The sequence below is a fragment of the Streptomyces sp. NPDC104367 genome, assembly GCF_055583825.1.
On the sequence record NZ_JBVJND010000011.1, the window covers coordinates 226,734 to 284,404 of the forward strand.

General features: G+C 72.5%; 28 protein-coding genes, 1 other RNA gene and 1 pseudogene (2 of these 30 cut by a window edge). 23 read left to right on the forward strand and 7 right to left on the reverse strand.

Features of this window, described 5'->3' with window-relative positions:
- The 4 genes and pseudogenes from ACZ619_RS19075 to rnpB all read left to right on the forward strand — a co-directional run.
- Window positions 1-333, forward strand: the final stretch of a protein-coding gene (locus ACZ619_RS19075) for an RNB domain-containing ribonuclease (RefSeq protein WP_469600041.1). It extends 1,104 nt beyond the left edge of the window; 333 of the gene's 1,437 nt are visible here — the last part of the coding sequence; its start codon lies beyond the left edge, outside the window; it ends in the stop codon at window positions 331-333.
- Between the two features lie 465 nt (window positions 334-798).
- Complete coding sequence (locus ACZ619_RS19080; protein ID WP_469600105.1) at window positions 799-1,569, forward strand: helix-turn-helix domain-containing protein; 771 nt, start codon at window positions 799-801, stop codon at window positions 1,567-1,569.
- A gap of 79 nt (window positions 1,570-1,648) precedes the next feature.
- Window positions 1,649-2,371 (forward strand): annotated as a pseudogene (locus ACZ619_RS19085) (DMT family transporter); the annotation flags it as partial.
- Between the two features lie 115 nt (window positions 2,372-2,486).
- Window positions 2,487-2,891, forward strand: an RNA gene (gene rnpB, locus ACZ619_RS19090) — RNase P RNA component class A.
- A 517-nt stretch (window positions 2,892-3,408) separates the two neighbouring features.
- Here the strand turns inward: rnpB and ACZ619_RS19095 are convergent.
- The 5 genes from ACZ619_RS19095 to ACZ619_RS19115 are packed head-to-tail and all read right to left on the reverse strand — an operon-like array spanning window position 3,409 to window position 10,341.
- A complete protein-coding gene (locus ACZ619_RS19095; RefSeq protein ID WP_469600043.1) occupies window positions 3,409-6,528 on the reverse strand; it encodes an SUMF1/EgtB/PvdO family nonheme iron enzyme in 3,120 nt (1,039 codons plus the stop codon).
- On the reverse strand, window positions 6,519-7,715 hold the full coding sequence (locus tag ACZ619_RS19100) for a hypothetical protein (protein WP_469600045.1): 1,197 nt from the start codon (window positions 7,713-7,715) through the stop codon (window positions 6,519-6,521). The genes ACZ619_RS19095 and ACZ619_RS19100 overlap by 10 nt, the downstream gene beginning before the upstream one ends.
- A gap of 44 nt (window positions 7,716-7,759) precedes the next feature.
- Complete coding sequence (locus ACZ619_RS19105; RefSeq protein WP_469600047.1) at window positions 7,760-8,914, reverse strand: prenyltransferase/squalene oxidase repeat-containing protein; 1,155 nt, start codon at window positions 8,912-8,914, stop codon at window positions 7,760-7,762.
- Window positions 8,915-8,920: 6 nt separating this feature from the next.
- Window positions 8,921-9,889, reverse strand: a complete 969-nt coding sequence (locus tag ACZ619_RS19110; RefSeq protein ID WP_469600049.1) for a radical SAM protein — start codon at window positions 9,887-9,889, stop codon at window positions 8,921-8,923.
- A 38-nt stretch (window positions 9,890-9,927) separates the two neighbouring features.
- Window positions 9,928-10,341, reverse strand: a complete 414-nt coding sequence (locus tag ACZ619_RS19115) for an NUDIX domain-containing protein (protein ID WP_469600051.1) — start codon at window positions 10,339-10,341, stop codon at window positions 9,928-9,930.
- A 656-nt stretch (window positions 10,342-10,997) separates the two neighbouring features.
- On the opposite strand from ACZ619_RS19115, the gene ACZ619_RS19120 reads away from it, so the two are divergent.
- Window positions 10,998-17,765, forward strand: coding sequence for a DUF3320 domain-containing protein (locus tag ACZ619_RS19120; protein ID WP_469600053.1), 6,768 nt, complete (start codon window positions 10,998-11,000; stop codon window positions 17,763-17,765).
- Between the two features lie 159 nt (window positions 17,766-17,924).
- On the opposite strand, the gene ACZ619_RS19125 is transcribed toward ACZ619_RS19120, so the two are convergent.
- Together ACZ619_RS19125 and ACZ619_RS19130 are read right to left on the reverse strand one after the other, a co-directional pair.
- Window positions 17,925-18,065, reverse strand: a complete 141-nt coding sequence (locus ACZ619_RS19125) for a DUF5710 domain-containing protein (RefSeq protein WP_469600107.1) — start codon at window positions 18,063-18,065, stop codon at window positions 17,925-17,927.
- An 81-nt stretch (window positions 18,066-18,146) separates the two neighbouring features.
- Window positions 18,147-18,302: a hypothetical protein gene (locus ACZ619_RS19130; RefSeq protein WP_469600055.1), complete on the reverse strand. Its 156-nt coding sequence runs from the start codon at window positions 18,300-18,302 to the stop codon at window positions 18,147-18,149.
- A 433-nt stretch (window positions 18,303-18,735) separates the two neighbouring features.
- On the opposite strand from ACZ619_RS19130, the gene ACZ619_RS19135 reads away from it, so the two are divergent.
- From ACZ619_RS19135 to ACZ619_RS19220, 18 genes are all read left to right on the forward strand, one after another.
- The gene (locus tag ACZ619_RS19135) at window positions 18,736-20,526 is read left to right on the forward strand and encodes an IS481 family transposase (protein WP_469600057.1); all 1,791 of its coding nucleotides are present in this window, start codon (window positions 18,736-18,738) and stop codon (window positions 20,524-20,526) included.
- 934 nt (window positions 20,527-21,460) lie between these two features.
- Window positions 21,461-23,422 carry an AfsR/SARP family transcriptional regulator gene (locus ACZ619_RS19140; protein WP_469600059.1) on the forward strand — a complete coding sequence of 654 codons (1,962 nt, stop codon included), beginning with the start codon at window positions 21,461-21,463 and terminating at the stop codon, window positions 23,420-23,422.
- A 129-nt stretch (window positions 23,423-23,551) separates the two neighbouring features.
- A complete protein-coding gene (locus tag ACZ619_RS19145; protein WP_469600061.1) occupies window positions 23,552-25,111 on the forward strand; it encodes a DHA2 family efflux MFS transporter permease subunit in 1,560 nt (519 codons plus the stop codon).
- A 58-nt stretch (window positions 25,112-25,169) separates the two neighbouring features.
- On the forward strand, window positions 25,170-25,778 hold the full coding sequence (locus ACZ619_RS19150; RefSeq protein WP_469600063.1) for a TetR/AcrR family transcriptional regulator: 609 nt from the start codon (window positions 25,170-25,172) through the stop codon (window positions 25,776-25,778).
- A gap of 145 nt (window positions 25,779-25,923) precedes the next feature.
- Window positions 25,924-26,934, forward strand: coding sequence for an MBL fold metallo-hydrolase (locus ACZ619_RS19155; RefSeq protein ID WP_469600064.1), 1,011 nt, complete (start codon window positions 25,924-25,926; stop codon window positions 26,932-26,934).
- 147 nt (window positions 26,935-27,081) lie between these two features.
- Entirely contained in the window at window positions 27,082-28,356 is a 1,275-nt protein-coding gene (locus tag ACZ619_RS19160) for an NAD(P)/FAD-dependent oxidoreductase (RefSeq protein ID WP_469600066.1), read from the forward strand.
- Window positions 28,357-28,504: 148 nt separating this feature from the next.
- The gene (locus ACZ619_RS19165; protein ID WP_469600068.1) at window positions 28,505-29,704 is read left to right on the forward strand and encodes a cation:proton antiporter domain-containing protein; all 1,200 of its coding nucleotides are present in this window, start codon (window positions 28,505-28,507) and stop codon (window positions 29,702-29,704) included.
- Window positions 29,705-29,760: 56 nt separating this feature from the next.
- A complete protein-coding gene (locus ACZ619_RS19170; protein WP_469600070.1) occupies window positions 29,761-32,565 on the forward strand; it encodes an AAA family ATPase in 2,805 nt (934 codons plus the stop codon).
- Between the two features lie 66 nt (window positions 32,566-32,631).
- Entirely contained in the window at window positions 32,632-34,275 is a 1,644-nt protein-coding gene (locus ACZ619_RS19175; protein WP_469600072.1) for an NAD(P)/FAD-dependent oxidoreductase, read from the forward strand.
- Window positions 34,276-34,504: 229 nt separating this feature from the next.
- Window positions 34,505-40,819: a type I polyketide synthase gene (locus ACZ619_RS19180; RefSeq protein ID WP_469600073.1), complete on the forward strand. Its 6,315-nt coding sequence runs from the start codon at window positions 34,505-34,507 to the stop codon at window positions 40,817-40,819.
- A gap of 56 nt (window positions 40,820-40,875) precedes the next feature.
- The gene (locus ACZ619_RS19185) at window positions 40,876-50,373 is read left to right on the forward strand and encodes an SDR family NAD(P)-dependent oxidoreductase (RefSeq protein ID WP_469600075.1); all 9,498 of its coding nucleotides are present in this window, start codon (window positions 40,876-40,878) and stop codon (window positions 50,371-50,373) included.
- Entirely contained in the window at window positions 50,370-52,829 is a 2,460-nt protein-coding gene (locus tag ACZ619_RS19190) for a beta-ketoacyl synthase N-terminal-like domain-containing protein (protein WP_469600076.1), read from the forward strand. The genes ACZ619_RS19185 and ACZ619_RS19190 overlap by 4 nt, the downstream gene beginning before the upstream one ends.
- Window positions 52,826-53,638: a thioesterase II family protein gene (locus ACZ619_RS19195; RefSeq protein WP_469600077.1), complete on the forward strand. Its 813-nt coding sequence runs from the start codon at window positions 52,826-52,828 to the stop codon at window positions 53,636-53,638. The genes ACZ619_RS19190 and ACZ619_RS19195 overlap by 4 nt, the downstream gene beginning before the upstream one ends.
- A complete protein-coding gene (locus ACZ619_RS19200; RefSeq protein ID WP_469600078.1) occupies window positions 53,635-54,159 on the forward strand; it encodes a flavin reductase family protein in 525 nt (174 codons plus the stop codon). Before ACZ619_RS19195 ends, ACZ619_RS19200 begins: the two co-directional genes overlap by 4 nt.
- Window positions 54,160-54,174: 15 nt before the next feature.
- The gene (locus ACZ619_RS19205) at window positions 54,175-55,470 is read left to right on the forward strand and encodes an AMP-binding protein (protein ID WP_469600080.1); all 1,296 of its coding nucleotides are present in this window, start codon (window positions 54,175-54,177) and stop codon (window positions 55,468-55,470) included.
- Window positions 55,467-56,597 carry a pyruvate dehydrogenase (acetyl-transferring) E1 component subunit alpha gene (pdhA, locus tag ACZ619_RS19210; protein WP_469600082.1) on the forward strand — a complete coding sequence of 377 codons (1,131 nt, stop codon included), beginning with the start codon at window positions 55,467-55,469 and terminating at the stop codon, window positions 56,595-56,597. Before ACZ619_RS19205 ends, pdhA begins: the two co-directional genes overlap by 4 nt.
- A gap of 17 nt (window positions 56,598-56,614) precedes the next feature.
- Entirely contained in the window at window positions 56,615-57,580 is a 966-nt protein-coding gene (locus ACZ619_RS19215) for an alpha-ketoacid dehydrogenase subunit beta (protein ID WP_469600109.1), read from the forward strand.
- A gap of 11 nt (window positions 57,581-57,591) precedes the next feature.
- Window positions 57,592-57,671: the start of a dihydrolipoamide acetyltransferase family protein gene (locus ACZ619_RS19220; protein WP_469600084.1), read on the forward strand. It continues 1,243 nt past the right edge of the window; the window shows 80 of its 1,323 coding nt (coding positions 1-80); the start codon lies at window positions 57,592-57,594; its stop codon lies off the right edge, out of view.

Below are 57,671 nucleotides of genomic sequence, written 5' to 3' on the forward strand. Positions count from 1 at the left end.
GCGGGGGAGGCCCCGCCGGACTGGGCGCTCATGGCGCTGGACACCCTCCCCAAGCAGATGGCCGAGGGCGCGCGGCGCGCGGGCACGGTCGAGCGGGAGTGCGTCGACATCGTCGAGGCGGCGCTGCTCCAGGACCGGATCGGGGAGGTCTTCGACGGATACGTGGTGGAGGTCGAGGAGCACCGGCCGACCGTGGGACGGGTGCAGTTGCGGGACCCCGCAGTCATCGGCCGCATCGAGTCCGCCACGGCCCTCCCGCTGGGCGAGCCCCTACGAGTACGGCTCACCCGAGCGGCCCCCGGCACGGCGAAGGCAGAGTTCACCCCAGCCTGAACCGCCCCGCCCCGCCTCGCCCAGCCGACCAAGACCAACCACCAACCCCCCACCGCCCCCTCTCCCACCCCACCTCCACCTCCGCTTCCCTCCCTCCTCCGGTGCCTCCCCGGCTCCTGCCCCGGCCCCGCCTCTGCTTCCCTTCTCCGGTTCCTCCCCGGTTCCCGCCCCCAGTCCCACCTCCGCCCCTTCCTTCCGTTCCTCCCCGGCTCCCGCCCCTCTCCTCCGCTCCCGCCCCTCTCCTCCGCTCCCGCCCCTCTCCTCCCCTCCGCTTCTTCCTTCTGCCTCCCTCCGATTCCGATGGCGGCGGACCTTCTCGCATTCCGATGGGGGTGGTCCTCGCGCGGGACGGGCATGGAAACGCGGCCCGGGGGCGTTGCAGGGTGGGGACGAAGGGGGTGTGCGGTGGCCGAACACGCACGGTGGACGAGGGCGAGGCTGGGCCGCTGCGGCCCGCCCCTGGACATGCTGACGGCCGACTTCGAACGGCACACCTACGCCCCGCACGCGCACGCGGAGTTCACCATCGGCGTCTGCGTCGGCGGCTCCGAGATCATCGGCTACCGGGGCGGTCGCATCCACACCGGCCCGGGTTCGATCGTCGTCCTGGCGCCGGGCGAGATGCACACGGGCGGCCCGGCCACACAGACCGACGGCTACGCGTACCGCGCGCTGTACGCGACCCCGTCGCTCCTGTCCGACGGCACGCTCACCCACGGCACCCCCCACTTCCGCGACCCCGTCATCAGCGACCCGGAGCTGGCCGCGGCCTTCCGCCGGGCCCAGGCCGACCTGTCCCTGCGCCCCGACCCCCTGGAAGCAGAGTCCCGGCTCCCGTGGCTGCTCACGGCCCTGGCCCAGCGGCACTCCACGGCGAGGCCGGCCGAGGCCCGCGTCCGCGGCGCCCAGGGCATCTCCCTGCTGGTCCGCGACCGGCTGGCCGACGAACTGGCGGCCCCGCCCTCCCTCGCCGACCTGGCGGCCGACTTCGGCCTCTCCCGCTACCAGCTGCTGCGCGCCTTCCGCACGACGATGGGCGTCCCGCCGTACGCCTGGCTGGCCCAGTACCGCGTGGAACGCGCCCGCGCGCTGCTGGAGGCGGGGGTGCGGCCGGCGGACGCGGCCCTGCTGGTGGGCTTCGCCGACCAGGCCCATCTCACCCGCTGGTTCCGCCGGGTCCTGGGCGTGACCCCGGCCGCCTACCGCAACAGCGTTCAAGACGCGGCACGGTCCTGACCGCGACGCTTCGTGCATGACTGCACGCGGCTGGCTCCTCTTCTCCCTGATGGGAGTGATCTGGGGCATCCCCTATCTGATGATCAAGGTGGCGGTGGACGAGGTGTCCCCGTCGACGGTGGTCTTCGCCCGCTGCGCCGTGGGCGCGGCCATCCTGCTCCCCCTGGCGGTGCGCCAGGGCAACCTGCTGACCATGCTCCGCGCCCACTGGCGCCCGATGCTGGCCTTCGCGTGCATAGAGATCATGGGCCCGTGGTTCACCCTGACCGACGCGGAACGGCACCTGTCCAGCTCGACGGCGGGCCTGCTGATCGCGGGCGTCCCGATCGTGGGCGTGGTGGCGGCGAGGTACTTCGGCGGCGAGCGCGAGCACCTGGGCGCCCGCCGGATCGCGGGCCTGCTGATCGGCCTGGCGGGAGTGGGCGTCCTGACCGTCCCCCACCTGACCGGCGGCGACGCCCGCTCGCTGGGCGAGGTCCTGCTCACGGTGATCGGCTACGCCACGGCCCCCCTGATAGCGGCCCGCCGCCTCAAGGACGTCCCCACGCTCCAGCTGATCGCCCCCTGCCTGACCCTGGCGACCCTGGTCTACGCCCCCGCAGCGGTGGTCACCCGGCCGTCCTCGATGCCCTCGACGAACGTGCTCCTCTCCCTCCTGGCCCTCGGCGTCCTGTGCACGGCCGTGGCCTTCGTCGCCTTCCTGGAGCTGATCAAGGAGGTGGGCCCGACCCGGTCCACGGTCATCACCTACGTCAACCCGGCGGTGGCGGTGGCGGCGGGCGCGCTGTTCCTGGGGGAGGGCTTCACCGCGACGATCGCCGTGTCCTTCGCGCTGATCCTGACGGGCTCCGTGCTCGCCACGATGGCCTCGGCACCGAAGGGGGCGGCACGCCCGGTAGCATGGTCGACACGGCAGACGAGCCGGGCGGACGGCCGCGTGGAGTCCCCCTAGGGGGGCTTCCCGAGGAACGTCCGGGCTCCACAGGGCAGGGTGGTGGCTAACGGCCACCCGAGGCGACTCGCGGGACAGTGCCACAGAAAGCAAACCGCCGGGGACCTCGGTCCTCGGTAAGGGTGAAACGGTGGTGTAAGAGACCACCAGTGCCCAGGGTGACCTGGGCAGCTAGGTAAACCCCACCCGGAGCAAGGTCAAGAGGAGCGCCGTGAAAAGCGCTCTGCGGGGACGTTCGAGGGCTGCCCGCCCGAGCCCCCGGGTAGACCGCACGAGGCCGGTGGCAACACCGGCCCTAGATGGATGGCCGTCACCCCGGCTCCCGCGAGGGACCGGGGCACAGAACCCGGCGTACAGCCCGACTCGTCTGCCGCCACCAGCGGCTTCGCCTGGGAACAGCCCCCTGACCTGTGCCGGAGGTTCCTCTCGATCTTTCCGAAGCCAGCCGCGTCAGGCGGTGGAAGGCCCCGACGCCTCCGATGTTCCATGGTGTCGCGGCACCACGACGCCGATACGCAGCCGTGCTGTGTTGTGCGAGGATCGCGAACCCAGCGGCCGAGGTAAGGACCCCGAGTCTCGCCCCCGTACGCGGGCCCAGGCGCGAGCGCGTCGAATCGCAGCGGCACGAACCGGGACTTCCCTTGCCGGCGTGCCGGGACGCCTGGATCCACGGACACTCGCACCACCGGCCGCTGCCCACGGCCCATGTACGTCCCCCGGCGGCCTCAGCCCCTGGCGTGCCTCGTCCTCGAAGCGGACGTGGGCGCCCAGGCGGGCTGCGGCGCCGTGACGTCGCCCGCAGATCCCGCGCGAGGTCCTCGGTCCCGTGAGCAAACTCCTCAGGTGATACCTCTCCAGGCATCCCGACGGTGCCGGAACCAGTTGATTCAATGAAGTCGTTTCATCACCCGGAAGCCGACATCCCATTCACGGTCCGTCTCGCGCACGGTCACATTCGTACGCGTCTTGACAGAACACCAGTAGTGCGCGAAAGATCCACCCTTGATCGAGACGTACTCGTCTTCAAACGACTTCCTGCGCAGCCCGCGAAGCCGTCTCGTACGCCGGGTATCGCTGTCCGGTGTGCAGAGCTCCCAGACGTTTCCCCCGCAGTCGAAGAGCCCGAAGTGGCTCATACCTGAGGCGAAGACGCCCACCGCAGTCGTGGTTCTGATCTCTGCCTGCCTGCTATTGCTTCGGTTGGTGGAGAAGTCGCTTCCCCAGGGATATCCCTCGAAGCCGTCACTCGATCTTGCCGCTGCCATCCACTGCGGAACGGTGGGGAGCGCCACCTGCTCCCCCCTCCGTTCTCCCAGCCAGGCGCAGAATGCGAGTGCCTCGTGGTAACTGATGCCGACGATCGGATGGTTGGGAAAATCGAAAGGTGGCCCGTATTGCTCGGGCGCACACCACCCGAACTGGTCCCGACAGGAGATGCCGCGCCTCGTCCAGTGACCGTCCTTGCCGTAGCCGCCATCGCGTAGGAAAACCTCGTAATGCGCGTTTGTGACGGGATACCTGCTGATGTGAAAAGCCGGTACGGAAACGGAAACGGATTCCGAAAGAGCGACTACTTGTTCCGGTATGAATGCCCACGCGATGGCGGGCACACTGGTCGTCATCAGGTGGCCTACGCCAACGCCTGGACGGTCGTCACCGACGATACCGAGGGCGCGGCCGAGCGCCGCCAGTTCCGCCGGTGGACGCGCTGAACTCTCGGCGAGCCGCTGCTTGACCACACCGCGAATGATCTGCCGCGCCGACTCGGCGGGCAGATTGCCATTTTCCTGGATGCACATCGCCGCTGTCTCCGGCTGCGCCTGTCCGAGCCAGGAAACAAGTGGATCCAGGCTGCCGTGGTACCTGGGAACAAATCCCAACGTGGCCCGCCACGGCGTTTCCACCCACCATGCCGTCGGATCGATGTACTCGTCCACGGATACCTGGTCTGGAATGCGGATGGACAGGGCTGAGGCCGCGAAGTAGTCACGGATCACGCGGTGCCGGAATGCGACGCTTGAGCTGTCCTGTTCGACGATTCCGGCCACTACGGCAGCTTCGATGAGACCGGCCGTCGGCGCCTCTCCCGCACAGGCTGCCGCGGCGGTCGCAGAACCCAGAGCGTGGTGTTCCCGGCGTTCACGAATCAACTGCACCGCAAAGGGGGCGAGACCGGAGAACAACTGCTCGATCGTGATGTCGCGGTACCCCACTTCCGCGTGCAGTCTGCTCCACAGCGATGCGACCAGATTATGGAGGATATCCGGCTTCGACAGATCGAGGTACTCTCCCTTGCGGCGAATGGTTACCATGGCGCGCAGCAAGAACGGAGTTCGCGCCAGTTGAAGAGCAGCGGGTGGATCACGCAGCAGCTTCAGGCGGAGTGCCGCCACCTCACCGGGAAGCCTTCGAGGTACTGCGGCGGAGAGGGACCATATCTGTTCCGGAATACCCCCGGCAGCTCGCCAGTTGTCCCGAACCACTTCGTAGTCACGCCCGGCGAGTTGCCAGAAGACCTCCTCCGCCGCGCTCGTGCCCAGTTCGCATTCAAGGTGACGCAAGACTTCGGGCGGGTCCAGGGGAAGCAACTCCACCTCCACACAGTTCGGCACTGACCAGTCGAGGCCGCGGGCTGCGCGGGCCGACAGGATGATCGACGCGTTCGGGTGGGCACGCATGAAATCGAGCACAGCGGCCTGTTGCTGGGGTGTCATCTCGTCGAACGCGTCGTAGTAGAAGGCGCATTGGTAGAGGATTTCGTCCAGCGTGACGCTGTGGAGAAAGGGCACCGCATCACGGAGCATGCCCCCGATGTCGGCGAATCCACGAGGCGGATCGCCGTGGCGGGTCACCAGCACAGGTATCGCCGACTCGTCGGGTTGGTACTGGCGGCACTGTGCCAGCGCCAGGAGGTCCAGCAGGACGCTCTTGCCCATTCCGGGCGCACCGCTGACGATCATCCTGCGCACCGCTGTGCGGCGCACATAGTCGACTACGTCCGGGACCAGGGTGTGTTCGGCGCTGATGGCCGTGGACCGTACCTGTGCCCTGGTCACCACCGACGACCGCTCCAACGAGTCGAAGGACGGTCCCATGCCGCTGAGCCGGATCTCGCCCATGAGCCGGCTTTCGAGCTTGAGTGTCAGCCGCTGCACATGCTGCCGCGTGTCCGACACCGGACTTGCCGCGGCCGCCGCCGCCCAGGGGACCAGCTGATCCGACCGTACGCTGCCGTCGTGGCCTCGTGACGAGTAGAACACCGGCACCTGCGTGGTTTCCCCGGTGGCCCGCAGCTGTTCGAACTCGGCTCGGACCTGCAGGGCGACGTCGTCCATGTCGGGCAGCTCGCCCGGCGTGGCCGGCAACTTCCGGAGCAGCACTGAGGAGAACCGTCCTGTCCCGGCGCTCGTGAGGTTCGCTGCCAGGTCGCCTTCCCTGGTGGCGCACAGAGTGAACTGGTCCGTCCGGCCCAGTTCTCCCCGGGGAAGGGACATGGTCGGCAGCCCTCGACGCAGCTCACGGTAGGAAACGAAGCGCCGGCACGCGTCGACCATCAGGATCTGACGCTTGACCTTGGTGAACGTCGTCGAGCGAAAGGCCCTCATGAGATCGTCCAGGTCGAGGTTGCGCAGTACTTCCTCGTGCGCGTCGCCGGTGAACAGGCGCAGATGGCCCTCGGGGTCGGTGATCCCGTGACCGCCCCAGAAGAAGAAGAGGACGTCGCACGGCTGGTCTCTGACCACGTCGAGCAGTGCGGCGTGGACGGCGTCACACGTCGGCTCTCCGACGCTCATGCCTGTCCGCTGCCGCCAGTCGTCCATCGCGGACGGGTCGGCGCTGTTGGCAAAGAGACTGATGTTGGCCGCGGGCATGCCCATCGCCAGCAGCCAGTCCGTGAACCGGAGCGCGTCGGCCGCCGGGCCCGTCAGTTTCCATGTCGGCCCGGCTGCGTAGGTCTCGACGCCCACCACCATTGCCCGAGCGTGCAGGAACTCGTTCACGGGCATGCGCTGAGCACAGCCTCGCAGCACTGGCTGTTGAACCAGTACGCGCTGTGGCAGCGTGGGAACGGCTGGCCGTTGTCGACTCGGACGTCGCGAACCCGGTCCTCGAACAACGGGGCGGCGGCGTATGCGAGAATGTCGTTCGGGTCGTAGACGTTGACCCATTCGGGGAAGTTCGGTGGGAGTGGAGCGCCGGCGCGCAGGCCCCACAGCGCGTCGAGTTCCCAGAACAGTGGCGCCGCAGTGCCCACGGTGACGAGACGGACGTCAGAGTGGTCGCTCGTGGCGAACAGGTCGACGCAGATGATGCCACCGAGGCTGTGGGCGATCACCGTCACCGGTGGCTCCAGCGTACTGATGCAGTCGGCGACGAACTTTCGGATCGCGGCACCGTCGCGCTGGTAGACCAGGATGTCACCGGCGACCAGAGCAGCGGAGTCCGTGAATGCCGCCCGTCGCCGTGACACGTAGGAGGTGGTTCGGCCCGCGAAGAACGTCCCGATCCGCTGCTTCGCCCAGCTGCCGATCACGCCGCGATGCTCGTGGTCCGTGGCCTCGAGGAGTGTACGGATGAATCCGTCCCTGCACTCCGGGTCGTAAACGACTCGTAGGCCGGAGCAACCTTCCTGCTCCGCTCGTCGTAGTGCCTCGGCAACCGTCGCCCGGACCACGACCGGCCACAGACCGACCGCCTCGACGTCGCCGACCTCCAGATCGCCGAAGGCCTCCGACATGACAAGCGTGCGGCAGGCGGCGGCGAATTGTTCGGCGAGTCCGACCTCACTGAACAGCTTCTCGATCCGGTCGGACGCCGCGAACCGGCGGTACCTCTGCTGCAGGGCCCGGCCGGCCGGCTCCCGGCCCGGGTGGAAGCCTCCGTCCTGGGAGTCCAGCCCCTCCGTCAGCACCAGCAGACGGAGCTCGAAGAGGGGATCATCCTGCAACTGCTCCCACACCAGGGTATCCACGTCGTCCGGAACGCCGTCGGACTCAGCACCGCGTGCCTCGTCGGGAACAGGTATCGAGGCGCCATGGGCAAACAGTTCGCTTCCGTACCGACCGCCCCAGTAGCAACCGTGCACCGTAAGGTCCGGGCGCTGGGTGCGCAAGGAACGGGATATCGCGTCGAGAGTGGTGTCGAAGGAGTTCGCCCGCACGCCCGTGCCGTGCACGAACAGGACAGCCGTCATGGTTATCCCCCTCTTGTGTGTCACTGCGGCGAGCGACAGCGGGCCTATGTCCTTGCCATGCGCTGCTCGATGGTCCAGCGGATGGTGCGTCGGTGCCATGCGTGCGCCGTCTGCAGGGCCAGCGCTGTTGTGAAGGTCAGGGGTTCACCCGTACCCACGTACGGAACGGCCTTGACGTAGCGGCCCTGTCGGCCGTCACCCATGACCGGAAACTCCCAGCCGCCGGGCTGGCGAGTCGTGCGGAGGAACTGGAGCGGTCCCAGGACCAATCGGTGGAACGGGTCCACGTCGAGCTGTAGCAGCGCCAGCGGAATGGCAGGGGTATAGCCTTGCAGCGCGATGGCCTCGCGGGAGTCGGGCAGTGTTCCCGCCGCGATCTCCAGGCTGGCCGCGCAGGATGCGCTGCCGACGGCTTTCGACAGCGCGCGGAGACCAGAGCGCAGCAGGTCACCGTTGTCGATGCTGTCGCACCGTCGAATGGCCCAGAGGGCCATCGCACTGCTTGTCGGCTCGGCTTCTCCCGCTTCTGTGTGCCACAGACCGCTCCGTCTTCGTCTGGCCCGTTTCAGATATCCGACCGCGGCGTCGATGGCGGCATGCACGGAGGTGTTGTCCATCCGGCGTGATCCTTCATCGAGGAGTTCCGCGGTCATGCGCAAGGTGTTCGCGCACACTGCGGTGAGGAAGACGGAGGGAGGGTTGCGGGCGTCCCGGCTGAAACCCCAGGCGCCGTCTTCGTCCTGCGCGTCGATCAGCCACCGCACCGCAGAGGCGTAGCGCTCGGTGTTTCCGCCCTTGTAGCCGGTCGAGATGAGTGCCCAGAGCGACATGGCCGTCGCCCAGACGTTCCGTGAGACCGCGCTCCAGCACTCGGCTTCGGGGTACTTGCCATCCTCGGCGATGCCGGCGGCGAGCGCGTAATGAGTTGACCAGAGGTATTCGTGGATCCGCCTGCGCATCGAGGCGTTGAGGAGACCCATGCGGTGCAGGGACAGGAGAACCGTCGCGGTGGTCTCGGGAAGTGACTCCGAAGGAGTGCCGATCTGTTTGGGGACCCCGCAGTCCTGGTTGAAGGACGAGAGAAGCGGCTCGACCAGGTCGTAGAGCGGGCCGCCCCAGAAGTGCTGCGAGTAGTGAAGGTCCCAGTGACGCGTGCGTTCCCGTACGAAAGCCAGGTCGTCATCCGTCCAGATCTTCATCGGCGTTCACTGGTCATCGACGACCAGCCCCCGGCTCAGGCGGGTTTTCTCCAGCACACAGGGCATCTCCAGTCCTGCATCGGCTACGGCGGCGTGCAAATCCGGGTTCACATGCCGGAGAGCCGGGCAGTGAACGGGGCTCGTGTGCGAGCACAGCACCGACTCGGTTCTACGGTCTTGCCGACTGACGAGCTGGCTTCCGGACCAGGTATAGGAATGCGCGTCCGGGACATCTATGAACATGGGACACAGGAACACACGTCCGTCCGGCAGGAAAAGGAGATTGTCCTGGCTGCGCACGGCGCAGGTTCTTCGGTGGCCCTCTGCCGGGACGAATGTGCGCTCCAGGCGAATATCCATCGAAAGCCCCGCCGACTGATCCTCCCATTCCTGGATCAGCGCCTGCCATTCGGGTACGGACAGCACGATTTCCGGTGTGGCGAACCCGCGGTTGGACACGTAGTGGATGTTGACCCAGGTGAGCCCCAATCGCTCACACAGGCGCAGGATGTTGCCGGCATCGTGCGCGTTGGTCCTGCTTACGGACATGATGCCGAACAACTGATAGCCGCGCTCCCGTGCGTATGCGACGTTGGCGATCATGCGGTCGAATGCCCGCTTTCCCCGGACGGCGTCATGGGTTTCGGGGCACGAGCCGTCGATACTCACGCCGACGACGGGTAGTCGCATGCCGTCGAAGCGGTCGACGAACGACCGAAAGCCGTGCAGGCCATTGGTGACGAGCCGTGCGTGGAGTCCCTGCTGCTGGACCAGGTGGACCGCGTCGACGATGCGGGGGTAGAGGGTCGGTTCGCCGCCGAGGAACGTGACTTCTTCCGTCTCCCACTGCTGCCGAGCCGCTGTGATCAGTCGTGTGAGGGACTCGTATGTGAAGCTCTGGGCAGTCGACAGGTTGTCGCCCACGAAGCAATGGATGCACCGGAGGTTGCACCGGTAGGTCACGTAGATGTCCACGGAACGTACTCGCACGGAAGCCCCCCGGTTCCTGGTCACTACTTCACGGTGCGGTACGCCTCTGTCTCGCGGAAGCCGGCGAGGAAGCCCATGGCGTCCAGACTGTCGATATCGGCCTTCTCCGCCCAGATGAACTGGTCGTGGTCGGCCGGATCGAGCTGTACCTCGCCGCCCACATAGCGGCAGAGGAAAACCGTCTGGAACGTCTGGCGTTGCGGCAGGGTGGCAAGATTGGTGTACGCGTACAGCAGACGCTCGACACCGACCTTGATCTTCGTTTCTTCAAGGACCTCGCGGACGAGTGCGTCTTCCAGGGTTTCGCCAGGGTCGACGGTTCCACCGGGCAGGTCCCACTTCAGTGGCATGTAGTCGTCGACGGCGGCCCTTCGGGTCGCCAGAAAGCGTCCGTTACGCTCGATGAGGGCGTGCGCCGCCCCGTAGAACAAGGTCAATTTTGAATTCGCCTTCCGTGTGCGCTCGGCTCCTGCGGATCCTGTTACCTAAGTGGAGGCCCGGGAAGCCTGAGAAAAACTTGGCGCTGATCGATGGATGCCTGTCTTCGACCCGTCAAGGTTAGCGCCAACTCGCGTCCGTGCAAAGCTACTTGGACTACATCGTAAGTGATCTTCATATTTTATTTTTTGTACAACGGTAACGATTGCAAATTAAATCCGGCGGGTCGTCCGGTGGGTGTGATGCCCCGAATGCGCCGGCTGTCCGGCCCGGGTCCGTCCCGCCCGGACGCTGGGTGGCTTGAGGCACCGGATCTGGGGGCAGGCGCTGCCGCGGGCTCGGGGATCCGGCGCTCGGGGACGCTCGACGGCCTGGGTCCCGAGGCCGGGCTGCCGGATGCGTCTTCGGCGCGGTCTCGGAGCTTCACGGCCGTCTCCGCGCGGCCGCGGACGAGCGCCGACGGAACCGTTCTGTAGTTACCGCTTCACGCAGTGGTGTGACGACCGTAGGATTCGTGCCCAGGGGGATCAGCGGGACTTGTGCGGCCACTGGGACAGTACGGACGTCTGTGGCCGCGTTTTGCGTTGGTGACAGAAGAGACCGTCGTCGACGCCGGTGCTCCGTTGGCCCGGAAGCGACAACAACAGGGGCCAGCGTGACGTATCCGGGTGACTTCGAGGGCAGTCAGGAACTCGACCGCCTCAAGGCGATGCTGGAGAGCTGGCGTACCTCGCTGGTGGACCTGAGCGGCCGTAACCGGCTGCTCAACTTCCGCCACACCAAGTCGGCGACACTGGAGATCACGATCCCTTCGGCGCAGGAACTCGTCGAAGGCCTCGCTCGCGGCTGGGACTTCGCGCCGCTCCCGGACGAGGAACCGGAGGCCGGCGAGGGAGCGCGATCCGGCGACGTGGTCCTCGCGAAGGCGAGCGACCGCACCGACGAAATCGTCACCCAGAAGACCACCGCGCCTTCTCTCCTGCGCGCGTTGAACAGCCTGCGCACCAAAGCGACGCAGGTCTTCAACGACTACGGCCTGTGGACCCTCAACCTCGGCGTCGGCATGCTCCGCTGGCGTGAGGACGGAGCCGAGACGGGCAGCGACGCCCCCCTGGTCCTGTTGCCGGTGGTCATCGAACGCGCGCGCAACGGCCGGATCCGTATCAAGGCGAGCGACGACGAGGAACCGCGCCTCAACCCGGCCCTGAGGGTGAAGCTGGAGCAGCTCCACATCGACTGGACGCCGGTCGGCGAACAGGATCCTTCCGACCCGCAGGCAGTGCTCTCCGCCGCGGCTCGATCGGTGGCTGGCAAGACCGGATGGCAGATCTCCGACCGCGTGGTGCTCGCGCTCTTCGCCTCCCACAAGGAGTCGATGTACCAGGATCTGCTGGACAACGAGGACCGAGTTCTTGACAGCGCCCTCGTCAGGGCCATGGCTCTCGGCCCGAAATCCGGACTCGCCTCCGACCACTTCGACTTCGAGGAGATCGAGCTCGACCGGATCGACGAACTGAGCCCGCCCGAGGACAGCCCGCTGGTGCTCGACGCCGATGCCTCCCAGCGGCAGGCCGTCGCCGCGGCCGTGGCCGGACAGTCGTTCGTCCTGGACGGCCCGCCCGGTACCGGCAAGAGCCAGACGATCACGAACATGATCGCCGGTCTGATGCACGCGGGCCGCAGTGTGCTGTTCGTCAGTGAGAAGGCGGCGGCTCTCGACGTCGTCCTCGACCGGCTGAAGTCGGTCGGACTCGACTCGTACGCCCTGGCCCTCCACAGCCACAACACCAGCCGCAAAGCGGTGGCCCAGGAGCTGGGCCGGGCTCTCGTGGAGGAGCCGCGCGCACCGCAACTGTCACAGCAGACCATGGCCCAGGCCAGGGAACTGCGCCTCGCGCTCAGCGCCTACGCCGAAGCGATGAACGAGGTCCGTGCCCCGCTCGGACGGACCTTGCACGACGTCCTCGGTCGGGTCGGTCAACTGTCCGAGGCACCGGTGGCCTATCTGAGACATGGGGACGACACGGGCACAGGGGCCGGGGAGACGCTGCGGGCCGAGGCGCTCGGTGCCGAGGACCTGCGCCTGATCGTCGAGGCGACGAAAGCCATCTCCGAGGCATGGGAGGCGGTCGCCGATCCGACGTTCCCCTGGCGTGACCTGCGAGCCGGCCTGCCGCATCCCCGGCCCGTGCTGGAGCAGGCCCAGGCGGCGCGGGACGCGGTCACCACGGCGATCGACCGGTACCGAGACCTGGCGCCCGGGGGAGTGCCCGTCACGGACGAGAGCGGGATCGACCGTCTCATCGCGCTCCTGCGGCTGCTCGACGTGCGGAGTCCGGTACCGGAGACGTGGTTGACCACGGAAGCCTTCGCCGACGAGGTGGACGACCGGGCCGATGCCTTCCTGTCGGAACTGCGCAGGGCGCAGCGTGCGAGCGCTGCCGTCCGTGCGGCGGTGGGTGAGCGTTGGCCGGAGCTGTCCACCAGGCTGACGGCTGAGCCGCAGGAAGCCGAGAAGCAGCTCTCGGCGATGGTGCCGCGAGGACTGGACCTCGGCGCACTCACGGAGGAGCGGGCGCGACAGCTCGCCGGGGAGTTCGACGCGACCGCTGGTGTACTGGAACGGACTGCGCAGAGCCTCACCCGTGTGAGCCACCTCACCGGGCTCACGAAACCCGACAGCCCGGAGGAAGCACGCCATCTGTGCGACGTGATCGCCGTGGCCGGGACCGAGTACCGCCCTCGTGAGCAGTGGCTGCTCCCTGACGGGCCCGCGCGGGCGGAGGAAGCGGCGGTCCGGGCCGTCGCCGACGCGCTGGGCGACTTCTTCGCACGACGGGACCGGGTGCTCTCCGCCCAGACCCTCGCGACCGACCACACAGGCCCGGGGTGGGCCGAGCTGCGTCGAGAAGTGAGCGCCGGGCGGCCGGCCAACGAACAGGCCCTCGCCGCGCTGGAACCGCCGGGCGTCGACATCGCGTCGCTGACCGGCCGCGAGGCAGCGGAGCTGACCGAGCGGTTCGACACGCTTGCCGGCGCCCTCGAGACGGCCGCGGCGCACGCCGACTCGGTGGCCGGGAGCCTCGGCTGCGACCGACCGAGGGCGACGTCCGAGGCGGACGACCTGGCCACGCTCGTGGAGCTGGCCACGGTCTCGGACCGTGCGTGCGAAGAGTGGCTCGATCCCCGGGCACTTCCCGGTGCTCAGGCAGCCGTCGCGGAGATCTCCGCGGCTGCCGAGGACCTGGCTGCCGCGGAGCAGGCGGCGCGCGACACCTTCCTGCCCGAAGCCGTCCTCACGCCCGAACTGCCCGAAGCGGTTCACCGGCTCATGGAGGGCCGCCAGGGACTCGCGGGCATGTTGTCCAGCGGCATCCGGGCCGACCGGAAGCTCGTGGCCGGGCTGACGCACGGCGGCTCGTGGCGTGGCGAGCTGTACGACAAGCTGCCTCTGGCCGACGCCTGGTGCGCCGCCCACCGGAAGCTGCGGTCGCTGGCCACGACCCACGCCGAGCTGCTCGGCCGCCATAGAGGTACGGCGTTGCCCGACGTCACGGCGCTGCGCAAGGCACTGGCGCACGCGGAGGCGGTCCACGCACTCGCGCCCGAGACGGTCGCCGACCCCTACCGCCGGAGTCTGCTCGCCGCTCACCTGGCCGACGGCCGAGAGCCGCGATCCGCTCTCGTCGGGCAGGGAACGGAGTTGCGTTCCGCCCTCGCCACATGGCGAAGGAACTTGGACAGCCCGTCGTTGGCACCACATGCGGACGACCTCACGAAGCAGCCGCTCGACGCTGCCGCCCGCTGGCTGCGCGCCCACCTCGCCCCGTTGCGACAGGCAGTCGCCCTGCTGGACACCGTGGCCTCGGTCGGGCGCCGGGACAGCGGCCCCGGCTCCGAGTACACCCTTGCGTCCGCGCGCACGGCGGTCACGGCCGCGCACGCGGCACAGGGGGAGACCGCCGAGTTCGTCGCTCGGGCGGTGACCGACCGTGACCTGCTGGGCCCCTGGTACCAGGGCCTCGACACGCAGGCGGACGACCTGTACGACGCCCCGCCCAACGGTCTGACGGGCTACGAGTCCGTGGGGCAGCTCCTGCGGCGCGGCCTCGACCTGACGCGACGGCAGCCGGGCCCGTACGCAGCGGAGCGGCACATCGAGTTGCTGGGCCCCTACGCTCCGGCGGGAAACCCGCGCAGCGAGGCGGTGCGGGCCGCCCTGGACTCCGCCCTGCTGATCGCACGTCTGGCACCCGACGCGCTCACAGAACCGGCGCGCCGGAACAGCCTCGTCGACGTACTGGCCGACGGCCGGCCCGAACCGCGCGAACTCCTCGCGCAGGCCGAGCAGATCCGCCGTGACCTGGATCTGTGGCAGGAGTTCACCGGGCGGTCTCACTTCGCGGCGGTCGGTACGGCGCTCTTCGGCCACCCTCTCGAACGGTCGGCGAGCTGGCTTCGCGCGCACGTGGAGCCCTTCGAGGACGCGGCCGACCTCATCCGCTCGGCCGCCCGTGTCATGGATCAGGAGACGGGCCTCACCCTGTCGGGAGCCAGGGAGGCGGTGGCCGCTGTCGTCTCCGCCCGCGCCGCCGAGTCCGCGTTCGCGGAGAACGACATCCTGTACCGAAGCCTTCTCGGATCCCTCTACCAGGGCACCGGGACAGATCGCGACGCGATTCTGGATGCCCTGGACTGGGCCCGGAAGGTCCGTCGAACAGCACATGGAGGCCACTCCGGGCCCCTGTCGCGGACGGCGGCCCGGCTGATGCTGACCGCGGCGGCCGATCCGTCCGTAGCGGCCCGCGCCGGCGACTGGAGCCGTCAGCGCGAGGCACTCGCCGGGCACTTCGAGCCCGACCGGGCCGAGGAGCTGCGACGCGAACTCGGCGAATCCCTCACCGCGGCCCGGTCCGTCCTGTCCCGCCTCGACCGCGACCCCTTCGGCCCGGAGGCCTGGACCAGCTGCGCCGACGCGCTGACCCGGTTGCGCCGCTACCACCTCGACGGGCTGCCCGACCAGCTCGCACGCCGTGAGGTGTCCGCCGCGGAGTTCCCGGCCGCCATGGAACGTGCGGTGCTCACCGCGTGGGTCGAGCACCAACTCGCCAACGACCCGGGGCTGAAGCCGATGCGGGCCGTAGAACGCGACCAGTTGGTGGAGCGCTTTCGGAGGGTGGACCAGGACCTGGTGGCCGCGGCGCACGCCGAGGTCATCGCGGCGTGCAACTCCCGCCGTCCCCGCCGGACATCGGTGGGCCAGGCCGCCCTGCTCCGTCGCGAGGCGGAGAAACAGCGCCGCCACATGCCCGTACGGCACCTGCTGCAGCAGACCCGCGACGTGGTGCGACTGGTCAAGCCCTGTTTCATGATGAGTCCGCTGACGGTCAGCCAGTTCCTGCCGCCGGACTTCGAGTTCGACGTCGTCGTCTTCGACGAGGCGTCCCAGGTACTGCCCCAGGACGCGGTGAACTCCGTCTACCGGGGCAAGGCCCTCATCGTGGCGGGCGACCAGAAGCAACTGCCGCCGACCTCCTTCTTCAGCACCTCGGGCGACAGCGATGACGGGGACGAGTGGGACGAGGACGCCACCGACGGCTTCGAGTCCATCCTCGACATGTGCAAGGCCAGCGGAGTCCTGCGCGGGCTGCCTCTGCGTTGGCATTACCGCAGCCGGCACGAGAACCTGATCGCCTTCAGCAACCACGACTTCTACGACAGCTCCATGGTCACGTTCCCGGGCGCGCTGGAACAGGGGCCGGACATCGGAGTGGAGTTCATCAAGGCGGACGGCGTCTACGACCGCGGCGGCAACAGCGACAACCCCCTTGAGGCCGCGAAGGTGGCCCAGCGCGTCGTCCACCACTTCGACACCCGGCCCGAGCACACCCTCGGCGTGGTCGCGCTGTCGAAGGCGCAGGCGGAGGCGATCGAGGAGGCGGTGCAGAAGGCCAGGGCGGCCCGCCCGGACCTCGACCACCACTTCACGGAGGGCCGCCTGGACGGCTTCTTCGTCAAGAACCTCGAAACCGTCCAGGGCGACGAGCGCGACGTCATCATCCTGTCCGTCGGCTACGGCCCCGACCACCGGGGCAAACTGCTGTCGACGTTCGGCCCCATCAACAGGGAGGGCGGCTGGCGACGCCTCAACGTGGCCGTGACCCGCGCCCGGCGCCGCATGGAAGTCGTCGCCTCCTTCCACGGAGGGGACCTGCCGGACAGCGCCAACAAGAGCGTGCAGCACCTCAAGCGGTATCTGCAGTACGCCCAGCACGGTCCGGCGATCCTCAAGACGCAGGCCGCCGATCCGGACGCGGCTCCGGAGAGCTCCTTCGAAGAGGAGGTCATCGACGTCCTGCGCGGCTGGGGACATGAGGTCCAGCCACAGGTGGGGGTCGCCGGTTTCCGCATCGACATGGCGGTACGTCACCCGGGCGCACCGGGGGCGTACGCGCTCGGTGTCGAGTGCGACGGCGCCATGTACCACTCCTCCCGGGCGGCTCGCGACCGCGACCGGCTCAGGGAGGCAGTCCTGCGCGACCTGGGCTGGAGACTGCACCGGATCTGGGGAACGGACTGGTACCGGAACCGCCGGGACGCGATGGCACGGCTGCGAGCCGCGGTGGAGGCGGCCTGTGCGGAGGATCCGCACGCGGCGCGAGTGGCGCCGCCCGCCCAGGCGGTCGGCAGTGGCGGCGACCTCGACAGCGGCGGCGGTACGGCCGAAGCCGTGGACGGCCTCCCCGGCGCGAGCGGCGGGGAGGCCGTGGAGGCGGCAGGTGGTCCGGTAGCACCGCGAGTGGAGTTCGTGGTGGTCGACGCCGGCCCGGCGCAGTGGAGCCGTCCCTACCAGGAGGTCGACCCCGGCCTGTTGGCGGAGGTGCGTGACAGGTCGGGCAGCCGGCGAGGCATGGGGAGTGTGGAGTTGCAGGACCCCGATGCCCTCGACGTCGTGGCGGACGTGGCGCTGTGCGTGGTCGAGGTGGAAGGACCTGTCGAGAAGGAGGTGATCTACGCCCGGGTCCGTCTCGCGTGGGGTCTCGGACGAGCCGGGCAGGTGGTTCGCGACCGTATCGACCGAGGTCTTCGCCGCCTGCTCAAGCAGGGCAGGATCGTCCGCGTGGGTACGGCCTACGACAGGCCCGGCCACGAGATGGAGTTCGCCCGCACACCGACCGAGCGGTGCGCCCGACGAGTGGCGGAGGTCCCGGTGGCGGAGCGGCAGCTCGTGCTCGGAAACGTGGTCGGCGAAGGCCCGGGCGTGCACCGCGAGGACCTGCTGCGGGAGGCCGCTCGCTTCTTCGGCTGGGCGCGGCTCGGCGCCGACATCAGGGACGCGCTGACGAGTGACATCGACGCGTTGATCGCCGCCGGCGCCGTGGTCGAGTCGGAGGGCGGTCTGGTACCCGTCGACGGTCCCTGATCAGCCCGGTGCCCCGCTTTTCGCGGCGAGCAGGGGTGGTGGGGGACGGCCCACCACCTCCGGGAGGACGCGGTGCCCGGCCTGCCGGCCCGGGATCTCCGCCGTCGGTGAGCGCTGTGTGCCCGCCGCCCAGGGGCGCCTACGACCGTTCGGCGGACGTCACGACGAAGGCGGCAGCCAGCGCGCCGCCGCCTCCCTGCTCACCTTGGCGGCGTCCACGTACCACTTGCGGCGGCCGGGATCCCGTCGCGCGCCGAGCCGCTTCTTCGCTTGGTCCTTGTCCGCGTAGGGGACTTCCAGGTAGGTGCGTTCTCCGGCGGCGCGGTCTGCCCCGCCCGCCTTGCCCGCGCCTGTCGTCCGAGGGTTCCACGCGGTCCCCTCCTAGCGGGCACGCTCGATGACCCGTCCCACCCGCTCGCACGCCACCGGGTCCGTGAGCCGCATCATCAGGTCGGTGGGACCCTTGTCGGCCAGCAGGTTGAGCGAGCCGTGCCACAGCACACGTCCGTCCAGGATCAGCACCTTCCAGGCCGCCATCCGCGGCCAGTGCTCGACGTCCGCAAGGACGACGAGGTGGTCCTGAGCCCGGCTCGGCGCGACGTTGAGGAGCCGGCAGGTGTGCGAGGACAGGCCGGTTCCGTTGAAGAAGTACCCTGGCGACCTGCCCGATCCTGCCGTCGTGTCGAGGACGACGATCGGCCGCTGACTCCCCTGGGAGCCGGTGAACGGTGTCCACGAGCCCCTCGTACGACGTCCCGAAGCGGTACGGCTTGCCGTCGAGGCCGTCCTGCCACGTGCGGCACTGGAACAGGTACTCGTGCCGCGACTCGGACCGCGAGGTACGGCGGCCCTTGAGCAGTGTGATGTGTGGCCTCAGGAGATAGACGACAGAAGAGTCTCTGGAGAGGCTTGACAGGTGTATCAGGACATTCTTGACGATGTCTCAACTGATCCTCGATCATGAACAGTTGTGGACAATGAGGATGAACCGGGGCAGCGTGGCCCTGCATGGCTCGTCGAGCAGCGTTACCGGGCGGTGCTTGAGGTGCTCGACGGCTCGCCGGTCAGCGAGGTTGCCGTCCGGTATGGCGTGTCACGCCAGACGGTCTACACGTGGAAGTCGAAGCACGAGGCCGGGGGACTCGGAGGGCTGAGGGAGAGATCCCGGCGCCCGCGCACCAGCCCGACCCGGCTTCCCTCCGAGGTCGAGGCCCTGGTGTGTGAGATGCGCAGGGCGAATCCCCGCTGGGGTGCCCGCCGCATCGCCTTCGAAGTGGCCCAGACCGGCGCTGGCACCGCACCGTCACGGGCGACCGTCCACCGGGTCCTGGCGCGCAACGGGCTCATCCGGCGCCAGGAGCAGAAACATCGCCGGAAGTACAAGCGGTGGCAGCGCGAGACGCCGATGCATCTGTGGCAGATGGACCTGGTCGGCGGGATCTTCCTGGCCGACGGCCGCGAGTGCAAGATGCTCACCGGGATCGACGACCACTCCCGGTTCGTCGTCGTCTCAACCGTCCTCGCGGTGCCGTCCGGCCGGGCCGTGGCCGACGGATTCCTGCGCGCGATGCGGACCTACGGGGTTCCGGCCGAGGTTCTCACGGACAACGGCAAGCAGTTCACCGGGCGCTTCACCAAACCGCGGCCCGCCGAGGTGCTGTTCGAGCGGGTCTGCCGGGAGAACGGCGTCACCGCCAAGCTGATCAAGCCGTACTCGCCGACCACGACGGGGAAGATCGAGAGGTGGCATCAGACCCTGCGCCGTGAACTGCTCGACGTCTCCGGCCCGTTCGCCGATCTGCCCGCGGCCCAGGCGGCGGTCGATGCCTGGGTACACACCTACAACACGAAGCGGCCCCATCAGGCCCTCGACATGGCCACCCCCTCCAGCCGGTTCCGGCCGAACCCGCCGCCGGAACCGACCGTTGTGGCCACTCCGGCCACAGCTACGGAGCCTTCCGCCGCGACCGAGTCCGCGGCGCCCGTGACCATGCTGATTCCGGCCTCGGCGCCGGCAGTGGAGTTCGAGGCGGTCGTCGCGGCCACCGGCATCGTCGGCGTGCTGCCCCGCGTTCAGAGAGTCAGGCTTGGCAACAACTACGCGGGGCGCCGCGCGCGGGTGTGGGCCGACGAGCACACGATCCATATCGTCATTGACGGCGAGCTGGTCAGGAGCGTCCCCTCCCGCCTGGACGCCGGTAATCTGCACGAACTTTCGATGCGCGGAGCCGTCCGGGCAGGCCCCCCACCCGCGGCCCCCGCCGCAAGCAGGCTGGGCCGTCCGGAACCCGGCACGGTGATCGAGATCGACCGCAAGGTCGACCTGAGCGGCGTCGCCAGCCTCGGCAAAGCCAAGGTGACCGTCGGATACGAACTCGCTGGCCAGCGCGTCACGTTGCGTCTGGACGGGCACCTGATGCACGTCGTCCATGAGGGCGTCCTCGCCAAGACCCTGCCCGCGCCGCTCGAAGCCGATCAACGAACCGGACTTCGCGGCGCCCGAGTCGGCACCGGGGAACTACCCGCACCTGCTGCCGGATCGGTCCGCGCCGAGCGCAAGGTCCCCACCGACGGCGTCATCATGGTCGCCCGCCAACGGATCCGCGTCGGCCGCACCTACGCCGGAGAGACCGTCACCGTCCACGTCGAGGACACCTACTTCCGCATCACCCTGAACGGCGCCGACCTCGCACTCCACCCACGCAAGAACCAGCACCCGGTCACCCGCTTCAGAGCCAAGATCCACGCTCCGAAACTCTGACCCACCGTCCAGCATCACCTGAGACCGTCAACCATGTCCTGACGCCAAACTGTCAACAAAGTCCCGAGACCTCACACCACAAGGGCACCTTCTGCTCGTCCCTGCCGTCACTGCGCAGCTCGGCGGCGACCTCTAGCCGGACCGCGGCCAGCAGCTCGCCCACCGGATACGGACGGGTCGACTCCTGCGCCATCTCCACCCCCGAGGTGATCGGCTCATCGTCATGACACGTGCCGAACCGGGGCACATGCGGAAGGGCGAGCCTATGCAGGCCCAGGCGGAGCGAAAGGGTTTCCGGTCAGTGCCTCTTCACCAGGCGTGGGCGTATACGGCCCCTGCCGTCCGGGATACGAGTGCGGCCGGCCGTGTGGTGTTCGCGAAAGGGACCGGTGAGAATGGTGGGGCGCTGCGGTGGTGTGGCGTTGGGGGACTGGCTGGATGGTGCTGTCTTGGTGTTCTTGCCGGTATCGGTTGTCTAGGCCTTCGCGTGCTGCGGTGATGATTGTCGGTCGTGGGGTGGTGTGAATGGCTTGCATATATGCCTTGAGGGTGTGCTGGGTTGACTCTCGGTCAGGCCGAGTTCAGTGGGCGGAACGGTAGTTGTAGCCTAAAGCACCGAGTTTCAGTGCCCCGGGGAGTGGCTCGCGAGGGGTGAACTGCGCTTATGTACGCGCAGGTTGACGAGTGATCATGGCGCGCGGTTATCGGCGCGTAAAAGCCTGTCGCCCCCCGCTGTGTCGTCTTGTATGGCGACGTCAATATGTGATCGAATGTTGGTGCAGCCGTATTGGAATATGACGAAGACATGCCGCTGCGAGGTAGGGGAGCGAAGGTGTCTTCCTGCCGCGACTTTGCTTTCGCAAGCATCCTGTCTTGGTCTGAAGAACGATCGTGTTCCGGAACGCGTACACGTCGGGGTTCTCAAGGGGGATTCATGTCGACTGCAGAGGGATCGCTGTCCATCCAGCTTCTGGGGCCGCTGCGCGTCTGGAAGGGGGACCACGAACTGTCCGTCGGGCCGCCCAAACAGCGGGCGCTGCTGGCGCTGCTGGCCGCGCACCGCGGGACGGTGATCGACATCAGCCAGATCGTCGACGGCTTATGGGGGCCCACGGCGCCGAACACGGCCCTGAACGGTGTGCACACCTACGTCGCGGGACTGCGCAGGGTGCTCGACCCCACCCGCCGCGGCCGGGAGTCGGGAGACGTCCTGCTCTCCGCCGCGGGCGGCTACGAACTGCGGCTGCCCCTGGAATCGGTGGACGCCAGCCTGTTCGTGCACCAGTTCGGCGAGGCCCGGCGGCTGTCCGCCCAGGGCAGCAGCGACGCCTCCTTCGACGTGCTCGGCAAGGCGCTCGCGCTGTGGCGCGGGGACGCACTGGCCGGAGTGCCGGGCCCGTTCGCCTCCATGGAGCGCAGCCGGCTCCGTGAGATGCGCTTCTCCGCCGCGGAGGACTGGATCGCCGGAATGATCGCCGCCGGGCGCAGCGAGGAGGCGATCGTGGTGACGAGCGAGGCCATCGCGCAGGAACCGCTGCGCGAGCGGCTGCGCTGTCTGCTGATGCTCGCCCTCTACCGGTGCGGCAGGCAGGCCCACGCCCTCCAGGCCTACGGCGAGGCCCGCACCTACCTGCGCGACGAACTCGGCATCGAGCCCGGGGCCGAACTCCAGGACCTGCACGCCCGGATCCTGGCGTCCCGGGTGGACGACGACGTCCCGCGGCGGCCGGTCGCGCCGAGCGGCCAGGTGCTCGCCTCCGTCCCCGTCCGCACCGAGGGCGACTTCGCCGCGCAGCCGTACGCCGGGCTGCGTCCGCGTCAACTGCCCTCGCGGGCGGTCACGTTCATCGGCCGGGACGGGGAGCTGGAGCGGGCGCGCGGATGGCTGGGCGAGGCGGACCCGCAGCGCGGCCGGATCGCACCCATCTTCACCGTCGACGGCCCGCCCGGGGTGGGCAAGAGCGCGCTCGCCCTGGAGGTCGCGCACGAGTCCCTGAGCCGGTTCCCGGACGGGCAGCTGTACGCGGACCTCGGCGGGACCAGCGACCGTCCGCACCATCCCTTCCACGTCCTGGGCCGGCTGCTGGAGGGCCTGGGTGTCGCCCGGGCCGCGCTCCCCGCCGACCTCGACGGCCGGGCCACGCTGTACCGCAGCCTGCTGCACAAGAAGCGCCTGCTGATCCTGCTGGACGACGCGGTGGACATGGAGCAGATCCATCCGCTGGTGCCCCAGGGGTCCGCCTGTGTGATCGTCACCAGCCGCCGTCCGCAGCGCGGTCTGGTCGCGCGGTACGGCGCCCACCGCATCGGTCTCAAGCCGCTCGATCCCGGCCTCGCGGCCGAACTCCTCGCCAGGCTCGTCGGCGGTACGGCGAAGGCGGGCGACGGGCCGGCCATCCACCGGCTGGTCGAGCTGTGCGGGAACCTGCCGCTCGGCATCCGGATCACCGCGGCCGCGTTGCGGGAGGACCCCTACTCGACCCCCGAGCGGCTGGCGGACCTCTACGAGGATCCGGTCGCCCGGCTCGACCTGCTGGCGGTCGCGGGCGACGACGGGATGAGCGTCCGCGCCTCGCTGGGCGCCAGTTACCGGAGTCTGCCGGTGGAGGCGGCCCATCTGTTCCGGCTGCTGAGCCGGACGGGACTGGAGGCCATCGGGGTGCCCGAATCAAGCCAGTTGCTGAACGTGCGCCGCTTCGAGGTCGTCGCCCATCTCGAACTCCTGGCCGACGTGGGCCTGTTGGAGCGGACCGGGGCCGGGGTCTACCGCTTCGACGATCTGACCCGCGCCTTCGCCAGGGAGTGCGCCCAGACGGACTGGGCGCCCGGGCGTCCCGCCGAACCGCCCCGACCGGCGCGGGCCGTCTCGGACGGCGACGAACTGCGCACCGGCTGACCCTCCGAGGGCGGCTTCACCCGGCCGACTGAAAACCACCCCCTACGCCGAGTTGAGGGGGTGCCGGTCCGGCACGCCCGTGTTTTGATACGGGTCGGTCTCGTATCAAAACTATGAAAGGGGAGATCCGTGTCTGCACCCGCAGTGTGGACCAGTCCGAAACGCTGGTGGGCACTGGCCGTTCTGGTGATGTGCGTGCTGGTCAACGGCTTGGATGCGACGATCCTCTACGTGGCGATGCCCGAGCTGGTCAGTGAGCTCGGCGCCTCCAACTCCGACCTCCAGTGGTTCCACAACGCGTATCTGCTGGTGTTCGCCAGCCTGATGCTGCCGTTCGGCGTGCTCGCCGACCGGATCGGACGCAAGCGGCTTCTGCTGGTGGGGCTCGCGGTCTTCGGCCTCGCCTCCGGCTACGCGACGATGGTGGACAGCTCCGGCGCACTCATCTTCGGCCGGGCCCTGATGGGCCTGGGCGCGGCCATCGTCACCCCGGTCTCCCTCGCCATGCTGCCGGTGCTCTTCGCCCCGCAGGAGCGGGCGCGCGCCCTGGCCGTCTGGTCCGCGGGCGTCGCCCTGGGCCTGCCGATCGGCCCGCTGGCCGGCGGCTGGCTGCTGGAGCACTTCTGGTGGGGTTCGGTCTTCCTGATCAACATCCCGGTCCTGGTCGTGGCCCTGGCCGCCGGTGTCTACCTCTTCCCCGAGCACAGGGGCGTGCGCGAGCACGGCTTCGACTGGCAGGGCGCCGTGCTGTCGGTCCTGGGGCTCGGTGCCCTCACCTTCGCGCTGACCCGGGCGCCCGACGACGGATGGCTGAGCGGCCGTACGCTGGGCGTCGCCGCGACCGGCGTCGTCTTCCTCGTCCTGTTCGTCCTGCGCGAGCGGAGCGTCCCCCATCCGCTGCTGAACGTACGGGCCTTCGGCAACCGCTACTTCGGGGCCTCCATCACCGCGCTGCTGCTGGTGCACTTCGCGATGACCGGCTTCCTCTTCATGCTGAGCCCCTACCTCCAGGCCGTCCTCGGCAACACCTCCTTCGGCACCGGCGTGCGGATGCTGCCGGTGGTGCTCGCCGTCATGATCGGAGCCGGCACGGCCGAACGGCTCGCCCCGCGGGTCGGCCCGCGCGGCCCGGTGGTGACGGGGCTGGTGCTGATGGCCGTCGGACTGCTGGTCTTCTCCACCACGGGCGTCGACTCCGGCGAACTCGCCGTCGCCGCCTGCCAGGTGCCGCTCGGCATCGGCATCGGCCTGACGCTGGCCATCGCGATGCACGCCGCGCTGGCCACCGCGTCGGACGAGAAGTCGGGCGAGGCGTCCGGCATCACCAGCGCGTTCCGGCAGGTCGGCGGGGTCATCGGCGTGGCCGTCCTCGGCAGCGTGCTCAGCACCGGCTACCGCGACGACATGAAGCCGGCCGTCGCCGGTCTGCCCCCGGCGGTGGCGGACGCGGCCGGGGACACCGTCGGCGCCGCGCTGACCGTCGCCCAGAAGCTGGGCCCCCCGGGACAGGCGCTCGTCGACACCGCCCGCCACGCCTACGTGGACAGCATGGACGCCGCGCTGATCGGCGGATCCGTGGTGGTCTTCGTCCTGGCCGCGGTGGTGTTCGCGTGGATGCCGCGGCGCCGCGTGGTCCACGCCGTGCCCTCGGCCGAGCCTTCTCCGCCCGTGACCGAGCACGTAGCATGACCGGTTCGGAACGTACACGGTCCGCGACAGCGGCCCTACCGAGAGGCTGACTGGATACATGTACGAGACGGCGGAAGGCCGGAAGACCGCTCCTCGGCCCATCGGACGCCCGCGCAGCAACCGCGCGGACGCCGCGATCCTGCGGGCGGCGGTGACGCTGCTCGGCGAATCCGGGTTCCAGGGACTGACCATGGAGCAGGTGGCGCGCAGAGCCGGGGTGGGCAGGGCCACCGTCTACCGGCGCTGGCACACGAAGGAGGAGATGATCATCAGCGCACTGGACACGCTGATGGCCGACTTCGACGTCAAGCCCTGCGGCGACCTCCGCCAGGATCTCTTCGCCATGACCCGCTGGCTCCGGGACGGCCTGCTCAACGCCCCGGAGGGACGGCTCCTGCCGCACCTCGCGGCACAGGCGGTCAGCGATCCCAACTTCCCGTCCAGCCACATGGACAACTGGGTCTGCCCCTGGCGCGACGCCGTCGAGGAGGTGTTCGTCCGGGGCCGCGAGGAAGGGCTGGTCCGTGCGGACGTCAACCTCACCTCGGTGGTCGACATGCTCGCCGGAGTGGTGATCCTGCGTCTGTTCCTGGGCCACGGAAAGCCGCTGACCGACGAGCAGATCGAGGAGATGATCGACGCGATGCTCGGCGGTGTCCTCGTATGACGCCCCGGCACGGCTGACACCGGCCCCCGCCCGTCCGCCGAGACCGGCCCCCGCCCGTCCGCGACCGGCCCCGCCCGCCCTCGATCCCGAGCGACCGAGGAGCGGCCGGGGCCGGTCCGCGTTCCAGGACCGATGGAGACCCGTGATGACGACACCCGCCCGTCCGCCCCTGTCCCCGCCCCGCGCGTTCGGCGAGATCCGCGACTGGCCGGCCTCCTTCCAGGACCGGCTCACCTCCCCGCTCCCCGGGGTCACGGACTTCCTCCGCCTCGCCCTGAGCGGCCGGCGGCTGCGCCCGCCCGGCAACACCCTCGGGCAGCTCGCCGAGCTGCCGGTGGCCCCCGCCCCCGTCCCCGAGGCCGCCCCCACCGACCTGGCCCTGACCTGGGCCGGACATGCCAGCTGCGTCGTACGGATCGGCGGACTGACCGTGCTCACCGACCCCGTGTGGTCCGACCGGATCGTCGGCACCCCGCAACGCGTCACCCCCGTCGGCGTGCCCTGGCGGGAGCTGCCGCACCTCGACGCCGTCGTCATCAGCCACAACCACTACGACCACCTCGACAGCGCCACCCTCGACCGGCTGCCGCCCGACGTCCCGCTCCTCGTCCCGGCCGGCCTCGGCGGCTGGGTGCGCCGCCGGGGCTTCACCGAGGTCGCCGAACTCGACTGGTGGGAGGCGGTGGAGCTGCCCGGCCCGCTCGGCCCGGTCCGCTTCGACCTGGTCCCCTCCCACCACTGGAGCCGGCGCGGACTGACCGACACCTGCCGCAGTCTGTGGGGCGGCTGGATGCTGACCGCCGGCACCGGCCACCGGGTCTACTTCGCCGGGGACACCGGCTACGGCCACTGGTTCGGGGAGATCGGCCACCGCTATCCCGGCATCGACCTGGCCATCCTGCCCATCGGCGCCTACGAACCGCGCTGGATGCTCCGGTCCGTGCACACCTCCCCGGAGGAGGCCGTACAGGCCTGCGAGGACCTCGGCGCCCGGATCATGGCGCCGATGCACTGGGCGACCTTCCTGCTGTCCGCGGAACCGCCGCTGGAGCCGCTGCACCGGGTCCGGGCCGCCTGGGAGGCCGCCGGGCGGCCGCGGGGGGACCTGTGGGACCTCGCCGTCGGCGCGTCCGGAGTCCTGCGCACCGCTCCGTAGAGAGACGACCAGAACATATCCAGAGGAGCTGCAGACTCTGTCCAGGCGACCGGATGCAGACTGGCGAAGCGCAATACGGCGAGACCTGAATTCGCCGAATCCCGCGCCGCTTCCACACCGCATCAGGGTCTAGGGGAAGGTCTCAGTATGTCGTCAAGTCTTTACGGCATTTCCGCCGACTACGACGTCGTCATTATCGGAGGAGGGCCGGCCGGAGCCACGACGGCGGGCCTCCTCGCGCAACGCGGACACCGGGTGCTGGTGCTCGACCGGGAGCGTTTCCCGCGATACCACGTCGGTGAGTCGCTCATTCCGGCGTTCATGCGCCCCATGGCGGAACTCGGCCTCATCGAGCGGATGGACGAGCGCGGATTCGAGCGGAAGTACGGCGGCAGCCTGGTCTGGGGCAACAACCAGGTGCCGTGGAAGTTCGCCTTCCTCAAGGGCAAGTACCCCTACGCCTTCCACACCCGCCGCGCCGACCTCGACGCGCTCATCCTCGACCGGGCCCGTGAACTCGGCGCCCACATCATCGAGGACGCCACCGTCAAGGAGTCGATCGAGGAGGACGGCCGCGTCGTCGGCGTCCGCTACGCCCTGCGCGGCATGGACGGCGTCCGCGAGGTGCGGGCCGGCCTCGTCATCGACGCCTCCGGCCAGGCCCGGGTGCTCAGCCGCCACTACACCGACGTCAAGTGGCACGACGAACTGCGCAACGTCGCCGTCTGGACGTACTACGACAACTGCGAGCGCCTCTCCGGCGACGAGTACACCAACATCCTCATCGAGGGCCTGGACGGCGGCTGGTTCTGGGCGATCCCGATCGACAAGGGCACCATCAGCGTCGGGTACGTGACCCGGGTGGCGAGCGCGGGGGAGTCCGGGCAGTCCCTGGAGGAGCTGTTCCACCAGCAGTTGGGCCGCACCACCAAGCTCAAGAAGATGCTGGCGCCCGCCCGGCAGTCGGCCGGCTTCCGCACCGCCCGGGACTGGTCGTACCACTCGGACCGCTTCTACGGCGACGGCTGGGTCCTGGTCGGCGACTCGGCGGCCTTCGTCGACCCGCTGTTCTCCACGGGCGTCGCCCTCGCCTGCATGGCCGGCAGCACGCTCGCGGGGATCGTCGACCAGATCATCAAGCACCCGCAGATCGAGACCAAGGCCCTGGACCGCTACGCCACCGCGTACTCCGGATTCTTCGACGAGATCCGCGAATTCGTCGAGCGTTTCTACGACCAGACGAAATACAAGGAGTTCTACCACAGCCTCGCCCAGGAAATGATCGACCCGGAACACGAGCGGAAGCCCGCCGAGGACTTCGTCACCCTCATATCCGGTCTCAGCGGAAACCACCCGCTGTTCCACATCACGCTGGACGACCTGATCGCGGACAACTCGGCGCCGTTGCCGGCGGAGTCCTGAACCAGTCACCCGGGGCAGCCGTCCGCTCGGTCCGACGGCTGCCCCGTGCCGTTCTCGCGTGGGACATCCGCGCGACGAAGACAAGGCCGGGGAAATGAACAGTCACCAGTTGCAACTTCTCTTTCTAGACCTGGCGATCATTCTCGTGATGGCGCGCGGACTCGGACACCTCGCCTCGCGCCTCCAGCAGCCGCCGGTCGTCGGCGAGATCCTCGCCGGAGTGCTGCTCGGCCCCACCCTGCTCGGCGGATCGCTCAGCGGCACCCTCTTCCCCTCCGACGTACGGCCCGTCCTGACCGGTGTGGCCAACATCGGCGTCGCCCTCTTCATGTTCGTCGTCGGGCTGGAGATCGAGGGCAGCCTCATGAAGGGCCGCGGCCGCACCACCGTCGCGGCTGCCGTCGGCTCGACCGCCGTGCCCTTCCTGCTGGGCATCGGGCTGGCCCTCGCCCTGCTGCCCGGACACCACCCCGCCGCCCGCGGGTCCTTCGTCGTGTTCATCGGGCTGGCCGTGTCCGTGACCGCGTTCCCCGTCCTGGCCCGCATCCTGGCCGAGCGCGGTCTGACCCGCACCGCGATCGGCGGCATCGCGCTGGCCGCGGCGGCGTTCGTCGACGTCGTCGCCTGGTCCGCGCTGGCCGCGGTCAACGCCTCGGTCGGCGCCGGCGGCCATCACGCGCTGGTGCTGCTGTTCGTGCCCTACCTGGCCCTGATGGTCTTCGCCGTACGGCCGCTGCTGCGCCGCCTGCTCACGCCCGGCGGCCGGCCCGCCGAGCCGGGACCCCTCAAGTTCGCCGTCGTGCTGGTCGGCGCGCTGCTGTCGGCGGCGGCCACCGAGGCGATGGGCATGCACCACATCTTCGGCGCGTTCCTCTTCGGCCTGGTGGTGCCCCGCGAGGGCGCGACGGCGCTGCGCGCCGACATCCAGGACCGCACCGGCCATCTCACGGCCGTCCTGCTGCCCGTGTACTTCGTGGTGGCCGGCTTCCAGGTCGACCTCGGCGGGGTCGGCCCCGGCGGGCTGCGCGAACTCGGCCTGATCCTCCTGGTCGCCGTCGTCGGCAAGTTCGGCGGCACCTACCTGGGCGCCCGGGTCACGAAGCTGCCGCCCCGGCCCTCCGCGGCCCTCGCCGCCCTGATGAACACCCGTGGTCTCACCGAACTGGTCATCCTCGGCGTCGGTCTCCAACTCGGCCTGCTGGACAACTCGCTGTACTCGCTGATGGTCGTCATGGCCGTCGTCACGACGGTGATGACCGGCCCGATCCTGAGCCGCCTCGGGCTCGGCGAGGAGGAGACCGCGACCGATCCGGCCGACACCCGCGAAGGGATCGGCGCCGCCCTCTAGGAACCGTCCCGCGGCACGCGGACGCAACGGCACAGGGACCGAAGGGAAGACCGGACATGCACTTGGTCGAACGGGACCAGGAGCTCAGCTCGCTCACCGACATGATCCGACGCAGCGCCCGGGGCACGGGTCAGGTGGCCCTGGTCACCGGGGGCATCGGCTGCGGAAAGACCGCCCTGCTCACCGTCGTCGGCGACGTCGCGAAGGACCTCGGCTTCGAAGTGCGGTGCGCGACGGGCTCGTTGGTGGAACGCCACGCTCCCGGCGCGGTGCTCGGACAGCTGCTGCGCGACCTCGAACCGGCGCTCGGCGAGCACCTGCCGGCCACCGGGGCGACCGGTCGCGCGGACGGCGCCGCGTCCGGCGGCGGGGCCACGGTGTCCGGGCTCGGACCGGACACCCTCGGCCCGGAGACCTGGCACACCCTCCAGCGGCTGTGCGCCACGGTCGAGCGACGGGCCCGGCGCACCCCGCTCCTGCTCTGCCTGGACGACGTCCAGTTCCTCGACGAACTCTCCCTGCACTGGGTCCTGCTGCTGATCCGCCGGCTCTCCGACGCCCCCCTCACCCTGGTCATGACCGAGCGCGGCCTCTCCCGCCGGGCGGACCCCCGGCTGCACGCGGAACTGCGCCGCCGCCCCGAGCACCGGCCGCTCGCCCTGCGCCGGCTGTCCGCGGGGGGCGTCGCCGCCGTCCTCGCCCCGTACGTCGGCACCGGCCTCGCCGACCGGCTCGCGGCCGAGTGCCACGCCGTCAGCGGCGGGAACCCGCTGCTGGTCAAGGCCCTCGCGGAGGACAGCAGGCACGGCTCGTCCGATCCGGCCCACGCCACCCCGCGGCTGGTCGTCGGCGACGCCTTCCAGGACGCCGTCACCGGGTGCCTGCACCGCGGCTGGCCCGCCCTGCTGCACCTCGCCGAGGCGCTGGCCGTCCTCCACGAGGACCGGCCCTCGGCCCCGGCCGTGGCCCGCCTGGCCGGGCTGGAGGACGGTGTGCTGAGCCGGGGCCTGCGGGCGCTGGAGGACGCCGGACTGGTGGCCGACGGCCGACTGCGCCACGCCGCCGCCGCGCACGCCGCCCTGGCCGGCTGCACCGGCGCCGAGCGTGCCCGGCTGCACGGGCGCGCCGCCGAACTGCTCTACGAGGAGGGCGCCCCCGTCGTCGGTGTCGCCCGCCACCTGGTCGCGGCCGGCACCACCGACGCCGCCTGGGCGGTGGACCAGCTGCGCGAGGCGGCCGAACGGCACCTGGCCGCCAGCCGCCCCGCACAGGCCCGGCAGTGCCTCGAAGCCGCCCTGCGGCACAGCCCGGACGAAGGTGAGCAGCTGCGTCTCAAGGCACTGCTGGCGGGCGCCGCCTGGGCCCTGGACCCCACCATGGGCGCGCGGCACCTCGTCGAACTCGCCGCCGCCCTCCGGGACGGCAGGCTGCCCGACCAGTACGCCCTCGTGCTCGCCAAGTACCTGCTGTGGCACGGGCGGTACGTCGAGGCCGCGGACGCCGTCGAGCGGATCGGGCGCCGCGACGCCGGCATGACCGACCCGCTGGCCGTCGCCGAGGCCCGGGCCACCCGCGAACTCCTCTCCGTCACCTACCCCGGCCAGGTGCCGGGCGACGCGGACGACACCGACGTCTCCCGCCGGGTCGCCTTCGCCGGGGACCCGCGCACCCGCGGCGCGGCGGCCCTGTCCGAGGTGCTGCGGCACGGTCCCGGCCGCGGTGTCGTGGACAGCGCGGAGGCGGCGATGCGGGCCATGAGGCTGGGCCGGAGCACCCATGAATGGCTGACCTGCGCGGTGTCCGCGCTGCTGTTCGCGGACCGGACCGAGGCCGCCGCGGCCTGGTGCGACCACTGGCTCGCCGAGGCACGCGGCCGCCGGGTCCCCCTGTGGATCGCCGAGTTCTCCTCCCTGCGGGCCGGCATCGCCCTGCGCCAGGGCCGGCCGGGGCAGGCCCGCACCCTCGCCGAGGCCGCCCTGGCGCGGATCCCCATGGAGAGCTGGGGCGTGTGCATCGGCGGCCCGCTCGCCAACCTGATCCAGGCCAACACCGATCTCGGCGACCGCGACGCGGCGGCCGAGTACCTCGAAGTACCGCTCCCGCAGGGGCTGTTCGACAGCCGGTTCGGCCTGTACTACCTGCACGCCCGCGGACAGCACTACCTCGCCACCGAGCAACCGCGCGCCGCCCTCGACGACTTCGTCAACTGCGGTGCGCTGATGCGTCGTTGGGGAATGGACCAGCCGTCCCTCATCCCGTGGCGGTCGGGCGCCGCGCACGCCCTGCTGGCGCTCGGCGCCGCCGACCGGGCGCAGGCCCTGGCCCGGCAGCAGCTCTACCTGGCGGGCGACGCGCTGACCCGCACCCGGGGCCTCTCCCTGCGGGTCCTCGCCGCCGTCGGCCGCCCGTCGCAGCGGGGCGCGCTGCTGCGGACCGCCACCGCCATCCTGGAGCGGTCCGGCGACCGGCTCCAGCTCGCCGGGGCCCTCGCCGAACTGGGCCTCGCACAGCTGCGTTCGGGCCGGGACACCGAGGCCCGCGAGCTCGTGGACCGGGCCGCGCGGACGGCCGCCGAGTGCGGTGCGCCGGCCCTCGCCGCACGGTACGAGGGCCTGCTGCCGACCCCGATCGCATCCTCCGGCGGACCCGCCGCGGTCCGGAGCGCGGCGGCCCTGGACCTGCTCAGCCCCGCCGAACAGCGCGTCGCGGCGCTCGCCGCCGAGGGGTTCAGCAACAAGGAGATCTCCGCCCGGCTGAACGTCACCGTCAGCACCGTCGAACAGCACCTGACACGGATCTTCCGCAAGCTCGGGGTCCGGGCCCGCGGCGATCTCCGCCGGGACCGGGCCCTGGCCGGGTGAACCGCCCGGACCCCACCGCCCGTCACGGGCGGCCACCAGCCCCCAACGAGGAGAGTCGGGAATTCCATGAAGCGCAGTGACCCATACGATGTGGCGATCCTCGGCAGCGGCATGGCCGGAGGAATGCTGGCCGCCGTCCTGGCCCGCAACGGCGTGAAGGTGTTGCTCCTCGACGCCGGAACCCATCCGCGGTTCGCGGTGGGGGAGTCGACCATCCCCTACACCTCGGGCATGACCCGGCTGATCGCCGACCGCTACCAGGTGCCCGAACTGCGCGCCCTGTCGAGCTTCAAGGGCATCCGCGAGCACGTCTCGCGCAACTGCGGGCAGAAGCAGAACTTCGGCTTCGTCCACCACCGCGAGGGCTCCCCGCAGAACTGGCAGGAGATCAACCAGCTGGTGGTGCCCTCCGTGCTGCGCACCGAGACCCACCTGTTCCGCCAGGACATCGACGCCTACCTGTTCCACGTGGCCGTCAAGTACGGGGCCCACCCCAGGCCGGCCACCCGGATCGTCGACGTGGAGACCGACCCGGACACCGGGGTGGTCCTGCGCACCGACGGCGGCGAGGAGTTCCGCGCCCACTACGTGGTCGACGGCAGCGGGTTCCGCTCGCCCCTGGCGGAGAAGTTCGCCCTGCGCGAGACGCCCACCCGCGCCCGGACCCACTCCCGCTGCCTGTTCACCCACATGATCGGCGTCGAGGCCTTCGACAAGGCACCGGCGGCCCGCCGCCACGACCAGCCCAACCCCTGGCACCACGGCACCCTGCACCACGTCTTCGACGGCGGCTGGCTGTGGGTCATCCCGTTCGACAACCACGCCGAGTCGCTCAACCCGCTGTGCAGCGTGGGCCTCACGCTGGACCCGCGCAAGTACCCCAAGGACGACCGCGCCCCGCAGCAGGAGTTCGACGACTTCCTCGCCCGGTTCCCGGAGATCGCCCACCAGTTCCGGGAGGCCAGGGCGGTCCGCCCGTGGGTGTCGACGGGCCGGCTCCAGTACTCGGCCAAGCAGGTCGTCGGCGAGCGGTTCTGCCTCACCTCGCACGCGGCCGGCTTCATCGACGCCCTGTACTCCCGCGGCCTCACCAACACCATGGAACTCGTCAACGCCCTCGGCTGGCGGCTCATCGCGGCCAGCAGGGACGGCGACTGGTCCATGGCCCGCTTCGGCTACCTGGAGGACCTCCAGCAGGGCCTGTTCGACTTCCACGACGACATCGTCTACAGCTCCTTCGTCGGCTTCGGCGACTACGAGCTGTGGAACGCCGTCAACCGCACCTGGATGCTGGGCACGATGCTGGGCAACGTCATGCTGGAGGACGCCTACTACCGGTTCGAACGCACCGGTGACGACGGTGTCTTCCGGGAGCTGGAGGAGCACGGGCACCCCGGGTCCCCGCTCCCCGTGAGCGACGGGTTCAACCGCATGGGCCACCTCACCAGGGAGCTGTGCGAGGCCGTCGACGCGGGCACCGAGAAACCCGGGGACGCCGCCCGGAAGATCCTCGCCCACATCCGGGACGCCGACTTCATCGCGCCCTCGTTCCGGTTCGGCGAGCGCGACACCCGCTGCTTCGCCATGTCCCCGGCCAAGATGGCCATGAACGCCCGCTGGTGCCGCAGGGACGCCCCGCCGGAGATCGGCCCCCGCATGATCAACGCGAGCAAGGGGCTCGTCCGCATGCGGCTGCGCGCCGGGAAATAGCCGTCCCCTGTACCCCCTATGCCCGGGGCAGGGGGTACAGGGAGAACGCCCCGCTCCGCGCGGCAGGGGGTTCTCCCGGGACCGGCGCCCTTCCTAGCCTGGAAGCAGACGAGGTCACGGATATCCGGTCCCGCTCGGGGCCGTCGAGGTCCGCGTCCACGACGTCGTCGGCAGCACGCGTGAGCCCAGGCCGAGCCCGGCCCCTCCTTCCCGGACGAAAAGGCAGCGAATGAACGCGCACTCCACACCCGGTCCCGAGGAACGCATCGCCGTGGTCGGCATGGCCGGCAGATTCCCCGGAGCCCCGGACGTCGACAGCCTGTGGCGCCTCCTGACCGACCGCCGGGAAGCGATCGGTCCGGTGCCCCCCGACCGCTGGGACGCCTCCGCCCAGCTCGACCCCGGGCTGCGCATCCCGGCCGTCGGCGGCTTCCTCGACGACATCGACCTCTTCGACGCCGGGTTCTTCGGGATCTCCCCGCGCGAGGCGGCCGCCATGGACCCCCAGCAGCGGCTGCTCCTCGAAGTCGGCTGGCGGGCGCTGGAGGACGCCGGACAGCGGGCGGCCGACCTCGCCGGCACCCGCACCGGGGTCTACGTCGCCACCGTCTGGCACGACTACGAACTGCTCAGCAGGGCCCGCGGCGCCCTGCACACCTCCCACACCCTGGTCGGCACCGGACGCGACATCCTCGCCAACCGGCTGTCGTACTTCATGAAGCTGCGCGGCCCGAGCCTCGCCGTCGACACCGGCTGCTCCTCCGGGCTCGTCGCCCTCGACCTGGCCGCCCGCGCGCTGCGCGCCGGCGACATCGAGGCGGCCGTCGTCGGCAGCACCAACCTGATGATGGACCCCCATGTCACCATCGGCCTGACCCACTTCGGCGGACTCTCCCCGGACGGCCGCTGCGCCTCCTTCGCCAAGTCCGCCAACGGCTTCGTCCGCGGCGAGGGCGTCGCCGCCGTGTACCTCAAGACCCTCTCCCGGGCCCTGCGCGACGGCGACCGGGTGCACGGCGTCCTGGTGAGCACCCTGACCAACAACGACGGCGGCGGCCACAGCCTGGTCAGCCCCAGCCAGGAGGGCCAGGAGGACCTGCTGCGCCGCAGCTACGGCCGGCACACCGTGCCGGCCGCCGACCTGTCGTACGTCGAGGCGCACGGCACCGGGACCAAGCGCGGCGACCCCACCGAGGCCGGGGCGCTCGGCACGGTACTCGGCCGGGCCCGGCCGGCCGGCGACCCGCTGCCCATCGGCTCGGTGAAGACCAACATCGGCCATCTGGAGGGCAGTTCGGGACTGGCCGGGCTGATCAAGGTCCTTCTCTCGCTGCGTCACCGGACGGTGCCGCCCTCGCTGCACGCCGAGGAGCTCAACCCCGGCATCCCGTTCGGCGACCTCAACCTCAGCGTGGTCCGCGAACCGCTCGCCCTGCCCGCCGAGGGGCCGGTCCACCTCGGGGTCAACTCCTTCGGCTGGGGCGGCACCAACGCCCACGTCGTCGTCTCCTCCCCGCCGGAACCGGCCCCCGCGGCCGGCCGGGACCGGGGCGACGACACCGCGCTGCCCCCCGTGATCACCCTGTCCGCGCAGCGCACCGAGGTGCTCGCCCGCCGTGCGGCCCAGCTGCGCGACACACTGCACGCCTCCGGCGAGACCGGCACGGCGGAACTGGCCGGCACCCTGGCCTGGCGCCGCGACCACTTCCCGGAACGCGCCGCGTTCGTCGCCGAGGACCTCCGCCGGACCACCGCCGCCCTCGCGGCCCTCGACGGGACCGCCGCCCCGGACGCCGAGGTGGTCACCGGCCGGGCCGTGCCGCACCGGCGTACCGCCTTCGTCTTCCCCGGACAGGGCTCGCAGTGGCGCGAGATGGGCGTGGCCCTCTACCGGGACAGCCCCCTGTTCGCCTCCACCGTCGACCGCTGCGCCAAGGCCCTGGCCCCGTACACCGACTGGGACCTCACCGACGTCTTCGCACCCGGCCCGGACCCGGACGCCGGCCCGGTCGCCGGCACCTGGACCACCCGCACCGACGTGCTCCAGCCGGCCCTGTGGGCGATGTCCCTGGGCCTGGCGGAGCTGTGGCGGGCGGCCGGGACAACCCCCGACGTCGTACTCGGCACCAGCCAGGGCGAGATCACCGCCGCCACCTTCGCCGACGCCCTGTCCCTGGACGACGCCGCCCTCGTCCTCGCCCGCCGCGGCGCCCTGATCGCCGAACGGGTCTCCGGCCGCGGACTGATGCTCGCGGTCGACCTCGACCGCGAGGCCGCCGAGCGCGCCCTGGAGGGCTTCGAGGAGTACGTCTCCTTCGCCGCCCACAACGGCCCGCACTCCTGCGTCCTGTCCGGCGACCACGAGTACGTCCTCGCGCTGAAGGAACTGCTGGAGGCCGAGGGCACCTACTGCGCCCTGGTCAACATCGACTACGCCTCGCACAGCGCCGGCATGGGCGTCCTGCGCGAGGACATCATGACCGCGCTCGCCCCGATCCGGCCCACCGCCGGGACCATCCCCCTCATGTCGACCGTCGAGGCGCGCATCGTCGACGGCGCCTCGCTCGGCCCCGGCTACTGGGTCCGCAACCTGTGCGAGCCCATCGAACTCGTCTCCGCGACGGACGCCCTCGTCGACGCCGGCGTGACCCACGTGGTGGAGATCAGCCCGCACCCCGTGCTGCACCCGGCGCTCGAACAGCAGGCGGCCGTACGCGAGGAACCCCTCGCCCTGCTCACCACCCTGCGCCGCGGCCACGGCGAGCTGCGCGACGTCGCCCACGCCCTCGCCCGTGCCTACACCGCCGGACTGGAGCCCTTCGGCACCCTGCCCCGGGCCGGCCGCTTCCCGGTGCCCGGCTACCCCATGGAACGCGAGAGCTTCTGGCCCGCCGACGACCATCGCACCGGCGGCGCCGCCCAGGGCTTCGAGGCGCCGCTCACCCCCGCCCCCGGCCGGGCCGGCGTGTGGCACGGCGCCCTGGAGCTCTCCCCCCGCACCCAGCCCTGGCTCACCGACCACCGGCTGTACGACACCGCGCTGCTCCCCGGCACCGGCATGCTCGCCCTCGCCCTGCACACCGCGCTGGCCCGCACCGGCAGCCTGCCCGGCCGCCTCGTCGACGTCGCCTTCCGCAAGGAGGTGACCATCGGCGCCGAGCCGGTCCGCTTCACCACCGAGTGGCAGGACACCCCCGACGGCGGCTCGTTCCGGCTGCTGACCCTGCCCGCCGGCGCCGCCGAGTGGGACGTCGTCGCGACCGCGGGCGCCGAACCCGGCACGCACCCCCCGGCCGTCCCGGGGCTGCCCGGCTGGGCCGACGAGGTCCCGCCCGAGGACACCGAGGAGTTCTACCGCCGCTGCACCGCCCGCGGACAGGTCTACGGACCGGCGTTCCGGACCGCGCACACCCTGCGCCGGCATCCGTCGGGACAGGAGGCCCTCGGCGAGATGCGGCTCCCGGAGGCGCTCTGGGCCGGCCTGCGCCCCCGCGTCCCGCACCCCGCGCTGTGGGACGGCGCGCTCCAGGTCGCCCTGCTCCTCGACGACGGCCCCGAGGCGCTGATGCCCACCGCCGTCCGGGCGGTGCACCTCCTGGCCGGGGACGCCGAACCCGTCACCGCACTCCACTCCCACGTCCTGCGCGGGCCCGACGGCACGCTCGACGTCCGCGTCCTCACCCCCGACGGACGTCCGCTGCTGGTGATGGAGGGCCTGGTCCTGCGCTCCCTGCCCACCGCCGACGGCCGCGACACGCACACCGGCCGCCTGCACCGCGTCCACTGGACCGACGCCCCCCACACCCCCGACGGCGACCGCGGCCCTGGCGCGCCGGCCGGCGCCGGCCACTGGATCGTCTGCGGCGGCGACGGCGCGCAGGACCTGGCCGACGCGCTGCGCCGGGCCGGAGCCGAGGCCACCGCGACGGACGACCCCACCCCGCCCCAGGAGTCGCTCGCGGGCGAACTCGACGGCGTCGTCTTCGTCGCGCCGCGGGCCTGCGTCGGATCCGACGCCCAGCAGCGCGGACTCGCCCACCTCACCGCCCTGGTCCGCGCCTGCGCGGCCCTGCCCGCGCTGCCCCGGCTCACCGTGGTCACCGACCGGGCGCAGAGCGCCGTGGCCACCGACGCCCCCGACCCGGGAGCCGCCCTCTACTGGGGCTACGGCCGGGTGCTGCAACGCGAGCACCCCGAACTGCGCCCCCGGCTGCTGGACGTGGACGGCTCCCACCCGGACTGGGCCCAGGAGTGCGGCCGCGCCCTGCTCGCCGACGGCACCGACGACCAGCTCGCGCTGCGCGGCGGCCGCCGGCTCGCCGCCCGCATCGTCCGCGGCGCCGAGCCCGGCCCCGGCGGCCCCGACACGGGCGGCGCGGCCCGTCCCGCCTGGCGCACCCGCCCCCAGCCGTTCCGGCTGGGCCCGGCCCGCCGGGGCACGCCCACCACCGCCGAGTTCCTGCCGTGCACGCCCCCCGTCCCCGGCCCCGGCCAGGTCGTCGTCGAGGTCACCGCGGCCGCCGTGTCACCGGCCGACCTGCGCGACCTCGCCGCGATCCGGACCGGTCAGGCCCCCGCCACCCTGCCGCTCGGCCGGGCCTGCGCGGGCCGCGTCGGCGCGGTGGGACCGGACGTCACGGAACTGAGCCCGGGAGACCGGGTGGCCGCCGTGGCCCCCGGCTCCCTCGCCGGCCAGGTCCTCGCCGACGCCGCGCAGGTCGTCCGGGTGCCCGACCGGCTCGACGACGGCCAGGCCGCCGCCCTCCTCCTCCCGGCCGTCACCGCCTGGTACGCGCTCACCCGGGTCGGCCGGACGGCGGCCGGGGACACCGTGCTGATCCTCACCCCGGCCCTGCCCGACGCGCTGGCGGCCGTCCAGGTCGCCCGCAGCCGGGACGCCGTCGCCCTCGTCGTGGCCGACGCCGCGCACGCCGACGCGCTGCGCGCCGCCGGTGCCCACGAGGTCCTCGACGCCGCCGACCCCGACTGGCCGTCGGCCGTCGCCGCGGCCACCGGCGGCCAGGGCGTCGACGTGGTCCTCGGCCCGCACGAGGGCACGGCCGCCGCCCACGCCCGGGAACTGCTGGCACCCGACGGACGCCACGTCGAGGACGTCACCCGGGCCCCCGCCGCGGCCGACGACGCACGGCCGGTGCCCGCCGGCGCCACCTACGGCTCGGCCGACCTCGACCTGCTGCGCGTGGGCCGCCCCGCCCGCCACGCCCGGCTGCTGGCCGAGGCCTGGGCCCTGGCCGCCGACGGCCGGCTCGGCGCCCCGCCCGTGCGCACGCACGACTGCGCCGGCGCCACCGGGACCACCACCGACCTCGGCCACGATCCCCACGGCCCCCGCCTCGTGCTCACCGGGCTGACCGGCGTCGCGCACGTCGCACCGGAACCCCTGCCCGAGGGACGGCTGCGCCCGGACGGCGCCTATCTGATCACCGGCGGCCTCGGCGCCCTCGGCCTCTCCCTGGCCGAGTTCCTCGCCGCGCGGGGCGCCGGCACCCTCGTCCTGACCGCGCGGTCCGCCCCCTCCACGGCCGCCGCCGCCCGGCTGACGGCCCTGCGCGACGGCGGCACCGTCGTCCACACCCTGCGCTGCGACGTGGCCGACCGCACCGTCGTACGCCAGGCCCTGGACGGTCTGCGCGAGCGGGGGCTGCCGCCGCTGCGCGGTGTCGTGCACGCCGCCGGTGTGGTCTCCGACGCCACCATCGGAACACTGACACCACGTCAGCTCGCCCGGGTGCTGCACCCCAAGGTGGCCGGCACCCGCACCCTGGAGGCCGTCACCGAGCACGAACCGCTGGACTTCTTCGTGCTGTTCTCCTCCGTCGCGGCCCTCGTCGGCAACCCCGGCCAGGCCGCCTACGCGGCGGCCAACGCCTACCTCGACGCGAGCGCCGAACTGCGCCGCCGCCGCGGGCTGCCCGCGCTCAGCGTCCAGTGGGGTCCGTTCGCCGACATCGGACTGGCCGCCCGCGCCGAGCAGGCCGGCGCCCGCCTGGCGGACCGTGGCATGGACGGCTTCCCCGCCGACGAGGCCTGGCACGCCCTCACCCGGCTGCTCGCCGACGACCGGCCCGTCGTCGGCTACGTCCCGCTGGACCTGCGCCGCTGGTTCGAGGCCGCCCCCGACACGGTGGCGCTCAGCGCCTGGCGCACCCTCCACGACGACCAGCGCGACGACGGCGCGGGCACCGCCGCGAGCGCCTTCGCGACCGCCCTGCTGACCGCCCCGGACGAGGCACGCCCCGCCCTGGTGGAGGCCAAGGTCCGCGAACTCGCCGCCCAGGTGCTGCGGCTCGCCCCCGAACGCCTCGAACGCGACCTCCTGTTCGAGTCCCTCGGCCTGGACTCGCTGATGAGCCTCGAACTCCGCAACCGGCTGGAGGCGGCCTTCGGACTGCGGCTCTCGCCGACCCTCATGTGGACGTACGGCACGCTCCGCACCCTCGCCAAGGCCCTCACCGATCAGGTCAACGATCAGGTCAACAAGCAGGTCACCGAGCAGGTCACCGCGGCGCGGGAGTCCCGGTGACCGCCGACCGCGCGGCCCGTCCCGCCGCCGCCCCGACCCGACCGCAAGGAACCCCGATGCACGAGAAGAGCGCCTCCGAGGGAGGCAGGCAGACACCCCTGACCCGGGCCCTGGACACCATCCGCTCCCTGCGGCAGCAGCTCGGCGAGCAACAGGGCGACCAGCCCGTCGCGATCATCGGCGCGGGGCTGCGGCTGCCCGGCGGCATCGACACCCTCGACGCCTACTGGACCGCCCTCGCCGAGGGCCGGGACCTGGTGCGCACCATGCCCGAGCACCGCAAGGGCCCCTTCGCCGACGCCTGGCGGGGACTGCCCCAGCGCGGCGGCTTCCTCGACGAGGTCCTCGACTTCGACGCCGGGTTCTTCGGCATCAGCCCCCGCGAGGCCCGCCACCTGGACCCGCAGCACCGGCTGCTGCTGGAAGTGGCCTGGGAGGCGCTGGAGCACGCGGCCGTCCCGGCGGACACGCTCGCCGCCGCCCGCACAGGCCTCTACCTGGGCGTCATGTGGCAGGACTACCGGGAATGGTGCGAAGGCGAACCCGACGCCTACTGGGCCACCGGCAACGGCCACAACTTCGCCGCCGGCCGGGTGGCCTACGCGCTCGGCCTGACCGGCCCGGCGATGACCGTCGACACGGCCTGCTCGTCCTCGCTCGTCGCCGTGCACCTGGCCGTGCAGGCGCTGCGCCGCGGCGAGTGCGAACTCGCCTTCGCCGCGGGCGCCAACCTCATCATGTCGCCGCGGACGATGCGCCTGGTCCAGGAGACCCGTTCGCTCTCCCCGGACGGCCTGTGCAAGACGTTCGACTCCCGGGCCAACGGCTTCACCCGGGGCGAGGGCGTGGGCGTCGTCCTGCTCAAGCGGCTCGACCACGCCCTGCGCGACGGCGACCGGGTGCTCGGTGTCGTCCGGGGCACGTCCGTCAACCAGGACGGCCGCTCCAGCGGGTTCACCGCGCCCAACGTCCTCGCCCAGGTGTCGCTCATCGAGTCCGCCCTGTCCGACGCCGGACTCGAGCCGGACGCCGTCGGCTACGCGGAGACCCACGGCACCGGCACCGCCCTCGGCGACCCCATCGAGATGGACGCGCTCGCCACCGCCCTGGGCCGGCGCAACGGCGGGGCGCCGCTCCCGGTCGGCGCCCTCAAGACCAACTTCGGCCATCTGGAGGGCACCGCCGGAGTCGCCGGGCTGATCAAGGCGATGCTCTGCGTCTCCCGGCGCCAGGTGCCGCCCGTCGTCCACTTCCGCCATCTCAACCCCCGGATCGACCTGTCGGGCACCGGCATGACGGTGCCCGACACCCTGGGGGAGTGGTCGCCGTCCTCCGGTGACTGCGCCTCCGTCAGCTCCTTCGGGATGAGCGGCACCAACGCCCACGCCATCGTCGGACCGCTGCGGCCGGACGAGGTGCCGGCCCGCCCCGCCGACGCGCCCGCCCCCGCGGTCACCGGCTTCGTCATCTCCGCGAGGACCGCGGAGGCGCTGCGCGAGCGCGCCGCCCGGTACGCCGCCGCCCTGGACACCCTGGACGCCGCCGACTACCCGGCGTTCGCGTACACGGCGACCGCGGGACGTACGCCCATGGACGTCCACGCGGCCGTGACGGCGGCCGACCCCCGGTCCGCGGCGACCGCGCTGCGGGCCCTCGCCGAGGGCCGCCCGGTGCCCGAGGTGACACTGACCGAGGGAGCGGACGCCCGGTCCGACGCGACCCCGTCCGACGCGACCCCGTCCGACGCGACCCCGTCCGACGCGGCCCCGTCCGGCGCGGACCGGCCCGACGCGGCCCGGCTCGGCGCGGGGCTGCCCCGCCGGGTCGTCGACCTGCCCGCGTACCCCTGGCAGCGCGGCCGCTTCGCCCCGCAGCCGAGGCCGACGGCCACCGCGCGGCGGGACACCACGGACACCCCCCTCGTGCACGAAGTGGTCTGGCGGCCCCTCACCTCCCCGAGCACGTCGGCCTCCCCAAGCGCGCCGTCCTCCCCGAGCACGTCGTCCTCCCCGAGCGCGCCGTCCTCCCCGTCCGCCCCGTCGACCGTGCGCGCCGTCGTCCTGGCCGGCGACGACGAGGAGCTGCTCGGCGCGCTGGCCCGCCGGGCCACGGCGCTGGGCCTCACCGGCACGGTCCTCACCCCCGGCGACCCGGCCCTGCCCGGCGGCTGGCGACGCGAGGAACTCCCCACCGCCGGCGCCGCCTGGGCCGCACGTCTCCACGGCACCGGAGACCCGGTGGTCCTGGCCCTGCGCGCCACCGAGCTGCCCCTGACCGATTCCGCTCCCGACTCCGCTCCTGACGCTGCTCCCGGCACGGCTGCCGACGCTGCTCCCGGCACGGCTCCCGACGCCGCCCCCGGTTCCGCTTCCGGCACCGCCGACGGTGTCGCCGGGCCCGGTGCCGTGCTGTGTGCGGCGGTGACGGGCGCGGTCGCCGGGTGCGCGCGCGGCGGCGGCCGGGTGTTCGCGCTCAGCCGGGCGGTGTGCCGGACCGGCCCGGAGGACGTCACGGTCGCGACGGACCACGGACTGCTGCACGGCCTGGCGCCCGTCCTCGGTCTCGAACTCGGTTCCGGCTGGGGCGGGGTCGTCGATCTGCCGGCCGCCCCGGCCGACACCGATCTCGACGCCCTGCTGCACTTCGTGGCGGCCGAGACCGAGGCCGCCGCACGCGGGGACCGTGCCGAGGACCGGGCCGCCGTCCGCGACGGCGTCGTCCTGACCGCCCGCCTCACCGCGTCCGGGGCGCCCGCCGAACCCCTGCGGGTGGTCCCCGAGGCCACCTACGTCGTGACCGGCGGCCTCGGCGGCGTCGGCCGTGAGCTGACCGCCGAACTGGTTGCCCGCGGCGCCCGCCACCTCCTGCTGATCGGCCGGCGGCAACCGGCCGGCCTGGCCCCCGAAGCACGGGCCCTGCTCGACGGCTTCGCCGCCGCGGGCGTCGAGGCGGTCTACCGGCCGGGCGGCTGCGACACCCCCGAGGCCGTGGTGGAGGCCTGCGCCGCGCTGGCCGCGATGCCGCCGGTGCGCGGCGTGCTGCACGCGGCCGGCACGGTGGAGCGGGTGCCGGCCGAGGAGACCGGCGTACCGCGGTTCGCCGCCGCCCTGCGCGGCAAGTTCGCGGGGGCGTGGCTGCTGCACCGGGCCTCCCTGGACTGGCCGCTGGACTTCTTCGTCACCGTCTCCTCGGTCTCGGCCGTCTGGGGCACCGACCGGTGCGCCGGCTACGCCGCGGCCAACGGCGGCCTCGACGCCCTCGTCGCCCACCGCAGGAGCCACGGCCTGCCCGCGGACAGCATCGCGTACGGGCCCTGGGACCTCGGCGAGTCGGGCATGGCGGACTCCACGAGCCGTGACACCTTCGCCCGGCTGGGCGTGGGCGCCCTGGACGCGGCCACCGGCCGCGCCGCCCTCGCCGGATCCCCCGCGGCCTCCGGACACGTCGTCGTCTGCCCGCTCGACGTGCACCGGTTCCACGCGATGATGGCCCGCTTCCGCTTCCGCGGCCTGCTCTCCGCCGACCTCCCCGGAGCCGACCTTCCCGGAGCCGACCTTCCCGGAGCCGACCCGGCCGGGGGCGCGGCGGCCACGGGCGCCGTGTCCGAGGCCGGGGAAGTACGCGAGCCGTCGGTCGTCGCGGAGCTGGCGGCGCTTCCCGAGCGCGCGAGGCCCGCCGCCGCGCGCGCCCACGTGGCCCGGATCGTCGCCGCCCAGCTGGGCTTCGACTCCGCCGCCGCCGTCCAGGACGACACCGGCTTCTTCGACCTCGGCCTGGACTCGATCATGGCCGTGGACCTGGTCGGCCGCCTCGGCCAGGCCTTCGGGGCCGCCCTGCGCGCGGCCGACGCGTTCGACCACCCCACGGTCGCCCGGATGGCCGAGTACCTGCTGACCGACGCACCCGAGCGGCCCCCGGCGGCCACCCCCGCGCCGGCCACCCCCGCGCCGGCCACCCCCGCGCCGGCCGTCCCCGACCCGGCACCACGGGAGCACCGTCCCGTCCCGGCCGCCGCTCCCACGGCGTACGGCACCGCACCCGGCACCGCACCCGGCACCGGGCACGGCACCGGGCACGGCACCGCACCCGGCACCATCGCGGCGCCGGTGAGCGGCGTACCCGAGCCGATCGCCATCGTCGGGATGGCCGGCCGGTTCCCGCAGGCCGACTCCGTCGACGAGCTGTGGACCCTGCTGCGCGAGGGCCGCGACGCCGTGGGCCCGGTCCCCGAGGGCCGCTACGACACCACCGCCTTCCACGGCGACGACGGCCCCGGCTCCGGCTGGATCACCACGAACCAGGGCGGCTTCCTCACCGACATCACCCGGTTCGACGCCGCCTTCTTCGGCATCCCCGGCCGCGAGGCCGAGAACCTCGACCCGCAGCAACGGCTCCTGCTGGAGTCCGCCTGGCACGCCCTGGAGGACGCCGGCACCGACCCGCACGCGCTGCGCGGCACCCGCACCGGAGTCTTCGTCGGCATCAGCTACGCGGACTACGCCCGGGTGCTGGCCGGTTCCGGCGCGGACCACCTCGACGCCTACTACAGCACCGGCACCTCGCTCAACGCCGCCGCCGGCCGCCTGGCGTACACCCTCGGGCTCAACGGGCCCGCCATGGCCGTGGACACCGCCTGCTCGTCCTCCCTCGTCGCCCTGCACCTCGCGGTGCGGTCACTGCGCGGCGGCGAGTCCGACGCGGTGCTGGCCGGCGGCGTCAACGTCATCCTCGACCCGATGGCCTCCGTCTCCGCCAGCCGCGCGCACATGCTCTCGCCCGACGGCCGCTGCCGTACCTTCGCGGCCGACGCCAACGGGTTCGTCCGCGCCGAGGGCTGCGGAGTCCTCGTCCTCAAACGGCTCTCCGACGCCCGCCGCGACGGCGACCGGGTCCTCGCCGTGATCCGCGGCACCGCCGTCAACCAGGACGGCGCCTCCTCCGGACTCACCGCGCCGAGCGGCACCGCCCAGCGGGCCCTGCTCGCCGACGCCCTCGCCGACGCCCGGGTCACCGGCGCCCAGATCTCCTACCTGGAGGCGCACGGCACCGGGACCGCGCTCGGCGACCCCATCGAACTCGGCGCCGCCTGGCGGGTCCTGGGGCCGGACCGCAAGCCCGGTGAGCCGCTCCACGTCGGCTCCGTCAAGAGCAACATCGGTCACTGCGAGTCGGCCGCCGGGATGGCCGCCGTCTTCAAGACCGTCCTCGCGTTGAGACACGATCTCATCCCGGCCAACCTCCACTTCGCGGCACCCAACCCGCACGTGGACTGGGCCGACATGAACGTCAGGGTGGTGGACACCCCCACCCCGTGGCGTTCCGGCGGCGCCCCCCGGGTGGCCGGTGTCTCGGGCTTCGGCCTCACCGGGACCAACGCCCACGTGGTGCTCGCCGACGCACCGGCCGGGGCCCCCGCCGCCACGAACGGCGACCCGGCCGGCACCCCGCACCTCATCCCCCTGTCCGCCCCCGACCCGGCCGGCCTGGAACGGCTCGCCGCCGCCTGGCACGAGCGGCTGGCCGGCGCCGCCGACGGGGAACTGGCGGGCCTGGCCGCGACGGCGTCCACGGGCCGCGCCCACTTCCCGCACCGCAGGGCCCTGCTCGGCGGGACCCGGGACAGGCTCCTCGCCCAACTGGCGTCCCCGCTCCGGGACCGCCCGGCCGGCGGCCGTCCCCGTATCGCCTTCCTGTTCTCCGGACAGGGCAGCCAGCGGTTCGGCATGGGCCGGGAACTGTACGAGACCGAACCGGTCTTCCGGGAGGTCTTCGACCGCTGCGACCGCGAACTCGCCCCCGCCCTCGGCGGCTCCCTGGTCGAGCTCACCCTCTACGGCGACGACGAGCGGGCCGTGCACGAGACACGGGTGACCCAGCCGGCGCTCTTCGCCCTGGAGAGCGCGCTGGCCGCCCTCTGGGAGTCCTGGGGCGTCACCCCGGACGTGGTGATCGGACACAGCGTCGGCGAGGTGGCCGCCGCGGTCCACGCCGGGGTGACGGACCTCTCGTCCGGGCTCCGGCTCATCGCCCGGCGGGCCGAACTGATGCAGGGCACCCCGCGCGGCGCCATGCTCGCCGTCCGCGCCCACGAGGACCAGGTCCTCGAACGGCTCCGGGACACCACCCTCGACATGGCCGCCGTCAACACCCCCGACGCCACCGTCGTGGCCGGGACGCCCGAGGAGATCGAGAGGTTCGCGGCCCGCCTCGCCGAGGACGGCGTACGCGGTGTCCGGCTCACCGTCTCGCACGCCTTCCACTCCCGGCTGCTCGACCCCGTCCTGCCGGCCCTGCGCGAAGCCGCCGCCGCCCTCGACTTCACCGCCCCCGGCATCCCCCTGATCTCCAACCTCACCGGCCGGACCGCCGGACCCGGCACCGTCGACGCGGACTACTGGGTCCGGCACGCCCGCAACCCGGTCCGCTTCCACGACGGCGCGCGGCGGCTCGCCGAGCACGAGATCGACGTCTGCGTGGAGATCGGCCCGGACGCCACCCTGGTGAACCTGGTGCGCGCGGCCGGTCCGGCCCCGGCCGGCACCCTGCTGCCCTCGCTGCGCCGGGGGACGGCGGACCGGGCCGCCCTGGCCGCCGCCGCGAAGGAGCTGTACGAACTCGGGCAGGACATCGACTGGACGGCCGTACAGGCGCCGCGCCGGGTGCCGCGCGTCGCGGCCCCGCTGTACCCGTTCGCCGCCACCCCGTTCTGGCGGAGCGCCCCGGCGGACCGGGCCCCGGCCGCCCCCGCCGTCCCGCGGCCCGCGGCACCCGTGCCCGCGTCCGGGGCCGCGCCCGCCGGACCGCCGTGGGGCGTGGAACTGCGCTCGCCCGCGATCCGGGGCCGCGTGTTCGCCACCGAGCGCAGCACCGTGTACCCGCCGCACCTCGACGACCACCGGCTGTTCGGCACCGTCCAGGTCGCCGGGGCCTCCCAGACGGCGACCGTGCTGTCCGCGCTGGGCCAGGACGGCGAGCGGGTGGTCCTGGAGGACCTGCACTTCCCGCGCGCCCTCGTGCTGCACGACGGGGAGCGCTACGAGCTCCAGATCATCGAGCGCGACGGCGAGGACGGGGCCCGCACGGTCGGCGTGCACAGCCTCCTCGACCCCGAACGCGGCCTGTGGCAGGAGCACCTGACGGCCCGCCGGGTCCCCGCCGACCCGGCCGGACACCGGCCCGCGCCCGACCCGCGGGAATTCGCCGAGCACGCCGACCGCCACCTCGGCGGCGAGGCCTTCTACCGCCATCTGCGCGGCATCGGCTACCTGCTCGGCCCCTCCTTCAGCTGGGTGGGCGACGCCTGGATCCGGGGCGACGAGGCACTGATCCGGTTCGACTGGCCCGAGAAGACGAACGAGCCCGCCGAGGACTACCAGATCCACCCCGGCCTGCTCGACTCCTGCCTCCAGAGCTCCGTCTGCTTCGCCGTCCCCGACGACGACGCGGAGCCGCCGGAACAGGAGCAGGCCCTCGTCATCCCGTTCGCCGCCGCCCGGGTCTCCTTCCCCGGCCGGCCCGTACCGGGCAGGCCGCTGTGGGGACACGTACGGGCCAGGCTGCGGGCGGCGGCCGACGACCGGTTCCACCAGGTGGAGACGGCCGACCTGCACCTCTTCGACGAGAACGGCGCCACCGTCCTCGCCATGGACGGCTTCCGGTTCCGCTCCGCCTCCCGCGCGGTGCTCCAGTCCTCGCTGCGCCGGGGCGCCCGGCACACCTGGGACCTCGCCTGGACCGAGGCGCCCGCCGCACCCGGCCCGGCCGAACGGCCCGCCCGGAGCCGGACGGTGGCCGTCCTCGGCGCCGGCACCCCGCACGGACGGCTCCTCACCCGGGCCGCCGAGGAGGCCGGCCACCGCGCCGTCGCGCTGGACGACCTCGCCGCGCTCACCGAACGGCCCTCCCCGGACCTGGTCGTCGACGCCCGCTTCCTCACCGCCGCACCGGCCGGCGCGGGCACCGCGACCGAGGCCGTCCTCGACCTCACCGCCGGTCTGCGCGCCGCCCCCGCGGACGTGCCCTACGCCGTGCCGGCCGTCGCCGGACCGGCGGCAGCGGCCCTGCGCGAGACGCTCTGGGGACTGCTGGCCTGCGTCGAGGCCGAGGAGAGCGAACGCCGCCTGCTGCGGGTGACGCTGACGGACGGCTGGGACGCCCCCGGCCTGCTCCGCGCCCTCGACCGGGTCCTCGACGACGGCCCCGCCGAGACCCGGCTGGAGATCGGCCCCGGCCCACTGCGCACCGGCCGCCTCGTCCCCGCCACCGGCCCGGCGGGAGCCCCGGGCCCGCTCACCGGCGCCGCCCTCGTCACCGGCGGACTCGGCGGGCTGGGACTCGCCACCGCCGCGATCCTCGCCCGCAACGGCTGCCCCGGCATCACCCTGATGTCCCGCTCGGAACCGGACGCGCGGACCCGCCGGCTCATCGACCGGATCACCGCCGACGGCACCCCGGTCCAGGTGGTGACCGGCGACGTCACCGACCCTGCCGACTGCGCCCGCGCGGTCGCGAGCGCCGGGGCGGACCGGCCGCTGCGGCTGGTCCTGCACCTGGCCGGCGCCACCGACGACCGGGCGTTCGGCCGCGTCGACCGGGCCGCCGCCGAACACGTCTTCGCGGCCAAGGCACACGGCGCCGACGTCCTCGCCGCGGCCCTGCGCGGCCACGAACTCGACGCGTTCGTCCTGTTCTCGTCGGCGTCCAGCGTCCTCGGCTCCGCCGGGCAGAGCGTCTACGGCGCGGCCAACGGCTACCTGACCGGCCTGGCCGACCGGCTGCGGGCCGAGGGCATGCCCGCCACCAGCGTCGCCTGGGGGCCGTGGGTGACGGACGGCAAGGGCGGCCTGGCCGCCTCGGAGACCGTGCGCCGGGCCACCGCCCGCCTCGGCATCGGCACCCTCACCGACGAGACGGCCGAGGCACCGCTGCTGGCCGCGCTCACCGCCCGGCAGGCCCACGTCATCGCCGTCGACCTCGCACCCGACCGGTTCACCGAGGCGCTCGGCGGCCATCCGCGCGCCCGGCTGCTGGACACCGCCACCGGCCGCGGCGCCCCGCGCACCGCCACCCCGGCGGGGCCCGGGACGGACGGCCGGCCGCGCGGCTGGTTCCGCGCCCGCCTCGACGCCCTGGAGGCCCCGGAACGCGAGGCGGCCCTGCGGGACTTCGTCCGGGAGGCCGCCGGGGAGACGCTCGGACAGCCCGCCGCCCCCGACGAGGAGACCACCTTCGGCGACATGGGCCTGGACTCGATCATGGTGATCGATCTGCGCACCCGGCTCTCCCACGCCCTCGGCGTCGACCTCCTGGCGACCGTCGCCCTCGACCATCCCACGGTGCCGCGCATCACCGACCACATCCTCGGCCTGCTCCGGGCCACCGCCACCGCACCCGACCCGGCCGACCCGCCCGGCCGCCAGGAGGCCGCGGACCACGACCGGCTCCCGGAACCCGCCGCCCTCCCGGACCTCCCGGACCTCGCGGAGCTGTCCTTCGAGGAACTCCTCCGGACCGTCCAGAGCGACGTGTCCCAGAAAGGAGCAAGCCAGGCATGAGCGACGCCATGGACACCGACGGCATCCGCGCCCTGATGGAGGACCAGCTCCGGCTCTCCCACCGGCTGCGGGCCCGGATCGCCGAACTGGAGGACGAACGCCACGCGCCCGTCGCCGTCGTCGGCATGGGACTGCGGCTGCCGCCCGCGATCGACACACCCGAGGCGTACTGGGACTTCCTGTGCGGCACCGACTCGGCGCTGTCCGCGATCCCCGCCGACCGGCCCGGCCTGCGCACCGTGTACGACCCGGCCGCCGGACGCCCCGGCCGCTCCTACGTCGACCGGGCCGGATTCCTCGGCACCATCGCCGACTTCGACGCCGACTTCTTCGGGATCTCCCGCCGCGAGGCCCGCCTCCTCGACCCCCAGCAGCGCATGCTCCTGGAGACCAGCTGGGAGGCGCTGGAGCGGGCCGGGATCGCGGTGCGCCGCGCCGACCGCCTGGACGTCGGCATCTACCTCGGCATGATGACCTCCGAGTACAGCGAGCGGAACGAGGACCGCTCCGACATGTCCCGGATCGACCCGTACTACATCACCGGCGGCGGACTCAGCTTCGGCGCCGGCCGCATCAGCCACCTCCTGGGCTTCTCCGGACCCGTCATGGGCGTGGAGACCGCCTGCTCCTCCTCCATGACCACCCTGCACCTGGCGGTCCGGGGCCTGCGCAACCGCGAGTGCCGGTACGCCCTGGCCGCCGGCGCCAACCTGCTGCTCTCCGCGAGCCTGATGGTGTCGCTCTGCCAGACGCGGGCACTGGCACCGGACGGCCGCTCCAAGTCGTTCCTCGCCACCGCCGACGGCTACGGACGCGGCGAGGGCATCGGGGTCGTCGCCCTCATGCGCCTCGACGACGCCGAGCGCGAGGGTCGGCCCGTCCTCGCCGTCGTCCGGGGCAGCGCAGTGAACCACGACGGCGCGGCGTCCGGCCTGACGGCCCCCAACGGACCGGCCCAGCAGGAGGTGATCCGGGCCGCGCTCGCCGACGCCCGCGTCGACCCGGCGGACGTCGGTTTCGTCGAGGCCCACGGCACCGGCACCGTGCTCGGCGACCCCGTGGAGGTCGGCGCCCTGGACGGCGTCCTCGGCGAGGCCGTCCGCCGCCGGGGCACCCCGCTGAGCATCGGCAGCGTCAAGTCCCGGCTCGGCCACCTCGAAGGCGCCTCCGGCATCGCGTCCGTGATGAAGACCGTGCTCATGCTCCGGCACGGCGTGATCCCGGCCGCCGCCCACCCGGACGACGGCGACCTCAACCCGCACATCCCGTGGGACCGGATCGGCTTCCGGGTGCCCCGGCGGAACACGCCGTGGCCGGACCGGCTCACCCGCCGGATCGCGGGCATCAACTCCTTCGGCATGAGCGGGACCAACGTCCACGTCGTCCTGGAAGCCCACCGGCCCCCCGCCGGGACCGCCCCCGAGGCGCCCGCGCGGGGCCCGGAACTGCTCACCCTGAGCGCCCGGGACCCCGAGGCGCTCGACCGGCTCGCCGACCGGGTCGGCTCCCTGCTGCGCAGGTCCGGCGAGACCCGGCCGGCCGACCTCTGCCACACGCTGCGCGCCGGCCGCGCGCCGTTCGCCCACCGGCTGGCCGTGGTCGGCGCCACCGCGCGCGAACTCGCCGAGGCGCTCGCCGACCGGCGCGCCCAGGGCCTGGCGACGACCGCCGTCCAGCAGGCCCCGCGCCGGACGACACTGCGCGCCGAGGGCCCGCCCGTACAGCTCGCCGCCGTCGTCACCGCCCTCGCCGAGGCCCACCCCGGCCTGCTGCCCGCCCCGGCCGTCCCCGAGCCCCCGGCCACGACACTGGCCGCCATGCTCGCCCGCCTGGGCGTCCCCACCACCCCGGCGACGACCCCCCGCACCGCCCCGGACGCCGCCGAACCCGGGCTCCGGGTCGAGCTCGCCTGGGAGGTGCAGGGGCGGCGCAGCACGGTGCCGCTCGCGGGGGAGAGGCCGCAGGACGCGCCGGCGCTGCTGCCGGCCGCGCTCGCCGAGCTGTTCGCCGCGGGAGCGGACCTGCGGCTGGCGGCGCTGGCCGCGCCCGGCGCCCGTTTCGTGGCCGACCTGCCCACCTACCCCTTCCGCCGCCGGACGTACTGGATCGACGAACCCGAGGCCGGCCCCGGACCCGCGGACGGCGCCCGGCGCGGCGGCGAACGTCCCGCGGCCGCCCTCCCGGAGTCGCTCGAACCCGAGGCCCTGACCCGCTACCTCCTGGACCTGCTGGGGGACGTGCTCCAGGCGGAGGCCCTCGACCCCGAGCTGTCCTTCCTCGACGTCGGCGGCGACTCCTTCATCTCCACCCTCTTCATCACCCGCGTCGAGGAGCGCTTCGAGGTCGGCATGACCGCCGACGAACTCTCCCTCGACCTGCCGCTGCACACCCTGCTCGGCAAGCTCGCCGAGAGCATCGCCGCGACCGCGGCCGCCGGACAGGGGGTCGGCGCATGACCGCCGGCACCGTCTCCCCCGCCTTCGTCCGGCCCCGCGCCGTCCCGGCCCCCGCCGTCCGCCTGGTCGTCGTACCGCACGCGGGCGGCTCGGGCAGCGTCTACCACCCCATGACCCGGGTCCTGCCGCCCGACTGGGACCTGCTCCTCCTGGACCTCCCCGGCCGCGGCCGACGGCACGCCGAGCCCGCCGTCACCGACATGGCCACGCTGGTCGCCCGGGTCACCGAGGACGTGCTGCCCTTCGCCGACGGCACCCCCCTCGCCCTGTTCGGCCACAGCCTCGGCGCCGTCGTCGCCTCCGAGACCGCCCGGTCCCTGCAGTCCCGCGGCACTGCCCCGCTGTGGCTGGGCGTCTCCGGACGGCAGGCGCCCGGCATCCAGCCCCCCATCCGCCTCCTGGACCCCAGCCTGTCCGAGGTGGAGTTCGTCCGGCGGCTCACCCGGCTCGGCGGCATGCCCGACCGGCTCGGTGAACTCCCCGAGTTCAGGGACCGGTTCCTGAAGGTGATCCGCGCCGATCTGCGCGCCCTGGACTCCTACCGTCCCGACCCCGCACGGGAGCCGCTGTCCGGCGCGCTCACCGTGTTCGCCTCGACGGACGACGCGCTGGCCCCCGCCCCGGGCGCGGCGGCCTGGTCCCGGGAGACCAGCGGTGCCTTCCGGCGCCGGGTCTTCTCGGGAGGGCACTTCCACTTCCTCAAAGACGCCTTCCCCGCGTTCACCGAGGCCCTGGTGGCCGAGGTCGGGGCGGCGCTGGACACCGCGTCGCCGTCCATCGGCACGCCCCGCCGGAAGGACGCGTCATGAGGCACGGGCACCCCGCCGACTTCCGCACCCTGATGGCCGGTTTCCCCACCGGCGTGACCGTCGTGACCACCACCGGCGCCGACGGCCTGCCCTGGGGCATGACCCTCACCTCGCTGTGCAGCGTCTCGCTGGAACCCCCGGTCCTGCTGGTCTGCATGCGCCGCGGCAGCCCGACCCTGGACGCCGTGCTGGCCGGCCGGCGGTTCGCGGTGAACCTGCTGCACCGGGGGGCCAGGACCACCGCCGAACTCTTCGCCTCCGGAGCGCCGGACCGCTTCGACCGGGTGCCCTGGCACACCGCCGACGGCACGGCCGGCCCGCATCTGCCGGACGCCGCGCACACCGTCGCCGACTGCGTGGTCACCACCGACCACGTCGTCGGCGACCACGTCGTGATCATGGGCACGGTCACCCGGGTCACCCGCCTCGCGGAGGAGCAGCACCCCCTGCTGTACGGGCTGCGCCGCTTCGCCACCTGGCCCGACACCGAAGACCACCTGTCCTACGACTTCATCTCCTGAGACGGCGGGGAACCAGTGACCACGCGTCAGCCCAGGCAGCAGGCCGGCCTCCCGCCGTCCGCCGCCCTCACCCTCGACCAGGTCTTCGCGCGCACCGCCCGCCTGCACCCCCGCCGGGTCGCGGTCCAGGACTCCTGGCACCGGCTCACCTACGCCCAGGCCGAGCACCAGGCCGTCCGCCTGGCCTCGGCGCTGGTCCTCGGGGGAGTCCAGCTCGGCGATCCGCTGGTCGTCCACTGCGAGAACCACCGCCAGGCGCTGGTCGCCCAGCTCGCCGTGCTCAAGGCCGGGGGAGTGTGCGTCCCCGTCCCGGGCGGGGCCGGCGGCCCGGCGGCGGCCGTGCGCGCCACCGGGGCGCGAGCCGTGCTGTGCAGCCGCTCCACCTACGACCCCGAGGTCCGCGGGGTCCCGTCGCTGGCCCTGGACGACCCGTCCACCTGGCGGAAGGTCTCCGCGGTGCCGCCGGAGGGGGCGCTGCCCCGCTCCGCGCCGGAGGGCGGCGCCCATCTGCTGCCGGCCGCCCGCGGTCCGGGCCGGCTGGTCGACCACCGCTCCTGGCTGCGCTCCGCGGCCGACCGCAGCCGCCGGGCGGGGGTGCCCGGCGGCACCGTGACCATCGATCAGGAACCCATGTCCCGTACGGCGCTGGCCGCCATGTGGTGGGCGTTCAGCTGCGGCGCGACGCTGCACACCGCCCCCTGGACCCCGGATCCCGCGTGGCCGCTCATGGGCGCGCCGGACAGCGTCGCCGTACTCACCCCGGAGCAGTACACCCACCACCTCACCCCGAACCCCCCACCCCGCCGCCCCACTGCCGGTCCGGGGGCCGGGCCGGATGCCGTGGGCGCCGTCGGGGGCGCCGTCGTGGGGTTCGGTGCCGTGGTGCTCATCGGCGGGCCCGCCTCGCGGGATCTCGTCTCCCGGCACTTCGCCGTCCGGCCGGGCACGCGGTTGTGGTCCGAGTTCGCCCCGACCGACGGCGCGGTGCCGTGGACCGCCCACGAACTGTTCGCCGCGGACGGCCGACGGCCCCACGAACCCGGGGCGGGCAGCCCGGTGCCGCCCGTCCGGCTGCGTGTCACCGGCGCCCGCGGCGAGAACCTGCCGCGCGGAGCGGTCGGCGCGGTCGTCGCCATCGGCCCGCCCTGGTGGCCCGACGACGTACAGCACTCCGGCTGGCGGGGCAGCCTGACCGCCGACCACACCCTCGACATCACCGGGCGCCCGGCCTCCGCGTCCGCCTCCCACGCCGCCGACCACCCGCACCGGCCGACGGCCCCGACGGGCCGTCTCGAGATGGAAGTGACATGACGTTGCCGACACCCGACTTCGCCGACGCGCTGAACGCCTTCGTGACCAGCTCGGCCGAGCCGGAGCCGCTCCAGCTGCTGACCCCCGAGGGCACCCTGCTCGCTTCGCCCCAGGACACCCCCGGCTACGACCCCGAACTGCTGCGCGTCCTGTACCGGGACATGGTGATGTCCCGCAGCCTGGACACCGAGGCCACCGCCCTGCAACGGCAGGGCGAGCTGGGCCTGTGGCCGCCGCTGGCCGGCCAGGAGGCGGCCCAGGTCGGCTCGGCCCACGCGCTGCGCCCCGACGACTACGTCTTCCCGAGCTATCGGGAGCACGGCGTCGCCTGGTGCCGCGGGGTCGACCCGGTGGACGTGGTCAAGCTGTACCGCGGGGTGACCAACGGCGGCTGGGATCCGCGGAGGTGCAACTTCCACCTCTACACGCTGGTCGTCGGCTCCCACACCCTGCACGCGACCGGGTACGCCATGAGCCTGGCCAAGAAGGGCAGCGACGCCGTGGCCGTCGCCTACTTCGGCGACGGCGCCACCAGCGAGGGCGACGTCGCCGAGGCGTTCACCTTCGCGGCCGTCCACGACGCCCCGGTCCTGTTCTTCTGCCAGAACAACCAGTGGGCGATCTCCGAGCCCGTCACCAGACAGCTGCGCGGCCCCCTCTACCGCAGGGCCCACGGTTTCGGCTTCCCCGGCGTACGCGTGGACGGCAACGACGTGCTCGCGGTGCACGCCGTGACCCGGTACGCGCTGGAGCACATCCGCAACGGCAACGGCCCTTTCCTCGTGGAGGCGTTCACGTACCGCATGGGCGCGCACACCACGTCGGACGATCCGACCCGCTACCGCCTCCAGTCCGAGCTGGAGCACTGGCGGGCCAGGGATCCCATCGCCCGGCTGCGCATCCATCTGACCGAGGCGGGGCACGCGGGGCCGGAGTTCTTCGAGGAGGTCGACGAACAGGCCCGGGAACTCGCCCTGCGCATCCGCCGCGAGGTACGCACCATGCCGAATCCGCACCGGCTGACCGTTTTCGACCATGTGTACGTGGAGGGGCACGCGCTCGTGGACGAGGAGCGGCGGCAGTTCGAGGAATACCACCGATCCTTCGCCGATCCGGAGAGTGAATGACGATGCCCGCGGAGACGATGACCCTGGCCAAGGCACTCAACCAGTCGTTGCGCAGAGCCCTGGAGGACGACCCCGGCGTCCTCGTGATGGGGGAGGACGTCGGCACGCTCGGCGGGGTGTTCCGGGTGACCGACGGTCTCCAGAAGGACTTCGGCGAGGGCCGCGTGATGGACTCGCCGCTCGCCGAGTCGGGCATCCTCGGCACCGCCATCGGGCTGGCCCTGGGCGGCTTCCGTCCCGTGGTCGAGATCCAGTTCGACGGGTTCGTCTTTCCCGCCTACGACCAGATCGTCACCCAGCTGGCCAAGCTCCACGCCCGCTCGGACGGCACCATCCGGATGCCCGTCGTCGTCCGCATCCCCTACGGCGGCGGCATCGGGGCCGTGGAACACCACAGCGAGTCCCCTGAGGCGCTCTTCGCCCATGTGGCGGGTCTGAAGGTCGTCTCGCCGTCGACCCCCTCGGACGCCTACTGGATGCTCCAGCAGGCCATCCGCAGCGACGACCCGGTGATCTTCTTCGAGCCCAAGCGCCGGTACTGGGACAGCGGCGGCGTGGACCCGGCCGACCCGCCCACCCCCCTGCACCGGGCGCGGATCGTCAGGCCCGGCGCCGACCTGACGCTCGCGGCCTACGGGCCCATGGTGAAGGTGTGCCTGGAGGCCGCCGACGCGGCGGCCGAGGAGGGCCGTTCGCTGGAGGTCCTCGACCTGCGGTCGGTGTCCCCCGTCGACTTCGACACCGTGCAGGCCTCCGTCGAGCGCACGCACCGGCTGGTCGTCGTGCACGAGGCGCCGGTCTTCCTCGGGGCCGGCGCGGAGATCGCCGCCCGGATCACCACCCGGTGCTTCTACACCCTGGAGGCCCCGGTCCTGCGGGTCGGCGGCCACCACGTGCCCTACCCGGCGGCCCGCCTGGAGGAGCACTACCTGCCCGACCTCGACCGTGTGCTCGCCACCGTCGACCAATCGCTGGCGTACTGAAGGACCGTCCCATGACTGACACTGACGACCGGCTGCTCGAGTTCCGGATGCCCGACGTGGGCGAGGGACTCACGGAGGCGGAGATCCTCAC

Excerpts from the sequence above, each read along its gene's own strand:
- ACZ619_RS19080 (WP_469600105.1), top strand. The coding sequence starts at position 799 with ATGCTGACGGCCGACTTCGAACGGCACACCTACGCCCCGCACGCGCAC.
- ACZ619_RS19095 (WP_469600043.1), bottom strand. The coding sequence starts at position 6,528 with ATGCCCGTGAACGAGTTCCTGCACGCTCGGGCAATGGTGGTGGGCGTC.
- ACZ619_RS19100 (WP_469600045.1), bottom strand. The coding sequence starts at position 7,715 with ATGACGGCTGTCCTGTTCGTGCACGGCACGGGCGTGCGGGCGAACTCC.
- ACZ619_RS19105 (WP_469600047.1), bottom strand. The coding sequence starts at position 8,914 with ATGAAGATCTGGACGGATGACGACCTGGCTTTCGTACGGGAACGCACG.
- ACZ619_RS19130 (WP_469600055.1), bottom strand. The coding sequence starts at position 18,302 with ATGGCGGCCTGGAAGGTGCTGATCCTGGACGGACGTGTGCTGTGGCAC.
- ACZ619_RS19140 (WP_469600059.1), top strand. The coding sequence starts at position 21,461 with ATGTCGACTGCAGAGGGATCGCTGTCCATCCAGCTTCTGGGGCCGCTG.
- ACZ619_RS19150 (WP_469600063.1), top strand. The coding sequence starts at position 25,170 with ATGTACGAGACGGCGGAAGGCCGGAAGACCGCTCCTCGGCCCATCGGA.
- ACZ619_RS19155 (WP_469600064.1), top strand. The coding sequence starts at position 25,924 with ATGACGACACCCGCCCGTCCGCCCCTGTCCCCGCCCCGCGCGTTCGGC.
- ACZ619_RS19160 (WP_469600066.1), top strand. The coding sequence starts at position 27,082 with ATGTCGTCAAGTCTTTACGGCATTTCCGCCGACTACGACGTCGTCATT.
- ACZ619_RS19165 (WP_469600068.1), top strand. The coding sequence starts at position 28,505 with ATGGCGCGCGGACTCGGACACCTCGCCTCGCGCCTCCAGCAGCCGCCG.
- ACZ619_RS19170 (WP_469600070.1), top strand. The coding sequence starts at position 29,761 with ATGCACTTGGTCGAACGGGACCAGGAGCTCAGCTCGCTCACCGACATG.
- ACZ619_RS19175 (WP_469600072.1), top strand. The coding sequence starts at position 32,632 with ATGAAGCGCAGTGACCCATACGATGTGGCGATCCTCGGCAGCGGCATG.
- ACZ619_RS19180 (WP_469600073.1), top strand. The coding sequence starts at position 34,505 with ATGAACGCGCACTCCACACCCGGTCCCGAGGAACGCATCGCCGTGGTC.
- ACZ619_RS19185 (WP_469600075.1), top strand. The coding sequence starts at position 40,876 with ATGCACGAGAAGAGCGCCTCCGAGGGAGGCAGGCAGACACCCCTGACC.
- ACZ619_RS19190 (WP_469600076.1), top strand. The coding sequence starts at position 50,370 with ATGAGCGACGCCATGGACACCGACGGCATCCGCGCCCTGATGGAGGAC.
- ACZ619_RS19195 (WP_469600077.1), top strand. The coding sequence starts at position 52,826 with ATGACCGCCGGCACCGTCTCCCCCGCCTTCGTCCGGCCCCGCGCCGTC.
- ACZ619_RS19200 (WP_469600078.1), top strand. The coding sequence starts at position 53,635 with ATGAGGCACGGGCACCCCGCCGACTTCCGCACCCTGATGGCCGGTTTC.
- pdhA (WP_469600082.1), top strand. The coding sequence starts at position 55,467 with ATGACGTTGCCGACACCCGACTTCGCCGACGCGCTGAACGCCTTCGTG.
- ACZ619_RS19215 (WP_469600109.1), top strand. The coding sequence starts at position 56,615 with ATGACCCTGGCCAAGGCACTCAACCAGTCGTTGCGCAGAGCCCTGGAG.